Consider the following 56,808-nt stretch of genomic DNA (forward strand, 5'->3'; position numbering starts at 1 on the left):
CCCATCAAACACCCCCACCTTCTCACCCACCCAAAAACCCCCCACGCGAAGGCGCTTTCCCACCCCCCCACCCGTTCCCCAGGGTACGGCCAGGTCACGCCTTCCCGCCGCCGGGCGCCGCTGTCGAACGGCGAACACTGAGCGTCGGGGCGTGCAGGTGGATGCGCCGCGACTGCGACGGTCGCTCCAGCCGCTGCAGCAGGAATTTCGCGGCCTGCGCACCGACCGCGAAGTTGCCGTTGTTGACCGACGTCAGCGACAGGTGCCGGATCCGTGCGAGATACGTGTCGTCGTATCCGACCAGCGAGAGGTCGTCGGGAACTCTCAGGCCGCGGTCGTCGGCCGCCGACAGCGCCCCGACGCAGGTGACGTCGTTGAACGCGAGGATCGCCGTCGGCCGGGGTTCGGCATCGAGCACACGGCCGGCCGCGACGTATCCGCTCTCCTCGGTCATGCCTGCGAACTGCACGGACGCGAGGTCGCCGCACCCGGCCTCGGTCATCGCCTCGATGAACCCGTCGCGGCGCAGAGCGCCCACCACTCCGGGCCCCTGCAGGTAGGCGATTCGCCGGTGGCCGAGGTCCAGCAGATGCCGGGTGGCCAGCCGGGCGCCGGCGATGTCGTCGTCCGCCGCGATGTCGACGTTCGGCAGACTCGGTTCGTGGGTTCCGGCGAGGACGACGGGGACGAGGGCCGCGGCCCGTTCGATCGCGGGTCCGGCGTCGGTGGTTCCCACCACCACCAACCCGTCGATCCGCTGCGACAGCAGGGTCTCGACGGTGTCCCGTCCGACGCGCTGATCGAGGTGGCTGTCGGCCAGCACCGGCGCGATCCCGACGGCGTCGAGCGTCGTCGTCATGCCCTCGAGCAGTTCGACGAACCACGGGTTGCGCAGGTCGTTCAACATCACCCCGACTGTGCCGCTGCGCGATTCGGACAATCCGCGGGCGATGGTGTTCGTCCGGTAGTCGAGTTCCTTCATGGCTTGGGTGACCATCTCGCGGCGGGCGGGGCTGACGTTCGCCTCGCCGCGGAGCACCCGGGACACCAGCGATTTCGACACCCCCGCTCGCGCGGCGACGTCGCGGATCGTCGGTGGGCGAAACGACGACGCTCCCGGCGCGGCGTCCGTCGTCTCGCCCTCGGCCGGGCCGCGATCTGATTCGTTCACGAGGGACAGCATATGGAGCCGGGCCCGTGTTACGCTCACCACAACTGGGACCGGTCCACGTTTGTCCCTTTCCGGAAGGAGCCGAGTTGAGCGAGCACGGGAGTCTGCGGCTGTCCGCGGGCATGGTCGGCGGCGGGCAGGGTGCCGACATCGGCAAGACCCACCGCTACGCGATGCGCCTGGACGACCGATACGACCTGCAGGCGGGGGTCTTCGGGCGGGACGCCGCGGCGTCGGCGCAGATCGCGGACAGCCTCGGCGTGCCGGCCGAGCGCACCTACCGCGACTACCGGGACATGGCCGAACGGGAATCCACCCGCGAGGACGGCGTCGACGTGGTGGCCGTGACCACTCCGAACGACAGCCACTTCGACATCGCGCGCACATTCTTGGAGGCGGGCATCTCGGTGGTGTGCGAGAAGCCCCTCACCCGCGACTCCGATTCGGCGGCGGAACTCGTCGCGATCGCCGAGGCATCCGGCGCCATTCTGGCCGTCCCGCACTGCTATTCGGCGTACGCCATGGTCCGGCACGCGGCCCGGATGGTGCGCGACGGCGAGCTCGGACGCATCCGGTTCGTGGCGGTGGAACACGCGTCCGGGTGGGCGGCGACGCCCCTCGAACTCGGCGAGCACCGGCAGGCGCGGTGGCGCACCGACCCCGACGTCGCGGGATTCCCCAGCGTCGTCGGCGATCTCGGCACCCACGCCTTCCAGCTGTTGCGTTTCGTCACCGGTCTCGAGGCCACCCGGGTGTCGGCCGAACTGGGCACTCTCGTTCCCGGACGGCGGGTGTTCGACAACGCCACTGTGCGCCTCACCCTGTCCAACGGGGCACCCGCGACGCTGTGGGCGAGCATGGCCGCCACCGGCAACGAGCACGGCCTGAGCATCCGGGTCTTCGGCGACACCGCGAGTATCGAATGGCGACACGAGGATCCGCACCACCTGACGGTCCGCGACCTCGACGGCAGCACCACGATCCTCGCGCAGGGAATGCGCACGCTGTCCGAGGACGCCACCCGACTCACCCGTCCCGGTCTGGGACACCCCGAGGGATTCCTCGAGGCATTCGCGAACTTCTACCGCGACCTCGCCGAAGAACTCCGCTCCCGCCGCGACGGCGAGCCCACCACCATCCGCGATCTGTCCTTCCCCACCGGACGCGACGGGCTGATCGGCGTCCACTTCGTCGAGGCCACGGCCGCCTCCCACGACGCCGACTCGGCCTGGATCGTTCCCGCTTTCGCACACGAAAAGGTCGGTATCTGACATGCAGCGTTTCGCCCTCATCGGAGCCGGATTCATCGGCGGCGTTCACGGCGCCAACCTCGCCGCACACCCCGACGTCGACCTGGCCCTCGTCTTCGACATCGACCTCGCGCGCGCGACGGACCTCGCCAAGCGGCACGGCAGCCGCGCGACCACCGATCTCGCGGAAGTCTTCGATCCCACGGCGATCGACGCCGTCTTCATCGCGTCGTCCACCGACACCCACGCCGAGCATCTCCGCACCGCGGCGACGGCGGGAATCCCGGCCCTGTGCGAGAAGCCCATCGACCTCGACCTCGCGCGCGCCGTCGACGTCGTGCGCTTCGCCGACTCCCGGTCGCTGCGGGCGATGGTCGATTTCAACCGCCGCTTCGATCGCGACTACGCCGAACTGCAGCGGGTGGTCGCGGCCGGCGAGATCGGCTCGGTGGAGCTGATCCAGATGACCAGCCGGGGTCCGTCGATGCCGCCGCTCGAGTACATCGCCGTCTCCGGCGGGCAGATGCGCGACCAGACCGTCCATTTCTTCGACCTGGCGCGGTGGATCTCCGGACTCGATCCGGAGTCGGTGTTCGCGACCGGTTCCACACTGGCCGAACCCCGCCTCGCCGAGTACGGCGACGTCGACACGTCGGCGGTCACCCTGCGTCTGCCCGGCGGCGCACTCGTCCAGATCGACTGCACCCGTCGGATCGGCTACGGCTACGACGAACGCATCGAGGTGCTCGGTTCCACCGGCATGGTCGAGGCGCGACGTCAGCGCGCCGGGTCCGTTTCCCGGTACAGCGCAGGCCGCGTCGTCGACGACGGGATGCACGCGGGATGGTTCGAGAGGATCAGGGCCAGTTACCGCATCGCACTCGACCACTTCGTCGACGCACTGGAGAACGGCGCCGCCATCGGACCCACGCTGTCGGAAGCGTTGAAGGCGCAGGCGATCGCCGAGGCCGCGACCCGCTCACTCTCCAGCGGTCGGATGGAGCCGATCGACTACCCGGCCTGAACCCTGGTCACACCGGGTCGCCGCGGACGACGACGTCGGCCCGGGCGCGGCCGGGTGCAACCAACGCGGCGTTGCGTTCGTCGCTGCGCCGCACCCACTCTCGCGCCTCGTCGGGTGACTTGCCGAACCGGACGTGCCGCTCGACGAGGCGCGCGACGCGCTCGTCCCCGTCCGGGGCGAGGAACCACGCTTCGTCGAGCAGGGCACGCACCGCCGACCACGGTCCCTCGTCGAGGAGGAGGTAGTTGCCCTCGGTGATCACCAGCGGAACGTCCGGCGGGACGGCGATCGACCCGGCATAGGACTCCTCGACGTCGCGGTGGAACTGGGGGGCGTACACCGTCTCGCCGTTCGGTTCCCGGATCCGGTGCAGCAGTGCCACGTACCCGGCGGCGTCGAAGGTGTCGGGTGCCCCCTTGCGTCCGGCCCGGCCGAGGCGGGCCAGTTCCGCACCCGCCAGGTGGAACCCGTCCATGGGCACGACCACCGCGGACGATCCCAGCGCCGTCAGCACCGCCGCGGCGACGGTGCTCTTCCCCGAGCCCGGCAGTCCCGCGATGCCGAGAACGCGGCGCGTGCCCGGTTCGGCCAGCGCCCGGGCGCGCGCGACGAGTTTCTCGAGTCGACCCACCTCTTCTACGGTGTCACGTAGAACGTGCCGACGCTCGGTGTGCCGTACACGTCGTAGAGGCCAGGGAGATGAGCGGTCACGGTGACGACCACCTGACCGGGGCCGGTCATGACCGCATCACGATCAGGATGCTGGTCGGTGATGACCCCGGAGGCTCCGGTCGACAGGTTGATCCACTGGAACTCGTACCCGTAGCCGTCCGGGGTCGGATAGATCTGCCCGTGTCCGTGGTGGACGACGGGGTTGTAGAACGCGCCGCCGCGGGTCAGCGGCCAGCCGACCACCGTTCCGGGGATTTGGAGGGTGGTCACGCCCTCGAAATGTGGCGGTTCGGCATTCGCCGGCACCGAACACCCGATCCATGCGCTCACCGCGAGCACACCGATCGTCGACTTTCGCACTGTTCGACTCACGTCGATCCCTCCCCTGGTTCGGATTCCGCTGATATGTCCGATTCCGGGGACGATTCGTTACGGATCGAAATCTTCGTGTCAGAAGACCGTTCCGACGTCGTTGGCGACCAGGTGGTCCAGGGCGCGCTCGGCAACGGCGGCGATGGTCATCGACGGGTTGCACGCCGCGGTGTTGCCGGGCATCAGCGCGCCGTCGAGCACATACAGCCCGCGCTGGCCGAGCACCCGGCCTTCGAGATCGCAGACCGAGCCCATCGACGCCCCGCCGAGCGGGTGCCAGGTGGAGGGGACCACCGCATTGGTGTCGGTGAGGATGCTTGCGGGACCGGCGATCTGCCGCACCATCGGGTCGATGCGGCCGTTCTGGATGACGGCGTCGCCGTCCCTCGGCCAGCGCAACACTGCGTCGCCGGCGGCCGGGTCGTACACGAAACTCCCCCGCCCCTCGCTGACGCCGTAGCCGACCAGCATGGTGCTGCGCGCGTCGAAGGACAGCGGGGGTATCGACGCCTGGATGACCGTGGCCGCGGAGGCGGGGTCGTCCCAGTTCAGGCTTCCGTAGACCACCGGGCCGCCCTGCGGGGCGCCGAATTCTTGGTCGAGGCTCGTCCAGACGTAGATCCGGTCGGCGTTGGTACCCCAGCCGGACCCGAGCCCGTCGGGCAGGTCCGGAATCCGGCCCGTCGCCGCAGCGCGCACCAGCAGTTTGGTGGTGTTCAGGCTGCCGGCGGCCATCACCAGGGCATTCGTGGTGAGGATCTTGTTCTCGAGCACGGTGCCGGCTGTGTCGATCCGGTCGACGTACACCGTCCAGCGCCCGTCCGCGGCCCGCTCGACGTCGGTGACCTGGTGCAGGGTTTCGACCGTCACCCGGCCGGTCGCCTCCGCGGCGGCGATGTACGTGACGTCGACCGAGTGCTTGCCGCCGTTGTTGACCCCGAGTGCGCCGTCGCCGTTGGTGTACGAGGGCTTCATGCGGCCACGCAGTTCGTCGAGCGCGAAGTTCCAGTCGATCGGCATCGGGATCTTCGACACCGGGAGTCCCGCGCGCTGTACGTTCTGCGCAAACACCCGTGCCGCCTGGTAATTCGGGCTGTCGATCAACTCGTCGGGGGCGACGCAGAGCTGCAACATGCGCGCGACCCGCGGATAGTGCACCCGGTCCATCGTGGCCCAGTCGAGCGCGTCGGGCAGATGCGTGTTGAAGACGGCCTCGGCCGGCTGCAGCGTCATCCCCTGGTAGACAAGGGAACCGCCGCCGACGCCCGCGGCGCACAGTGCGGTCATGTTGTCGCCGGGCACCGCCTCGAGAAGGCCGGTGTACGGCTCGAGCGCCACCGGCCTGCCGAACAACTGCGGACTGGACCGGTACCAGAGGATCCGCTTGTCCGGGGCGGTGGCGCGGGGAAAGGTCTCCGCGTCCGGTCCTGTCGGCCAGCGCATTCCGCGCTCGAGCACCAGAACCGGCGCGCCCGCCTCCGCGAGTCGAAGCGCCGCGACGCCGCCACCGAATCCCGACCCGACGACGATGACCCGGTGGTCTTCGCGCGTGAGCGGAACGGTGCTACGGCGGCCGGTCCCGGCCTGCGCGACAGACGGATTCGCCAGCGCGAGACCCGCGGCGGCGGCCCCGGCGAGAAAGGAACGGCGATTGAGTGCAGGCACAGATTTCCCCCAGATCACAGACGGACTCACTCGGCGAGATGTCGATCGATCAGCGTGGAGCACTTCACTTGGCCGTGCTCAAACTAGACACTCCGAGCAGGATGTGTCAAGAATTATCTGCGACTGCCGTTACGAGCTGGACGGCATCGCCGGCAGCAGCCAGCGGGTGAGGAAGCTGCGCAGGTCGTCGTCGGCGTGCACGGCGTCGTCGTCGAACAGAACCACCGACAGCGCCAGCCTCAGTGCGATCTCGACGATGTCGTCCAGGCTCGACTCCACGCCGGGGTCGCGCTCGGCGAGCGGCGCGAGCAGTTCGCGCGCCACGGGTTTCGCGCGCGACATCATGCCGGTGTCGAACACCGGGTTGCCCCGCTCCGCCTGGAGCAGGGCGGCCAGCACCGGATGCGTGCGCACCGCTTCCCGGCCCGCGACGATGAGTTCGACGACGTACTCGCAGGTGGTGTCGGTGGCGTCCAGCCGGGAGTGGATCCCGCCCAGCACCTCGACGGCGAGACCGGAGATCGCCTGCGAGACCAGTTCCTCGCGCGACCCGAAGTTGGAGTACACGGTCTGCCGCGTGACGCCCGCACCGCTGGCGGCCGCCGCGATGGTGACCCCTTCGAAGCCGTCGCTCGCGATCAATTCGAGCGTGGCGTCCAAGATCTTCCTCCGCGACCGCATGCGCCCATTATCGAGCACGATCCCGATCGGCCCGGTCGCGACTGCTCGGCGCCTCCGCCGCGACCGCGGGCTCGGCATCCACGTCGGTGGTGCCCAGCCGCGCGTAGAGGTCGGGGTTGCGTCGTGCGAGCCGCATGCCGAGCGCCAACCCGATCACGAGGCTGGCCGGCGTGACGGCGACGAGGATCGTATTCACGGCGGGTCCGGCGGCGGTGAGCAGGTCCATCTTGGCCACGATGAGCCACGTCGCGTAGATCAACATGGCAAGGGCAGCCGCGGGAGCTACCCGCACCCGCCAGACCGAATGCCCGCGGCGGTCCCGCCAGAAGAACGCGAGAACGGCTGCGGCGGCCATGGCCTGGAGCACGACGATGCCCACGACGCCCGGCGAATTCACCCAGAGCAGGAGTTGGAGGTAGGGATCGGCGCCTGCGAGCGCGAACCCGGCGATCACGATCGCCGCGAGCAGACTCTGCGCGGCGCTCGCCACGTACGGCGACTTGTAGACCGGGTGCAGCTTGCCGAGCACCCGGGGCAGCACGTGCTCGCGCGACAACGCGAAGGCGTAGCGGGTGATCGCGTTGTGGAACGCCAGCAGGCTCGCGAGGATGCTCGTGATGATCAACAGTTCCATGAGCGTGCTCGCCCAGCCGCCGACGTAGTTCTCGATGGCGTCGAAGTACATTGCGGCGGGGTCGGAGGCGGCGAGCGCGAGCGCCTGATCGGGCCCGTACGCCTGGATGATTATCCACACCATGAAGGCGTAGAAGAGTCCGAGGAACGCGACGGCCAGGTACGTCGCCCGGGGGATCGTGCGGGACGGATCCTTCGCCTCCTCCCGGTACAGGGCGGTCGCTTCGAACCCGATGAACGCGGCGAACGCCAGCGTCAGCACCCCGCCCAGGCCGGGGCTGAACACGTGGGCGGGAGCGAACGACTCGACACCGAGGCCCTCGGCGCCGCCTCGGAGGAGAACGGCGACGGCGAGTAACACCAGGATCCCGGTCTCGGCGCTCAGCAGCAGGATGAGGAACCGTGCGCCGACGTGGACCGATCGCGACCCGAGGAACCAGATGAGCCCGACGCCGATCAGCGACCACAGCCCCCACGGAAGGTCCAGGCCTACCAGATCGGCCATGGTGGAATGGGTGAAATACCCTAGGGCGCCGAAGATCCCGATCTCGAGGGCGTTGTAGGACACGAGGGCGAGGACCGCGGCCGCCAGACCCCATCGGGGGCCGAGTCCGATCGAGATGTACGAGTAGAACGCTCCCGCGTTGTGGATGTACTTGCTCATCGCGGTGAAGCCGATCGCGAACACGCCCAGCGCCAGTCCGGCCAGGATGTACCCGCCGGGCGCCCCGATCCCCCCGACGTTCAGCGCCAGGGGCGCGACGCCCGCCATCACCAGCAACGGCGCGGCGGCCGCGACGACGAAGAACACGATGCCGGCGGTGCCGAGGGCGCCGCCCTCGAGTTGCGCGCCGGAGGCGGGTCCGGGTGCGGTTTTCTTCATGAGGAACTTCTCCAGTCCGGGCAGGGGCGCGACGGCGGGGAAACCAGGGCGCGGATACGCGACGAGAAACAATCGAATGTGTTTCGATTAGACTAGAACGAAGTGACCGGCGCCACAAGGGCATAATCGAATGAATTTCGATTGGAAAGGTGGGTGCAGCGATGGGCAGACCCCGCGTCGCACGCCTGGACCGCGAACGAATCGCGGAAGCGGCACTCGAACTGGTCGATCGCGACGGCGACTTCCGGATGCCCGATCTGGCCCGGCACCTGAACGTGCAGGTGTCGTCGATCTACCACCACGCCAAGGGCCGCGCCGCCGTCGTCGAACTGGTGCGGCACCGCGTCGTCCGGGAGATCGACGGATCGTCGTTCGAGCGTCTGCCGTGGGACGAGGCCCTGTCCGAGTGGGCGCGGTCGTACCGGGCAGCGTTCAGCAGGCACCCCACGGCCATTCGCCTCCTCGCCACCGAGACGGTGCGCGATCCCGGTTCGCTGTCCGTGTATCACTCGGCGGCCACCGGTCTGCGCGACGCGGGCTTCCCGGACGACCACATCATGGCCGTCATCACCGCCGCGGAGAATTTCCTTCTCGGGGCCGCCCTGGACGCGGCTGCGCCGGAGGTCATGATCGAAGCGGACGCGACGACGTCGGACGATGCGCTGACCCGGGCGCTCGCCGCCGCACCCCGCGGCCCGGAGCGGGCCGAGCAGGCGTTCGAACTCGGCCTGGCGGCGCTGCTGGCGGGCTTTCGTGCCCTGCTGCAGGACCGCGGCGCGGTGCGGCAATAGCATCGGTCGTCAGTGAACCCGCTTGCCGCCCAGCCAGGTTCGGGTCACGGCAAGCTCGCCGAGCGCCTGCGTGGACGACAGGTCGTACGGATCGGCCGGCAGCTGAATCATGTCGGCGCGCATTCCCGGCAGCAGCCGGCCCCACCGGCCCTCCTCGAATCCCTGGTAGGCGACGCCGGCCGAATATGCGGCGAGGGCCCGTTCGAGGCCGACGCGTTCCCGCGGCAGCCATCCCTCCGACGGGATGCCGGACGGTGTCTGCCGGTGGATCGCGGTGGCGATGCCCTTGATCGGCTCGTAGGCGGTGATGGGCCAGTCGCTGCCGAAGGCCACCCGCGCGCCGCGCTCGGACAGCGTTCCGATCCGATACTGCTGCGCGCTCCGCTCGGCGCCGATCCGAGGGATCGTCAACTCCGTCATCAGGGCGTCGAGTTGGGCCCACAGCGGCTGGAAATTCGCGACCGCCCCGAGCGAGACGAACCGGCCGAGGTCGTCGCCGTCGACCAACTGCAGATGCGCGATGGTGGCGCGACGATCACGAGGACCGTTGCACCGGTCGGCGTACTCGATCGCGTCGAGCGCCATGCGCACCCCCGCGTCGCCGATGGCGTGGATGTGGATCTGGAATCCCAGCCGGTCCACCTCGGCCGCCGCCCGGCACAGTTCGTCCGTCGTCCAGTTGCTGATGCCGTGGGAGTGCGGACAATCCGTGTACGGCGCCAGCAGGGCCGCGGTGCCTGCCTCGATCACGCCGTCGGCGAAGAACTTGACCGTTCCCGCCTTGACCGTGTCGCCGCCGCGCAGCCCGACCCGCTCGCGTGCCGCAGCGAACGCCTCCCGGTCGGACTCCCAGCTCTCCGGGGTGGCGCGGAACGCGAGATTGGCGCGGGTGGCGAGTAGTCCGCGGTCCGCGGCCGTCAGCCAGACGTCGACGTCGTCCAGTTCGGTCCACGCATCCTGCACCCACGTGATGCCCGCGGCGGCAAGCATTCTCGACACCGAGGCGAGCGCGTCGACCCGGACGTCGAGAGTCGCCTCCGGCACCAGCGCGAGCACCGGATCGATCGCACCCCATTCACGCAGGGTGCCGAGCAACTCGCCGTCGGCGGTCCGCACGATCTCGCCGCCGGCCGGGTCCGGGGTGTCCCGCGTCAGGCCGGCCCGCCGCAGCGCCTCACTGTTGACCCAGGCGGTGTGATGGTCCATCGTGCGCAGGACCACCGGCCGGTCCGGGACCACGCTGTCGAGCCAGCGCGCCTCGAAGCGCCCGCCGGGCGCGAGCGTCGGCGACACTCCGTCCCCGAAGACGCACTCGGTCGCGGGGTTTTCGTCCGCCCAGCGGCGCACCTCGCGGAGGACCTCCTCGATGCTGACGCAGTCGCGGATCGCGGCGCCGCGTAGTCCGAGGCCGCCCAGCAGGGGGTGGACGTGCCCGTCGCCGAACGACGGCAACAACGCGCCGCCGTCCAAGTCGATCACCTCGGTACCGCTCGCCCGCAGGGCGCGTGCCCGCTCACCCAGCGCGACGACGCGACCACCGGCGACGGCGAGCGCATCGCTGACGGACAGGTCGGGATCGCCAGTGTGCACTGTGCCTCCGACGACCAGCAGTTCGGCGTCCACGGCCCCTCCTTCAAATAATCGAATATGATTCGATTAAGCTAGGTCGTGCGCGGGCCGACGTCAAGAGATGCCGGGTCAAGGGGTGAAAACCGAGAATCCGAACGCCTCTTGCGGATCGTAGACCGGTCGTATACAACTGGTGTACGGCCTTTGGTGATCGGCTTCACAGTCGGACGGAGGCAAGAGAAAAAGCGGGCTCGGCGGCTGTTGGAGCAACCACCGAGCCCAGGCAGCACCATCTGCGCGACCGTTCGAGTCGCCTACTTGCAGGTAGGCGCAAGGACGTGCAGCTCGTCACGTAGCGACGATTCGACCTAGGAGTCGACTATGGCAACCGCCAACGACAAATCTATCAATCGCAGACCACACACCAGCCTGCCCGTCATCGCAGGTTCGAGTCTCGCCGGAACCGCAGTCGAGTGGTACGACTTCTTCCTGTACGGAACCGCGGCGGCGCTGGTGTTCAACAAGCTGTTCTTCCCCACCGACGATCCCCTGGTGGGCACGATGCTCGCGTTCGCCACCTACGCGGTCGGCTTCGTGGCACGCCCGCTCGGCGCCGCGGTGCTCGGGCACTACGGGGACGTCAAAGGCCGGCGCGCCACCCTGATCGCCAGCCTGATGCTCATGGGAGTGTCGACCTTCCTCATCGCGTTCCTGCCCACCTACGCGTCCATCGGCGTCGCCGCACCGCTGATCCTGGTGCTCCTGCGGCTGGTGCAGGGCTTCGCCCTCGGCGGCGAGTGGGGTGGCGCCGTCCTGCTGGTCTCCGAACACGGCGATTCGACGAGACGGGCGTTCTGGTCCTCGTGGCCGAATCTCGGTCCGCCGCTGGGTAATCTGCTGGCCGCCGGAGTGCTCGCGGTCCTCGGTTCCACGCTGTCGGAGGACGCGTTCCTGTCCTGGGGGTGGCGGATCGCGTTCGGGCTGTCGGCGCTGCTGGTGATCATCGGTCTGGTGCTCCGGCTGTACGTCGCGGAGACCCCGCTGTTCGAGCAGTCGCGGGACACCGCGCCCGCCGAGAACAAGGGCATGCCGCTCGCCGCGGCCGTCCGGGGACACTGGCGCCAGATCCTCCTCGCAGCCTTCACCCGCTTCGGCGAGAACGCAGGCTTCTACATCTTCTCGCTGTTCGTCATCACCTATATCACCCAGATCCTCGAACTCGACCGCAGCACCGGGTTGAACGCCGTCATGATCGGCATGGTCGTCGCCCTGGTGACGATCCCGATGTTCGCGGTGCTCGCCGACCGGATCGGCCGACGACCGATCTACATCGGCGCGTCCGCCGCCACCATCGTGTGGGCGTTCGTGTTCTTCGCCCTGCTCGACACGAAGAATCCGGCGGCAATCACCCTCGCGGTGGCGGTGGGGCTGCTGATCTTCGCGGCCTACAGCGCCGTGATCGGCGCGTTCTTCTCCGAACTGTTTCCCACCGAGGTCCGGTACTCCGGAGTCTCGCTGGCCTACAACCTCGCGTCGGTCCTCGCCGGTTCGCTGGCCCCGATCATCGCGATCGCGCTCTACACCCGGTTCGGCACCGGATACGCCATCGGTGCCTACCTCGCCGCCATGGGAGTCATCTCCCTGATCGCCTCACTCCTCGCGCGGGAGACGCAGTCCGTGGATCTCGCGGCCGTGGGTGACGAGGCGACGTCCCGGACGCCGGAAACGCCTGCGTCCGTCATCAACTGACTCTCCTCGAAGGGGCAAGCCATGACGACATCGAAGACCACCGGAGCAACCGCGCCGGAGTTGGCCTACGAGTGGCTGAAGAACACCATCATCACCTTGCCCCGCGACGAAGAGATGTTCCTGTCCGAGGCGCAGGTCGCCGCATCCTCCGGCATCTCACGCACCCCCGTACGAGAGGCGTTGCTGCGCCTCGAGGCCGAAGGCTTCATTCGCCGGGTGCCCCACAAGGGCGCGTTCATCCCGGCGTTGTCCGACAGCGACGTCGAAGCCATCATGCAGGCCCGCCGGGTGGTCGAGGAATGGTCCGTCACCGAAGTGGCGCCCCAACCGGGCCTGGTGCCGGACCGGCTCCGCATCCTCCTGGAACTACAGGAGAACGACACCGACCCGGTCGATTTCATCGCACACGACCTCGAATTCCACACGGCCATCATCCGCGCGGCGGGCAACCCGCTGATGAACAACTTCTACAGCTCGCTGCGGGACCGTCAGATGCGGATGGGAATCCGCATCGTCATGGCCGACGAAACCCGTAAGAAGCAGGTCCTCGTCGAGCACCGCGCCATCGCCGACGCGATCGCGGCCGGAGATCCCGCCGCTGCCGTCCAGGCGGTGCGCGAGCACCTCGACACCACGCTGCAATCCATGAAACGGCCGAACATCTAACGGCACGAAGGAAACCCATGAAGATAGCCCTGGCCCAGCTGGCCAGCCCCGATTCCGAAACCCCCGCGCACCGGCTCGAACGCGTGCGCCACCTCCTGACCCGACTCGACGACAGCGTCGACCTCATCGTTCTGCCCGAACTGTGGCGCGTGGGATACAGCCACTTCGACGACTACGCCACGGCCGCCGAAACTCTCGGCGGCGGAACCGTCCAGGTCCTGGCCTCCGTCGCCGTCGAGCGGCGGTGCTACATCCACGCCGGCAGCATCGTCGAACAGGGTGAAGCAGGCAGACTGCGCAACACGGCGGTCCTGATCGGCCCGGACGGCCAGATCCACCACCACTACAGCAAAGTTCACGTGTTCGGATACGCCTCCCTCGAGGCGCAACTCCTGCAGCCGGGAACGCAGATTCACACCACCGACACCCCGTTCGGCCCGATCGCGGCCACCACCTGTTACGACCTGCGGTTCCCCGGACTGTGGACCGAATTGGTCTCCGCCGGAGCCAAACTCGTCATCGTTCCGGCGGCCTGGCCGAAGGCACGCAGGGAGCATTGGCGGCTGCTGACGTCGGCCCGCGCCGTCGACAACCAGGTCTTCGTAATCGCCTGCAACGCCACCGGAACCCACAATTCCGTCGAACTCGGCGGCCACAGCCGGATCGTCGACCCGTGGGGAACGGTGATCGCCGAGGCCGATTCGTCCGAGGGCATCACCATCGCCGAGATCGACCCCACCGCGGTCGACCGCACCCGCGCCGAGTTCCCGGTCCTGAGCGACCGGCTCGACGACTACAGCTTCCTCAACCGCAGAAAGGTCCTGTCATGACCGGCGCCACCACGCAGGTGCTCACCTTCGACACCCTCGACTCTTCCGAGACCCTGCGATTCGACGACGTCCGGACCCTGGTCGCCGGGTACACCGGCCGGGACGAAGCGGCGGTGCAACATCACATCGACGAACTCGCGGCCATCGGTGTCGCACCGCCGGCGCAGGTCCCGATGTTCTACCCCGTCGAGATGGCGACGATCACCACCGCGTCGCAGGCCCCGGTCACCGGCGCGCACACGTCGGGCGAGGTGGAGCCGGTGCTCCTGCGGCACCGGGGGCGGTACTACCTCGGTGTCGGCTCCGATCACACCGACCGCCGACTCGAGACCGTCGACATCGGCGACTCCAAGCGCGCGTGCCCGAAGCCGGTAGGCCCGGCCGTCGTCGAGATCGAGGACTGGGCGTCGTTCGACTGGGACGCGTGCCGGGCCCGATCGTGGGTCGACGGAGTGCTGTACCAGGACGGCACACTCGCCAATCTCCGCACCCCGCACAACCTTCTGCAGATCTTCGCCGACCGGATCGGCGACACCGGCGAGGACCTGCTCTGCTTCGCGGGCACCCTGCCGCTGCTCGACGGAAAGTTCACGCCCGGACACCGGTGGGACCTCGAACTCACCCTGCCCGACGGCCGGACCCTCACCCACACCTACACCACCGAAGGACACTGACATGCGCACCGGAGCCGACTACCTGGCCTCCCTGAACGACGGGCGAGTCGTGCTCGTCGACGGGGAGAAGATCGACGACGTCACCACCCATCCGGCGTTCGCACCCGTGACCCGGACGATGGCCGAGATGTTCGACCTCGCCGCGGACGAGGCCAACGGCATGCAGTACGTCGCGCCCGAAACCGGGAACCCGGCCAATCGGGTGTTCTCGATTCCGCGGTCGCGGGAGGAACTCGCGCAGCGGCGGGAGGCCATCGAGCGGTGGGCGCGGCACACGCACGGCTGGATCGGCCGCAGCCCCGACCACGTGGGGACGTTCCTCGCCGCGTTCGCGGCGCATCCCGAGGTGTTCGCCGCCGACCGCGACCACGATTTCGGGGCGAACGTCTCCGCGTTGTACCGGCGCCTGCTCGACGAGAACCTCTACGTCTCGTACGCGATCATCCCGCCGCAGGTCTCCCGGGCGACGACGGCGTCCGGCTGGGAGGGCGAATACCTGCAGGCCGGCGTCGTCGAGGAGACCCCGGAAGGTCTGGTCATCCGCGGATCGCAGATGCTTGCCACCGGCGGCGCGATCGCCGACGAAATCTTCGTCTCGTGCATCAAACCGCTCGGCCCGGACGACAAGGACTTCGCCGTCGGATTCGTCGTCCCGGCCAACGCCCCCGGCCTCAAGCAGTACGTCCGGCGCCCGTACGTCCCGGCCGCGACGAGTTCGTTCGACTACCCCCTGACCTGCCGCTACGACGAGCCCGACTCGCTCCTCGTCTTCGACGACGTCCTCGTCCCGTGGGATCGGGTGTTCGTCGACCGCGACACCACCGGTGTCCGCCGTCAGTTCTTCGAGACGGGCGCACACGTTCTCGGCAACTGGCAGGCGCAGATCCGGTTCGCGACGAAGCTGGAATTCATCGCCGGCGTCGCGCGTCGCGTCACCCAGGTCAACGGCGTCGACAAGATCCCCAGCGTGCAGGAAAAGCTCGGCGAACTCGCCGCGCTCGTCAGCGGGGTCCGGTCCGCGGTGCTGGCCGCCGAATACACCGCCGAGCCCGATTCGGCGGGGATGTGGTTGCCGGGCAGGCAGGCCCTGTACGGGTCGATGGGCCTGCAGTCGGAGATCTACCCGCGGGTGATCGCGATCCTGCGCGACCTCGTCGGCGGCGGCGTGCTGCAACTCCCGTCCAGCGTCAAGGACCTCACCAGCCCGCTGACGTCCCGCGACATCGAACACTACGTCCAGTCGCCGGGAGTGCCGTCCGAGGAGCGCATCAAACTCTTCAAACTGGCCTGGGACATCATCGGCTCCGAGTTCGCCGGACGACACCAGCAGTACGAAATGTTCTACGCCGGCGCTCCCTTCGTGGTGAAGGGCGCGTACACGTACCGCAACTACGACTACGACAGCGCCGTCGCGGCAGTGCAGCAGTTCACCGACGGCTACAAAGCGGAAAGCGAGTAAACCCTCATGGCCAAGCCCGAATTCGAATTCTTCCCGGTCACCGGCGTCGAGTGGACCGTGTGCCCCGGTGACGACCCGAAGATCACCGAGCGCATCCTCTCCAAGGACCCCGAGGGCAACGTCGCCACCCGGATCCTGCGCTACGAAGCCGGCGCCGACTCCACCCCCATGGGCGTGCAGAAGCACGACTTCTGGGAGGAGGTCTACATCCTCGAGGGGTCGTTCACCGACCTCACGCTCGGCGAGACGTTCACCGCCGGAATGTACGCGTGCCGGCCGCCCGGCATGCCCCACGGCCCCTGGAGCACGGACGAAGGCGTCGTCACCTTCGAAGTCCGGTACCACAGTAAGTAGGCCCGCGATGACCCTTCCGGCATTCCACGCCCCCACCCCCACGGACATGCGGCGCAGCATGGGCCGGTTCACCACCGGAGTCGCCGTCGTCAGCGCCGACGACGGCGACGGCGACCCCAGCGCCATGACGATCAGCTCGCTGACCTCGATCAGTCTGGACCCGGCGATCCTGCTCGTCTCGCTCACCCACGGCTCCCGCACCACCGAGGCCGTGGAGGCCGCGGGCGCGTTCGCCGTCTCGATCCTCGGGTCCCGCCAGGAAGCACTCGCCCGGCGGTTCGCCACCCGGGGCGGCGCCCGATTCGACGACCTACCCTGCGATCGCAGCCGCTCGGGTCTGCCGCTGATCAAAGACGCTCTGGCCCAACTCGAATGCAGGGTCCACAGCGCCCACGACATCGGGGACCACCGCGTCTTCTACGGCGAAGTCGCCGACATGCGCTGCCGCGAAGGCACCGGCCTGGTGTTCTATTCGGGGCGGTTCGGCGACTTCCACGACTTCGGCCACGACGAGGTGCCCTGGTTGTTCTGATCGGCCCGCTGGGCACGTGCTCGCCGGCGCATCCCTCGTGGTGCGCCGGCGATCGCACTCTTGTGTCCGGCTCCGTCCCGAAGGGGCTCGTCACCTGATCGCGGCGGACCAGTTCGGGGGGGTGACCGAGGACCATTGCGGGACAGCCCTTCTGATGCAGGAAGACACCAGACGTGGGGTGCAACCTGTTCAAGGTTGTCGCGAGCGGGTGAGAGACTGCTCCGCGTGCATGCGTTCATCGACGAATCCAAGCGGGGCGAGTACGCCCTGTGCGCGGTGACGGTCGCAACCGGCGACCTCACGGAGCTGCGGAAGAAGATGAACGCGCTCCGCCCACCCGGACACACCCGCATTCACATGACCGGTGTCGGGAAGAAGCTGGCGCCGAAGATTGTCGCCGAGGTAGCCCGGCTCGAGGCGACCAGCCGGATCTATCTGATGAGTTCACGGAAGGTCAACGAACGCCAGGCCCGCGACGTCACCTTGGCTGCCGCGGTACGGGATCTGGCGCAGATTCCGGTGACGAACCTGGTCATCGAGTCGTGCGATCAGGACCACGAGGACAACCGCATCATCCGCAACGAACTCGGCGCCGCGGCCCCGTTCCGGTACGAACACGACCGACCCTCGAATCCGCTCTTGTGGTTGCCCGACGTCCATGCCTGGGCCTGGGGGCGAGGCGGCAGCATGCGCGCGAAGATCGCGCACCGCATCACCGTCGTGCGGGTATAGAAACACGAGAACGCCCCTCTAGGAGCGAGGGGCGTTCGTCGTATGTTGGTGGGCGCGCAAGGCTGGAAACCGCTAAGTGGGGCTGCCTACAGGGGTACTTACGCCCCGGAGACCTCCTACACGAACCACTTCCCTCGGCTACTGCCTCGGACATTCACATTATGTGTGTGCGGTTGCCTGGACGCAACCGCGAGAGGGCTTCCGCTTCCGCGGAGCGTCTCCATGCGATCACCGGCGGTCCTTCGTGGTCGGCTGCGGCGACCGTCCAGACATCGGACTGGGGCGTGAATTGTGCAACAATAGTGCACGTCAGTGCGGACCTGATCGACTCAGGAAGGGAAGATTTTCATGCCCCCGAACCGCGTTCGCATCGAGCGCTCGACACGGTACGTTCGATGTTGTTGTACAACATGACGGGTGAGGTTCCGATGACGACGCTGCCCACTCGTCCCGGCGAGTCAGGTGACACACGATGGTGCTAGCTGCGGGCGCAGACCCGGACAACGAGGGCGGCCCCGATGCGGGCGCCAACCGGACGCTGCAGGCGTATCACGATCTGCGCGCCCTGATCCTCTCCGGCCATTACGCACCGGACTCCCGCCTCACCGAGTCGGGACTCACCACCCAACTCCAGGTCTCACGCGGGACGATCCGTTCGGTGCTGGCACGCCTCGCGCAGGAAGGCTATGTCACCACCGAGGCGAACCGGAGCGCTCGCACCCGCTCGTTCTCGGTGGACGAGGCGATCGAGATACTCGAGACCCGCGCGGTCCTGGAGTCGGCGCTGGCAGCGAAGGCCGCCGAACGCGCCACCGAGGCGGACATCGCCGCGATGACCGAGACCTGTAAGCGCATGTGGGACTTGCAGGTACCCGGCGGACGCGAGGAATACTGGAATCTCAACCGCAAGTTTCACGAACAGGTGAAGCGGGCGGCACGGCAGGCCACACTCACCAGGTTCGTCGACAGCCTGCTCTATCCGCTCGTCATGCAGCAATACCGCGACGCGGACCGTCGCGCGAACCCGCGCACCGACTCCGTCAGGGAGCACGAGGCCATCCTCGCGGCGATCGTCACGCACAACCCGGAGTCCGCCGCCGCGGCCATGCGGCATCACCTGTCTTCGGCCCGGCGAGCCCTTCAGCTGAACTTCCCGACGTCGGACGACCAGCTGCGGAAAGGATGAACGGGGTTTCATGACCGATGTGATCATCGCCGGTGGTGGACCGACCGGCATGATGTTGGCCGCCGAATTGCGACTGCACGATGTGGACGTGCTGGTGCTGGAGAAGGAGGTCGAGCCGAACGAACAGGTCCGTTCGCTCGGCCTGCACGTGCGCAGCATCGAGATCCTGGATCAGCGCGGACTGCTCGAACGGTTCCTCGAGCACGGCAAACAGTACCCGGGTGGCGGTCGCTTCGCCGGCATCGACAAACCATGGCCCGAACACCTGGACACCGCGCACGCCTACATTCTCGGCATCCCTCAGCCGGTCACCGAACGCCTGCTGGCCGAGCACGCCGCCGAACTCGGTGCCGACATCCGGCGCGGCAGCGAACTGGTCGGCCTGAGCCAGGATTCCGACGGGGTGACCGTCGAACTGGCAGGAACAGGGTCGCTCGGCGAGCAGGTGCGTGCGCGTTACCTCGTCGGCTGCGACGGCGGCCGCAGCACCGTCCGCAAGCTGCTCGGCGTCGGATTCCCCGGCGAACCCGCCAAGGTCGAGTGGCTGCGGGGCGAGATGGAAGTGACCACTCCGCCGGAGGAACTGGCCGCCATCGTGGCCGAGGTCCGCAAGACCCACAAGGGGTTCGGTGTCGGGCCCGCCGGGAACGGCCTGTACGGGGTCGTCGTCCCCGCCGCGAGCGTCACCGAGAACAGCACCGTTCCCCCGACGCTCGAGGAGGTCAAGAGCCAACTGCGAGCGTTCGCCGGCACCGACTTCGGTGTCCACTCACCACGCTGGCTGTCCCGCTTCGGCGACGCCACCCGTCAGGCCGAGCGCTATCGGGCCGGACGGGTGTTCCTGGCGGGCGACGCCGCGCACGTACACCCACCGCTGGGAGGACAGGGCCTCAACCTCGGGATCCAGGACGCCTTCAACCTGGGCTGGAAACTGGCCGCCGAGATCAACGGCTGGGCACCGGTCGATCTGCTGGACAGCTACCACTCCGAACGGCACCCGGTGGGCGCCGACGTACTGAACAACACCCGCGCGCAGAGCGAACTCATGTCCACCGAACCGGGCCCCCAGGCCGTGCGCCGTCTGGTGACGGAGCTGATGGACTTCGAGGTCGTGAACCGATACCTGATGGAGAAGATCACCGCCATCGGGATCCGCTACGACTTCGGCGACGGGCACGAACTGCTCGGCAAACGGCTCCGGGACATCGGCCTCGGGAGCGGGCGCCTGTACGAACAGATGCACCGTGGCCGCGGACTTCTGCTCGACCGGACCGGCAGGCTCTCGATCGACGGCTGGGCGGATCGGGTCGACTCCGTCGTGGATGCCGACGCCGAGTCGGTCGCGCCTGCCGTGTTACTCCGTCCGGACGGCCACGTCGCCTGGGCCGGCGACGACCAGACGGGACTCGACACGCAACTGTCGCGGTGGTTCGGCGCTCCTGTCGGCTGAGCACTGGCGGTGAGGACCTCCTCCCTTCGCGAGGAGGTCCTCGGCCGGCTCAGAACGACACACCGGCCGCCCGCTTCCCCGCGGCGGTCACGACCACAGCGCGACCGTCCATGCCGGGTCCAGGACGACGGTCACGTCGTCGCCCGGGCGAGCACGGAGATGCGCGTCGGCGTGCGCGCGGAGCGATACGTCCCCGACGGTGACGACCATCTCCTGGCGGTCGCCGAGATACTCGGTGGTCACGATGCGCCCCGGGAATCGGTTGGGACCGTGAGTTTCCCGATCCTCGGGGATGATACGGATGTTTTCGGGCCGGATGCACACGAACATTTCCCGGCCGGAGGTGAGCGGGGTCGGTGGGGTGGTGAAACGCTCGCACCGCACCACCCCGACGCTCGTCTTGGCGTCGACGACGCGGTCGCCGGAGCCCGCAGGCCGGTCGAGCACGCCCGGGATGAGGTTGGCACTGCCGACGAAATCGGCCACGAATCGCGTCGCCGGCGAGTCGTAGATCTCGCTCGGTGATCCGATCTGTTCGACCCGCCCACGATTCATGACGACGATCGTGTCGGACATGGCCAGGGCCTCACCCTGGTCGTGCGTCACGTAGATGGTGGTGACGCCGAACTTCTGCTGGAACGAACGCAACTCGGCGCGCAACTGCGAGCGCAGCTTGGCGTCCAGGTTGGACAGCGGTTCGTCCAGCAGCAGGACCTCCGGCTCGCACAGCAGGGCGCGGGCCAGCGCCAGCCGCTGCTGCTGGCCGCCGCTGAGCTGGGTGGACCATCGGTCCGCGTACTCCGACAGGCCCACCTGTTCGAGCATCGTTCGGACGCGACGCTCCCGTTCGGCGCGAGGGTACGTCTTCCGGCCGTACTGCAGGGGAAATGCGGCGTTGTCGAACACCTTCATGTGCGGCCAGATCCCGTAGGACTGCGGCACCATCGCGATCGGCCGGACGTCGGGAGACACGTCGCGTCCCGCCGCGGCGGAGAACACGGCTTGGCCGTTCATCCAGATCTCGCCGCTGTCGGCGGTCTCCAGTCCGGCGAGGCAGCGGAGGGTGGTCGTCTTGCCGCACCCACTGGGCCCGAGCAGTGTGAAGAAGCTGTTCTGCGGCACGGAGAAGCTGACATCGTCGATGACGCGGGTCACCTCGCCGCTGTGCGGGCGGGTGAAGTGTTTCTGCAAGCCGGAGATCTGCACGGAGTGGTCGGAACCAACCAGGGTTTTCATGTTCACGGCACCTCAGATGTGTTGTTGGAAGCCACGGCGGTTGACCCACCAGACGGAGACGGCGGACAGGGCGAGCAGGAGAACCGCGAGGGCGCTGGCCTCGGGATAGTTCGCGCTTTCACCGATCATGTCCCACAGCAGCACCACGACGGTGCGGTTGTCGGAACTGGACAGCAGCAGCGCGATCGGGAGTTCGCCCAGGGAGTTGGCGAACACCCACAGCCACGTGCTCGACACCGCGGGAGCGACGAGCGGGAAGACCACCCGGCGCAGCACGACGGCGTTGGACGCCCCGCTGACGCGGCCCACCTCTTCGAGTCCCTTGTCGAGTTGCAACAGTGCCGTCTGAATCATGCGTGATCCGCGTGGGATGTAGCGGGTGGTGAACGCGATGATGATGATCCAGATCGTGCCGTAGATCGGGATGGGCAGGTACAGGTAGAGGAACAGCACCGCCATGCCGAGCACGACGCTGGGGATGGCGAAGACCAGGAAGGACAGATCGAACAGGCCCCTGCCGAGGCGTCCGGCGCGGGTCGAGGCCAGTGCCAGCCACAGGGCGAACCCGGCGGTCAGCGTCGCCGTGATCAGGCTGATCACCAAGGTGTTGACGACGGCGTGCGTCAGGTTCGGGTTGGTGAAGATGGCGCCGTAGTTGGCGAGGCTGAGCGCACCCAGGTTGTCGAAGTTGATCGGCTGCAGGTACGGGGTCAGGCTCGTCCAGACCAGGGTCAGGATGGGCACGATGATCGCGACGAGAACGTAGAACGAGACGATGCCGGCGACCGGGATGCGCCACCGCCCCAGCCGCACCGGTGTGGACCGGTACCCCTTGCCGCCCACCACCTGGAATCGGTGGGACTCGCGGGTCTGACGCCGGTAGACGGCGATCATCACGAGGGACAGCAGGACGAGCATGATGCCGTAGGCACTGGCCTGGCCGTAGTTGGCCAGACCCGACGGCGGCTGCAGCGACGCCTGGATGAGACTGCTGAACACGAAGATCTGGTCCGGCATTCCGAGGATGGCCGGGATCGCGAACTCCTCGAGCGCGATGACGACGAGCAGCATGCTGGCCGCGGAAATCCCCGGCATCGTCAGCGGCAGAACCACTTTGCGGGTTCGCGTCCACCAGCCTGCACCCGACGTGGCCGCGGCCTCCTCGAATTCGAGGTTGAGCCGGGCGAACGTCGGCGCGAGCATGATGTACATGCCCGGGACACCGAAGATGCCGGCCACCAGGATCATGCCCGGCAGCGAGTAGATGTCGATCGAGAGCCCGAAAACTCGCTCGATGACGATGGCGATCGGGCCGTTGGTGGGGTTGGCGGCCAAGACCCAGGCCACCGCCATGACCGTGGCAGGCACGGCCATGGGGGCCAGCGTGCTCGGTGCGAGGAAACGGCGACCGGGGATGTCGGTCCGCTCGAACAGGTAGGCCAGGCTGACGCTGACGACCAGTGCCAGTGACACGGTGCCGACCACGAAGACGAACGAGTTGAGCGCAACGTCGACCAGGCGCTTCGAGGAGAAGACCGCGGTGAAGTTGGCGAGCGTGAACCCGGAAACCTGGAAGGGCAGCTTGGTCTCGCTGTCCTTGAGGCTGCTGAACAACAGCATGCCCAGGGGGAAGAGCATGAGATAGGCGACGATCGCGCCGATGGCGATGTTGACGCCGACCAGGACGCGGTCCCGGCGCTTGGGGTGGTGTACGTCGTCGGGCTGAGGGCGTACGTCGTCGGGTCGAGGGCGTACGCCGGTGGAGAGCTGGGTGCCGGACTGCATCGCTGAAGTCTCCAAGGGTGAGGGGATAGAGTGTGCCGCCCGTCACGGGCAGCGGTGGCGGCGGTGGGAGCCGTCAGTTGACGTTGGTACCCAAGGCCTCTTCGACCTCGGGGAAGAAATCTGAGAACTGCTCGTACTGCGCGATGTCGGTTTCGCTGAACCATTCGACGCCGGCGTCGCACAGGGCGCCGATGACACGGTTCGTGGCGGCGTCGGTGCAGTCCGTGTTGGTGGGAATGACCGAGTTGTACGTGCCGACCAGTGCCGACTGGCCTTCTTCGGAGGCGAGGAAGGCGGTGAGCAGGCGGCCCGCCGCCGGGTGCGGTGCGCCGTCGGCCACGAACAGGTAGGACTTGTTGGCGTTCGTGGGGCCCACCGGTGCGACGGCGACCGGCGCGCCCTTCGCCTCGTCCTCGAGCACGAGGTTGATGAGGTCGGTGCCGACCGGCGTCTGACCGGACACGACGAGTGTGTGAGCCTGCGTGGTGTTTTCCGTGTAGTGGGGCTGCTGCTCGGCCAGCCGGGACGCGTAGTCGAGACCGGCGTCGGCGCCGAGGGTCGGATCCTGGGCCCACACGGTCATGAAGGACCCACGCGACTCGACACTGAGTTTTCCGCCGTTCCATCGCGGATCGAGCAGGTCGTCCCAGCTCGCGGGCACATCGCCCGGTGCCAGGGCGTCGGTGTTGTAGGCCCAGACCTTCGGTACCGCCCACACGTAGACGAAGTCGTCGGCGAAGATCTGGTCGCTGGGCACCTCGTAGGATGCCCAGTCGACCTTCGCCGCCATGGACTGCGACGGCAGAACCGTGAGCCCACCCGCGTTGGACACATCGAACGTCACGCGGTCGGCGGCCTGCTCCACATTGAGCTGGGTGACCAGATCCGGAGCCTTCTTGTTCGTGTACCTGACCTCGATCCCCGGGTACTTCTTCTCGAACGCGTCGATGGCCGGCTTCATCTGAGCCTCCGGCTTCGGCGCGAACCAGACGACCTCCCCTTCGGCCTTGGCCGCCTGGTACAGCTCGTCGAGGTTCTTGGTGTCCGGAACGGGCGGCGGACCGCCGCAGGCGGTCAGGACGACGGCGACTGCCATGACCGAGGCCATGCAGAGCCTGCGCCGAAAGCGCTTCATAGCGATCAACATTCCTTCGCGGCGGTGGTGACGGAGCTGCCCTGGGAGAGCCCGTACAGCCGGCCGGCGGTGCCGCCCGCGATCAACTCCAGGTCGGATGTGTCGAGTGACGGCAGTTGCTCCCTGATGAGGTCGGCCAGCTCCGCCAGCGATCCGGCCGAGGCGGGGAAGTTCGAACCCCACATGACGTGGGCCGCCCCGAACTCCTCGATCAGCGTGCGGACCAGCGGTGCCGCGGATCCGCTCTCGCGCTGCGCGCGGAGTACGGCCGGCGGCGTGATCTTGATGAACACGCGGCCCGTCTCGCTGAGCTGGGGAACTCCGTCCGCGCTCGGGTACGGCGCGGAGTCCAGTTGCGGTCGGCCCGCGTGGTCGAGGATCGCGGTGAGTCCCGGGTACTGCTGAAGGAGCCCGGCGAGGATCGGAGCGTGCTGGGCGTGCATCTGGATGCAGACCGGCACCCGGCGGTCGGACAGGAACTGCCAGACCGGCGCCATGCGCTCGTCGTCGAGTCCGCGGCCGGGTGTCGGGACGGCGGTCGTTCCGTCCGCGGCGCGGATGCGGACCCCCGAGAAGCCCCGCTCGTCGATCCAGTGGTGGAGGTCGTCGACCACCTTCGGGGAGAGGAAGTCCACCGAGCACACCCCGCTGAGGCGGTCGGGGTGCCTCGAGAGCTGGTCGGCTACGTAGCTGTTGTCGAATCCGTACACCGTGGAGGCCTGGACGACGACCAGGTGGTCGACGTCGGCGGCATCGGCCGCTCGCAGCAGGCCGTCGATGTCAGTGGGCCGTTCCTGGGACCAGGTGGACCGGTGTCCGCCGAGCGGGTCTGCGGGGTAGGCATCGGTGTCGGGCGAAATGATGTGGGTGTGTGTGTCGACGCTGAACATCTGTACCTCACGGCTGGTGGGTGGGGTGGCGGGCGGACAGTGGCGGGCGGGCGCGCTCAGGCGAGGTCGCCGAGGTGCCGGGTGAAGTCGTCGAGGAGTTCGGCCACCGTCACGGGTGTGCGGATGACGTTCTGCTGCAACGCGTAGTCGATCGCGATCTGCAGACCGGCGACGAGCTCGTCGGTCACTCCGAAGCGGAGGGCGCGCACGCGGGGACCGGGCTCGGTTTCAGCGGCCTTGCGCGCCTCGATCCGGTCTCCGAAAGCCTGGTAGAGCGCCGACACCGTGCGCGGCTCGGCCTCGAGGAGGTCGCGCCGGACGGTGAGCACGTGGTTGATCGGCACCGTCTTGTGCCGGGCTCCCCATGCCTCCTCGGCCTCCCGCCAGTTCGGGATGATCGGCACCAGCGGCCCCTGCGCCCCGTCGAGCGCCGGCGGACCGAGGACGGCGGCCACGACATCGCCGCGCTCGAGCACGTCGAGCACCTTGCCGGTCGTGCGTTCGACGTTCGGCGGCTCGACATAGCCGGCGACGTGCGGCTCCTCGGTGGTCACCCAGGTGACCTCCTTGGCGTCGACGCCGAATTCCTCGTGCAGGATTCCGCGCACCCACAGACCGGTCGTCTGGCTGTAGGCCCGGACCGCGACCCGCCTGCCCGCCAGGTCCGCCGGGCTGATCTCGGCCGAACCGGGCCAGCGGGTCAGGGAGTGGTGGTGGAAGTCGCCGCTGAGTACCACCGGCAGAAGCGCGATCGGGGCTCCTGCCTCGCGGGCCTGCAGATAGGTGGCGATGGCCAATTCGCTGAAGTCGTACCGGAGCTCACGCACCATGGGAGCGAACGCCTTGTAGATCGGATCCGCTGCCGCGAGCTCGACGGGATGTCCCTCGACGCTGAAGCCGGGTTCCGCGAGGAACGCCGTGTGCGGGTAGGACTTCGCCGCGATGGACAAGGTTGTGGACATGAATACAACTCCTCTGTTGCGTCCGTACCCGGGGAGTGCATGTGGTGTGCCTCCGAACCCGGGGAGTGCACTGGTGTCAGTGCGCCGATGCCGTCATTCGACCGATGAGTGAAACTCGGTTTTGTCTTACGGTTTCGCCCAATTTACGCGGGAGTGACGCCCATTACAAGCCTTTGAGGCTCAGATCGTCTAACAATTCTGCGGAAGCCGGGACGAAGTGGGCGACGAAGGCACCGGGTTCGCGTCCGGCGGCGCGATCACGCTGGGACAATCGGCTCACCAATCCAAATTGTTCTACAAGATGAGCCCGATCGCGTCGGGCACGATGGGCAATCCGATGCCGGGAAAACAAGTTCTTGCTGTTCGGCGCACTCCGCTGCTAGTCTGACGACAGAAAGTTGTTAAACAATCTGAGAGCCGACCGGGGAGACTCGGATGACGCCAGTGTTATCTGGCGACCGGCCTGCTCGCTGCCGGCGAGGGCACGCCCTCCGACACCAGCTCGCTGATCGAGTCTCGCGAGTTTCCCCGAAGCGCCACAGTGGTCTGTGGTGGCTGTTCACGATCGTCAAGCGAGGACACAGTTGTGATAAAGATCGACGAAGCAATCGCCGTACCCGCGCCACCGGGGCGGGTGTGGGCCGTCATTTCCGACCCCACCGAGGTGGTGTCGTGCATCAACGGTGCCGAACTCGGCCAGTTCCACGACGACGGCTCGTTCGACGGCACGCTGGTCGTGAAATTCAGCGCGATCCGGGTGCGGTTCGGCGCCCGGATGTCGCTGGAGCTGGACGAGCCCGCCTGGGAGGGACGACTTTCGGCGCGCGGACGGGACGGGCAGGGCGCGACGCGGTTCACCGCGCACGCGAACTTCCGGATCACCGAGGACCACGCGGGCGGCGCTCGGGTGCAGGTGACCGGAGAGGTAGCCCTCGCGGGCAAGCTCGCGTCGGTGATCGAAGCGGGCGCCGGCGCCGTGGTGTCCCGGATGACCAACGACTTCACGGACGAACTGGTGCGCCGGTGCGCCGGGGAGACCGCGGTCGTGCCGGCGCCGAGCCGGCCGACCGTGTGGGCCCGCGTGCGCGCCTGGTGGCGCAGGACCATTCACAAGCGACAGAGCGAGCAGAGCGGAGTGGCAAGTGGCAAGACTCAATAGTGTGATCGGTGCGCTGGAATCGGGGCAGCACGCCTTCGCGGCGTTCGCGGCTCCCGAGCCGGCGGCGGCGCTCGACTTCGCGACCAGCGACTACGACGGCCTGGTGTTCGAGGCCGAGCACAAACCCTGGGACGCAACGACGTTGCGGGACAGCCTGCAGTATCTGCTCAACCGGCGACGGATATTCGAATCGGGCACGCTCGCCCCGTCGCCCACCCCGCTGATCCGGGTTCCCGTCAACGGTGCCGAACAGGGCCAGTGGCACGCGAAGCAGGCTCTCGACCTCGGGGCGTACGGAATCGTGTGGCCGCACATCAGCCGGGTCGAGGAAGCGCGCAATGCGGTCGCGGCCTGCCGGTACCCCCGTCTGCCTGGCGAGGAGCGGTACGACCCGCCGGGCCTGCGCGGCGACGCGCCTGCGGCCGCCGCACGGTACTGGGGCCTGTCCAACGACGAGTACTACGCGAAGGCCGACGTGTGGCCGCTCGCCCCGGAGGGCGAGATCCTCGTCGTGATCCAGATCGAGGACCAACTCGGCATCGAGAACCTCCCGGCAATCCTCGAACAGGTGCCCGGAATCGGTCTCATCCTCATCGGTGAGGGCGATCTCAGCCAGGAACTGGGTGTGCCCCGCCAACTCGACCACCCGCTGATGGTCGAGGCCAGGAGCCGGATCGTGAAGATCTGTCACGAACACGAAGTCGTGGTCGGCCACCCGCACGTGACGACGAGCAACGTCGAGCAGGTGCTCGACGAGGGCTACCGCTTCCTCATGTCCGCGCCGGTGCGCAGCTACCCCGGCCTGGAACTGGGCCGCAAACTCACCGGTCGCTCCTGACCCCGAACACTCACCTGGAGAAAAACCTTCATGATCATCGACTGTCACGGCCACTTCACCACCGCGCCACCCGCGCTCGGACAGTGGCGCGAGCGCCAGATCAAGGCGTTCGAGGATTCGGGCGCGCGGGTCTCACCCGACGAATTGCACATCGGCGACGACGAGATCACGGCCGCGATCGAACAGGGGCAACTGAAGCTCCAACTCGAGCGGGGTACCGACCTCACGGTCTTCTCCCCCGGCGCGGGAAAGATGGCCCACCACTACGGCGACGAGCAGACCAGCCTGGTCTGGTCACAGGTCAGCAACGACCTCATCGCCCGGGTGTGCGGCCTGTTCCCGGACCGTTTCGCCGCGGTGTGCCAGCTTCCGCAGTCGCCCGGCGACGCGCTGGCCTCCTCCATCCGCCGGTCGGCGGCAGAACTCGAGCGCTGCGTCGAAGGACTCGGATTCGTCGGCTGCCTCCTCAACCCGGACCCCTCCGACGGGTACTGGCAGGCGCCGCCGCTGACCGACCGGATCTACTACCCGCTGTACGAGAAGATGGTGGAGCTGGACGTGCCCGCGATGATCCACGTCGCGATGTCGCGTAACCCCGCCATCCAGGGCACCTGCGCGCACTACCTCAACGGCGACACCGCCGCCTTCATGCAGCTGTGCCAGTCGGACCTGTTCACCGACTTCCCGACGCTGCGGCTGATCCTGCCGCACGGCGGCGGCGCGGTGCCCTACCACTGGGGCCGCTACCGCGGGATGATGCAGGACCAGGGCAGGCCCCCACTGGAGGAATCGTTGCTGCGCAACGTCTTCTTCGACACCTGCGTCTACCACAAGCGGGGTCTCGAACTTCTCACCGACATCATTCCCGCCGAGAACGTGCTCTTCGCCTCCGAGATGATCGGCGCCGTCCGCAGCGTCGACCCGGAGACCGGGCGCCGCTTCGACGACACCAAGGCGCTGCTCGACTCCATCGACTCCATCAGCGACGCCGACCGGCAGGCGATCTACGGCGGCAACGCGCTGAAGGTGTTCCCGCGCCTCGCGAGCCACGTCCGGAACCACCACAAGCAAGAAGAGGTCGCGCAGTGAAGGTCTACGAAGCGCTCGCAGCAGCGTTCGCCGCCGAGGGCACCACCGATGTGTTCGGCATGATGGGCGACGCCAACATGCACTGGATGAATGCCTTGGCCACCCGTGGGACGCGCCTGTACGAGGTGCGTCACGAGGGTGCGGGCCTGAGCATGGCGCACGGGTACGCCCGCGCATCCGGCCTGCCGGGTGTCGTGACGACGACGAGCGGGCCCGGTACCGCGCAGCTGGCCACGTCGATGATCGTGGCGAGCCGTGCGCGCATCCCGCTGGTCGCGTTCTGCGGCGAGACGCCCCTGGGTGACACGGGCGCAGTGCAGTACCTCGACCAGCGCCGGTTCGCCGCCGCGATCGAGTGCGAATTCCTCCAGGTGACCAAGGCCGAGTCGGCCGCAGAAGTGGTGCAGCGCGCCTTCTACCTGGCCCGCACCCAGTCCCGGCCGGTGATGATCAGCGCCCCGTTCGATGTGCAGCTGCAGGAGTTCGAGGACGACATGCCGTACGTCCCGTCCACCGAGCTGCTCCGGACCCCCAAGCTGCTACCGCACCCGGACCGGATCCAGCAGGCATGCGAAATCATCGGGGCGAGCAAACGAGTCGTGATCGTCGCCGGTCGGGGCGCCCGTAACGCGGAAGCAGGCGAGCAGATCCTCGCGCTCCAGCGTCGCACCGGCGCCCTCCTCGCCACCACGCTGCAGGCCAAGAACTGGCTCAGCGCCGAAACCGACTACCACGTGGGGATCGCGGGCCTGTTCGGGAGCAGGCTGGCGATGGAACTGCTGCAGGAGGCCGACTGCGTCGTGTCGGTGGGCGCGAGCCTCAACCACTACACCATCGAGAGCGGATACCTGTTCCCCGAAGCCCGGTTCATCCAGATCGACACGGCGCCGCACCTGGTGATGGGCAACGGTCAGGTCGCCGACTGCTACATGCAGGCCGACGCGGTCACCGCCCTCGATGCCCTGACGGGCGCGCTGGGGGTTCGCGGTATCGAGATGGAAGGCTTCCACACCCCCGAGGTGCACGGCCGGCTCACGGCCCCGCTGATCGACCCCGCCGAGTTCCGCAGTCAGCCGGGCCTGCTCGACCCGCGCGAGGCGATCTCGGTGCTCGACGCCGAACTTCCCGGCGAGATCGGGCTGGTGCTCGGCAGCGGACACCAGACGGACTTCGGCACCATGCTGTTCCAGCGGTCCCGCGAGATCACGTCGAACTACGGCATGTTCGGTGCCATCGGCCAGGCCCCGCTGCTGACCATCGGCACCGTCGTCGCCAACGGCGGCAAGCCGACGTTCGTGGTCGAAGGCGACGCGAGTTTCCTGATGCACCTGTCGGAGTTCGAGACCGCGTGCCGCTACGGCCTTCCGGTGCTCGTCGTCGTCATGAACGACGAAGGCCTCGGCGCGGAATACCACAAGGCGAAGGCCAAGGGCCTCGACCCGGAACTCGCCGTCATCCCCACCCCCGAACTCGGCACGGTCGGAAAGGCACTCGGCGGCGGGGGCGCCACCGTCCGCACGCCCGACGAACTGCGCGCCGCGCTGGCCGAGTACGTCCGCGACCCCCGGCCCACCGTGATCGACGTGCGCATCACCCGCGACGTGCTCAGCGTGCCCTACCGGCGCATGCAGTACGGCGAGGACGTATGACCGCGCGGGGACCGATCACGACCAACGAAACGAGGACTCGTCAATGAAAATCGTACTGGGCAGAGACGATCTCGCTACCGTGGCCGTCGAGGGGGCCGCGGCCTCCGGTGCCACGCCCGAACGTCTCGACATCCGGCCCGTGCACAAGGCGTCGCGCGGTTTCGTGAACGACGCGGCGGCCGACGTGTGCGAGCTGGCCGTGGTGACGCTGCTGCAGGCGGCCGCGTACGACAAGCCCGTGGCGCTGCTGCCGATCACCATGCTCGGCCGGTACCAGCACCAGACCCTGGTGACACTGGGCGAACTGGGCGTCGAGGGTGTGCGGGGCCGGAGCGTCGGCGTGCGCTCGTGGAGCCAGACCACCGGGGTGTGGCTGCGCGGGTTCCTCAGCGAGCAGTACGGCCTCGATCTGACCGACGTGAACTGGCACACGTACGAGGGCGGGCACGTCGACGGGGCCACCGACCCGGCGTGGGTGACGCGCGCCCCCGAGGGCGCCAAACTGCAGGCCGACTTCCTCGAAGGCCGGCTCGACTACGGGATCATGGGCAACGAACTGCCCTCCGACGACCGGATCCGCACCGCCATTCCCAATGCCCTCGCGGTCGCGGCCGAATGGGCCGCACGCAAGGGTTTCGCTCCGATCAACCACGTGGTGGGGTTCAGCGCGGCGGCCGCCGACGAGGACCCGAAGGCGATACTCGCGGTGTACGACGCGCTGGCCGAGGCCACCGCGACCGCCGGTCCCGCAGCGGGTCCGGTGAACCTGAGCCCCGTCGGATTCGACGGCCTCCGCGGGCCTGTCACCGACGCCGCCCGCTACGCCTACGAGCAGGGGGTGCTGCCGCGCCGCGTCGAGTTCGACGAACTGGTCGATCGCACCTGCGCCGCGCTCGGGGTGACCGCGTCCCGGCTCGGCGGCTGAACCACTCGCTCCCTCTGGAATACGAAAGGCTGAACATGAACACGCTCTCGGTCGCACTCGGCGACTACCGGCACGTGCAGGCCCTGCTGGGCGGCGACGTCACGGTGAACGGCTACGAGGTGAAACCGGTCGAGGTCAGCCCGATCATCGGCGCATACCGGCGGATGATCCGCGACCTCGAGTTCGACGTGTGCGAACTCGCGCCGACCTCCTACCTGATGGCGTTGCAGGCCGGGGTTCCGCTCACCGGCATCCCCGTCTTCCTCAACCGCCGCTTCCACCACGCCGACGTGCAGTGCGGTTCGGCGTCGGGAATCCGCTTCCCCGCCGATCTGAAAGGTAAGCGGATCGGTGTCCGCGCGTACACGGTGACCACCGGGGTGTGGATGCGCGGCATCCTGCGCGACGAGTACGGCCTCGACATCGACACCGTGAAGTGGGTCGTGGACGACGACGACCACATCGAAGGCCGGGCCCCCTCGAACGTCGAGCGCGTCACCGACGGCCGGTCGCTCGGCGAGTTGCTGCGGGCCGGCGAGATCGACGCCGCGTTCAGCGGCAACGCCGGCACCGGACGTGCGGGGGCGCCGCGGGCCGGGTGGTCGGCGGCGGCAGAGCAACCCGCGGTCGAGGACGGGCCGTACCCGCTGTTCCCCGACCACGAGGTGCTCGCCACCGACTGGTACCTGCGCACCGGGATCTATCCGCTGCACTCGGTGATCGCGATCCGCAGCGAACTCGTCGACCGCGACCCGGGGCTGCCCACCGCCCTGTACGCCGCATTCGCCGAGAGCAAGCGCCGTCAGATCGAGGCCGATCCACAGTGGTCGGCGCTGCCGCGACTGGGCAAGCAGGCCAAGCAGATCCAGAGCGATCCGATCCCCTACGGTCTCGACGCCAACGACGCGAGTGTGCGCGCGCTCGTGAAGTACTCCCGGGACCAGGGTCTCCTCGACCCGGACTTCTCCACCGATCCCCACCAGGTGTTCGCCAAGGGCGAGTACCCGGACGCCTGAGCCAGCCCACCGAACGAGAAAGGTGTAGACCTTGGACATCGTCGACACCCACTGCCACATCATCTCCGACGACGTGGCCCGCTACCCCCGGGCCCCGATCGGCGGGACCCAGTCGAGTTGGGCGACCACCCGCCCGGTCAACGCCGACGGCATGGTCGAGCGCATGGACGAAGCCGGGATCGGCCAGGCCGTACTGGTACAGGCGACAACCGCCTACGGCTACGACAACTCCTACGTACTCGACAGCCGGGCGCAGCGGCCGGACCGGTTCATCGTGGTGGGCACGGTGGATCCGTTGCGGCCGGACGCCGCCGACAACCTGGAGGCGGCGGTCGGCGAAACCGGCCTCGCCGGGGTCCGGCTGTTCACCAGCGGCAGCACGGTGCCCACCCAGGGCGAGTGGTTCGCCGCACCGGAGACGTATCCCTTCTGGGACAAGGCCACCGAACTCGGAGTCACGGTGTGCCTGCAGATGCGGCTCGGACCGGCGACCGAGCAAGTGCACCAGCTGCTGCGCCGGTTCCCGTCGGTCCGCGTGCTGCTCGACCACATGGGGTATCCCGACATCGCAGCCTCGCCCACCGACGCCGGCGAAGCGGTGGCGGAGCTGGCCGTTCACCCTGGCCTGCACCTCAAGCTGACCCACCGCAACCTCGAGCCTCTCCACGACGCCGGCGAAAAGGCCTCTGGTTTCCTCGATCCGGTGCTGGCAGCATTCGGAGCGCACCGGATCGCGTGGGGTTCCAACCTGCCCGCCGCCGAACAATCACTGCCCGAACTCGTCGCCCTCGCCCACAAGGTACTGGCCGACGTACCCGAGCCCGAACGCCGCGAGATCTTCGCGGGCACCGCGCGACGGCTGTACCCCGGCCTGGCCGGATAGGTACTACTCGCGAGAAACCGCGGGTCTCGCCGGGTGTTCGGTTCCTTCGAGCCGAACACCCGGCCTGTTCAGGATCGCCAATGGAAGGGAGCACACGACGCCGATGACCGTCCTCTCCGGCCTCCGCGGGCAGACCTTCGCGTCGCTGCGCACCACCAACTTCCGCCGTTACATCACCGGACAGACGATCTCGCAGGCCGGCAAGTGGATGCAGACCATCGCCCAATCATGGCTCGTCCTCGAACTTTCCGGCTCCGCCACCGCAATCGGTGCGGTGATGGCGTTGCAGACCGTGCCGATGCTCCTCGTCGCCCCGTATGGCGGGGTCGTTGCCGATCGGGTCGACAAGCGGCGCCTGATGATCGCCCTGCAAACCCTGATGGGGGTGCAGGCACTGGTCCTCGGAATACTCAGCGTCACCGGGACAGTCCACCTCTGGCACGTCTACGTCCTCGCACTCGCGCTCGGCCTAAACCAGTGCTTCGACACTCCGACGCGCCAATCGTTTCTCCTCGAGATGGTCGGGGCCGACCAACTTCGCAACGCCGTCAGCCTGCAATCGGTGCTCACCTCCACGGCCCGGATGGTCGGCCCTGGCGTCGCCGGGATCGTCATCGCCGCCGGCGGTGTCGGTCTGTGTTTCCTTCTCAACGCCGCAAGTTTCGTCGCGGTCGTGATCTCCCTGCTCACTCTCGATGTCTCGCAGCTCAATCCGTCACCACCGACGGTCCGGGCTCGCGGTCAGCTCCGCGAAGGGCTCGCGTACGTCCGGCAGTCCTCCGAACTGACCGTACCGCTGACCATGATGGCGCTGGTCGGTTGTTTCGCCCTCGAATTCCCCGTAGTTCTGCCGGTGATCGCCGACCAGACCCTCGACGCCGGCCCGGGAGCGTACGGCTTCCTCACCGCCGCGATGGGAGCGGGATCGGTCGTGAGCGGGCTCGCTGTCGCAACCTGGGGTCGCACCGGAACCCGGCCGCTCGTCGTCACCGCGACGGCGTTCGGAGCCGTTCTCCTCGTCGCCGCCGTCGCCCCCACTCTGTGGGTCATGCTGGTCGTCATGACTTGCGTCGGAGCGTGCAGTGTCGCGTTCAACTCGACGACGAACAGCACACTGCAACTCGCCGCCGCACCGGACAAACGCGGACGGGTCATGGCCCTGTTCGGCATGGCATTCATCGGATCCACCGCGGTCGGCGGGCCGATCACCGGATGGGTGTGTGAGCAGTGGGGCGGCCGCGCAGGACTGCTTCTCGGGGCCGTCGCCTGCCTGATCGCCGCGGTAATCGGCGCACTGCGTCCGAGAGACCGAACTCGGCCACCGACCTAGTCGTGCGCCTGCTCCACGACCCAGGCCGCGACCTGGGTGCGGGAGGTGAAACCCAGTTTCGCCAAGATGTGCTCCACGTGGCCCTGGGCGGTGCGCGGTGAGATCACGAGGCGGTCGGCGATGGCCTGGTTGGTCAGGCCTTCGGCGATGAGGTCGGCGACCTGGCGTTCCCGCTTGGTCAGTCTCGTCGGCGCGTCAATGTCCGGCGCGGAGGTACCGGGCTGCGCTTCGTGGAGGGCGTAGGCGATGGCCGCGTCGAAGCCGAGCTGCTCACCTTTGCGGTGGGCCGCCGCGAATGCTGTGCCCCCGAGTACCTGCCGGGCCTTCTCGGCGAATTCCGTCTGGTAGACAATCAGATTGGAATGGATGACCGCGGAACTGCCCACCGACCCCGCCAGCCAGTGCGCGGCCCCCATCAGCACCGCGGCCCGAGTCGGATCTCGCCTCTCGCACGCGATCCAGGCCAGCGCTTCGACGGCGGCTGCGGCGAAGCGGGGGCTGTGCACCTGCCGCGACAGCTCCAGCGATTCCTCGAGGTACCGCACTGCACGCTCGGCGGCGCCCTGTCGCCACACCGCAATTCCAAGGGCCCACAGCGAATGCGATCGGTACATCTTCTCGCCGTACTTCTCCGTGATCGCGAGGACACGCTCGTGGCGTTCGACGGCCTCGTCGGTCTGGCCGGACAGTCCGTAGGCCAACCCCAGAAGATAGAGCGCGTTCGTCTCGAGTGTGCGTTCCCCGCGTGTGCTGAACTCCGCGAGTGCAGCTTCGAGGTGCGCGCATGCGTCAGGGAGGTCCCCACTGTAGAGCGCCGACGTTCCGTCGGCGAAAGAGACGAACGCGCGCATCTTGGGGTCGCTCGTGTGCGCGGTGAGGTTCCGTGCCTCCGCCACGAGCGCGGCCCCCGCCTCGAGATCACCCTGCACGTTGGCCATCACGCTGGCGCAGTACAGCGCCCTGATCCGGTCGACCGTGGGCTCTCGGGGACAGCGGGCCAGTAGCTCGGAGAACCAGCGCCGCCCCTCGCTGTACAGACCCTGGGAGGTCCAGAACCAGCGGAGTGCGGCGGCGGTGCGCAGTCCGGCGACGGGATCGTCGTCGACGCAGAACTCCAGTGCCTCACGGAGGTTCGGTTGTTCCCGCTTCAAACGGGCGATCCAGTCGAGTTGCCGTGCGCTGATCCACTCGGCCTCCGCGGTGAGGGCCAGCGCCTCGTACCAATCCCGGTGACGGCGACGCAAAGTCACGGTCTCGCCGGTCTGCTCGAGCTTCTCGTAGCCGTACGCGCGGAGGGTCTCGAGCATCCGGAACCGCACCACCGACCCGTACCCCTCCCGGATCAGGATCGATTTCTCCACCAGGGAGGTCAGCGTGTCGAGCAACTCGTCCGGGCCCAAACCGTCGCCGCAGACCTGCTCGGCGGCATCGAGTTCGACGCTGCCGGCGAAGACCGACAGCCGTCCCCACACCAGTTGTTCACGGGCGGTGCACAGTTCGAAACTCCAGTCCACGGACAACCGCAGGGTCTGCTGCCGCGTCGGCGCACCCCGGCTGCCGCGCGACAACAGACTGTAGCGGTCGGTCAGCCGCCCCAGGATCTGCTCGGGCGACATCGCCCGCAACCGGGCCGCGGCCAATTCGATCGGCAACGGCAACCCGTCCAATCGGTGACAGATCCCCGCCACCGCCGCCGCGTTCTCCTCCGTCAGCGCGAACCCGGGAACCGCGGCCGCGGCGCGTTCGGCGAACAAGGTCACCGCATCGTATTTCGGTAAACCCCGCAACGAGGGCCTGCGATCGGGTTCCGGCACCGCCAGCGGCGGCACCTGCAGCACCGCTTCCCCACCGATGCCGAGGGATTCGCGGCTGGTCGCGAGAATCCGCAGCGCCGGGCACACCCGCAACAGCGTCTCGGCCAGCCCGGCCACCGCGTCCACCAGGTGCTCACAGTTGTCGAGGACCAACAACACTTCCCTGGAGGCAAGGAACTCGATCAGCACCTCACGCAGCGGCCGCGCCGAATGGTCCCGCACCCCCACCGCCGCGGCCACCGCGTCCACCAAAGACGACCCGTCACGCAGTTCACCCAACTCGACCAGCCGCGCACCGTCGTCGTAGTCGCGCTGCACCGCCGACGCCACCCGCATCGCCAGCCGGGTCTTGCCGACCCCTCCGATCCCGGTCAACGTCACCAGCCGCGACCCGGCCAGCAGATTCTTCGCCTCGGTGAGCTCGTGCCGGCGCCCCACGAAACTCGTCAGCTCCAAGAGAAGGTTGCCCGTCACACCGCTCGCTGGTGTGCCGCCCCGCGGTCCGTGCCCGCGGTACTGAACCTGCGCCTCGGGTTCCGTGCGGAGGGCCATGTCGTCGACCGGAAGACCGCGATCGAGTTGAATCCGCCGCAGTTCCTCCCCGAAATCGGCGGCCGTCGCCGGACGTTCACCGGGGCTGCGGGACATCGCCCGGGCGATCACGTCGGACACGTCGTCGGGGATCCCGTGCTCCCGCAGGTCGGGCACGGGCTGGGTGGTGATGCGCAGGAATTGCGCGACCACCTGCTCCCCACTGCGGCGTTCGAACGCGGCGTGGCCGGTGAGGGCACTGAACAGCGTCGCCCCGAGACCGTAGACGTCGGCGGCCGGGCTCGGCGGGTCGCCCTGGAGAACCTCCGGCGCGGTGTAGGCGGGCGACCCGGTGACCGCGCCGGTCGCGGTCTCGAAACCGCCGCTGATGTGCGCGATACCGAAGTCCGTCAACTCCGGTTCGCCGTAATCGGTGAGCAGGATGTTCGCGGGTTTGATATCCCGGTGCAGGATGCCGAGCCGGTGCGCGGTCTCGACCGCGCCGGCGATCTTCACCCCCAGCCGCAGCACCTCGTCCAGTTCGAGGGGGCCGTCCTTGCGGACCCGGGCCTCCAGCGACCCGTGCGGATGATAGGGCATCACGATGTACGGAACTCCGCTGTCGGTGGCCCCGACCTGCAGGACGCCGACGATGTTCGGATGACCGGTGAGCCGGCCCATCGCCCGCTGCTCCCGGAAGAACCGGGCCTTGTTCTCCTCGTCGAGATCGACGGTGAGCACCTTCACCGCCACCGTGCGATCCAGATCCGGCTGGCTGCAGCGGTAGACCACTCCGAAGCCGCCGCGTCCGATCTCCTCGGCGTCGTCGAAACCGGCCGCACTCAGCTCCGACGCCACGACGTGGACGACGTACCGCTGCGTGTCGAGCGGATCACCTTCACCCATCGGACGGACCACTCACCCCGTCGGCTCGTGCCGCCGCGCACTGGTTCCGACGGCACGACCAGAGCACAGATACAACCGTGGACTCGCCTCTTGATGGCGTGCCCACAAGGATATCGCTGCCATCGGTCGAATCACGGCGTCCGGGTGGAGTTCCGCACGATGAGGCGTCCGTGGAGTTTCCCCGGCGGCACGGAGCGGTCGAGGTTGTCGAGGCGGTTGACCAGCTGTGTGACGGCAACGCGGGCAAGGAGTTCGGGCTGCAGGTCCACCGAGGTGATGGGGGGCGTCGCGGATCGGGTGTGCTCCGAGTCGGAGCCACCGACGATCTGGACGTCGCCGGGAACGTCGAGCCCGCGGTCCCGGACACGCGCGAGCACTCCGGCCGCGTGTCTGCCGGTGAGGCAGTACACCGCGTCGGGCGGGTCGTCGCGGTCGAAGAGTTCGTCGGCGGCGTCGCGGCCGCCGGACTCGCCGGTGGTCTCGGGCCGGTGGGCGACCAGCGGGTCCTGACCGCGCGCCTCCGCCCAGGCGCGGTAGGCGGCCTCGGCGCCGAGGTTCCACGAATTGGGGTCGGTTCCGGCGACGAGGGCCACTCGGGTGGCCCCCGCTTCGTCGAGGTGCCGCAGCACCAGGGCGGTCATGAGTTCGGTGTCGGTGTCGATCCAATTTTCGTACTCGGCCCGCGCCGGATCTCTGCCGACGGACAGGAACGGCACGCCTTCCCCGAGGAGCATCTCGATGAGGGGATCGTCGGTGACGGGTTCGGTGATCAGGAACCCGTCGCAGGCGAGGGCGGCGGCCGGTGACTCTTCGCGCGTCGGGTCCGACACCAGCATGAGTCCGTATCCGAAGTCCATCGCGGCCAGCGCCGCCGAACCCGCGAACCGCAGGAAGTAGTCGACGCCCTCGGGGAGCGAAGAATCCAGCGTTTCGAGGGGCCGGAGCACGAGGGCGAGGATGCCGAGCCGGTTGCTGCGCAGCCCCCTCGCGACCACGTCCGGCCGGTAGCCCAGGGACTTCGCGGTCGCGCGGACCCGCTCCCGCGTCGCGGCGGCGACGACCCCTTTGCCGCTGAACGTGTGCGACACCGTGGTGGTCGACACCCCGGCATGCCGTGCCACGTCGGCGATGGTGGGCCGCGATCGCTTCTCCGTCACCGGATCAGGCTACCAACTGTCCGACCTGCACCAAATCGATTTGCAAATTGCTTTCTCACGCTCTTGTCCAAATCGATTTGGTTCCGTACGGTGACCCGGGTCACGCCAGATCGGCGATTGCGCCACCAGCCGCACATCCGTGCTCGTCTACCCGGAGGACCCCATGGCATCGACTCGAGCAGACTCCCGCGCGGCGAAATCCGCCACGACGCCGCCGACCGACCGTGCCGGGCAGGTGGAGACGCACGGCATCGACTTCATCCCGGACAGCGAGCGGCACGGCCGCGCCCGCGACCTGTTCGCGGTGTGGGCGGCGCCCAACGTGAGCTACCTGGCCCTGGTCGTCGGCGGCGCACTGATCCTGATGGGCCTGTCGTTCTGGCAGGCGCTCGCGGTGATCATCGTCGGCAACCTGTTCTCGATCCTCACCGGGATCGTCGCCGCCAGCGGACCGGCGTCGGGCACACCCAGCGAGGTGATCACCCGGGCGATCTTCGGCATCCGCGGCAACCGGGTGAACATCCTCGTCACCAGCTGGTTCATCAGCGTCTGCTACCTGGCGCTGAACTGGGCGGCCGCGTCGTACACGGCGTTCCGGCTCCTCGACCGGTTCGGCATCGACGCGACCACCCCGGTGAAGGTCGTCGTCATCCTGGCGATCGCCGCAGCCACACTGGCCATCGGTGTGTACGGGCACGCGACGATCGTGCGGCTCTACCAGCCGCTGGCCGTCGTGCTGATCCTGATCTTCGTGGTGATGGCCGGCTACGTCCTCGGGAACGCCGACTGGGGTTACCAGCCGGCGGAGGCGCTCCACGGAATCGGGCTGTGGGCGACGGTGGCCGCGGGTGTGTCCATCGTGGCGTCGGCTCCGCTGTCCTACACCAACAGTGCGGACTTCGCCCGCTACCTGCCTGCGACCACGTCGCCGGTGTCGGTCACCGCCTGGACGGCGCTCGGCGCGTTCATCCCCAGCGTGCTGTTCACCGCGCTCGGCGCACTCGCGGGCACCGGACTCGACATGGCCGACCCGCAGAGCGCACTCGAGGCCGTCCTCCCGTCCTGGTTCACGCCGATCTTCCTGCTCGCCGTCATCGTCGGCACCATCGCCAACAACGCGATGACCGCCTACAGTTCCGGGCTCGCGCTGCAGTCGGTCGGCCTGCGTCTGCGGCGCTCGCGCAGCGTCCTCCTCGACGGCTCGATGGGTGTCGCCATGACGCTGTACGCCCTGCTCGTCTCCAACTTCCTCGACACCGTCAGCAACATGATGCAGCTCGTCGTGACCGTGATGGGTCCCGTGATGGCCGTCTACGTCGCCGACGTCCTGCGGCGCCGCAACCGCTACGACGGCCTCGGTCTCGGCGACGAAACCAGCAGCAGCCCCTACTGGTACAGCGGCGGGATCAACTGGGCGGGAACGGTCGCCGTCTTCACCGGCATCGCCGCGTCCGTGCTCTGCGTCGCCGCGCCGGTCTACACCGGACCCGTCGCGAACGCGGTCGGCGGCGTGGACCTGTCGCTGCCGGTCGGGCTGCTCGTCTCCGCGGCGCTGTACGTCGTGCTGATGCGCTCGTACCGAATCCGCCCGTGATCAATTGCTCCACAGCTTTATTCACACCATCTGGATAACTAGGACGAACATGACCGAATCCACCACTGCCCGCCCTCACGTCCGCGTCGACGACACCCGGCCGCGCGAACGCGGTGTCGCCCGCGGCACCCAGCTGCGCACCGACCTGCCCGCGTCCGTGGAACTGTATCTGCGCCTGTTCGATACGGTCGGCGTGAGCGAGAACCGCACCCGCGACAGCGCGCACCGACTCGCGGATGTCCTGGGGGCGTGGGGCCCCCGGTACCTGGAGGAGATCGAGGGCATCGCTGCCGGCGCCGGGCTCGAACCCTGGCACGTGATGGCGCTGAACGGCCGCACGGAGATCCTGTCCCAGGCCGCCGCGGCCCGTCCCGGCGAGTGCTCCACCATCGCCTACGCACCCGCGGATCGCGCGTCGGCGCCGTTCGGGATCCAAACCTGGGACTGGCATCAGGAACTCGACCCGTACTGGCACACCCATCAGGTGCGCGGAACCCGCCACGCCTACGTCGGGCTGACCGAGCACGGCATCCTCGGCAAAATCGGGATGAACAGCGCAGGCCTCGGCGTGTTCTTCAACATCCTCGGCCACCGCGACGACGCACCGGCCGGAGTGCCCGTGCACATCCTGTCGGCGGCGGTCCTCGGTGAAGCCGAAACCGTCGGCGAGGCCCTCGAACTGCTGCGCTCGGCACCGATCGCAACCTCGGGCGCGTTGACGCTGATCGACCCCGACACCGTCGCGTGCGCCGAAGTCAGTCCCGTCGGCGTCGCGACCCTGCACCCGTCGGACGGGTTCCTGACGCACACCAACCACTTCCTCGACCCGGCCAACGCCGCCCGCGAGAAGACCGGCCTGTACGAGCCCGACTCCCAGGACCGCTACGGGCTGATCGCCTCCCGGCAGCAGCGGTACGCGGCGCCTGCCGTCGCCGATCACCTCGTCGAATACCTGTACTCCGACCCGGGGCAGCCCCAGCTGTGCTGCGTCCCCGCCCCGGACGCGGTCTTCGGTCAGCGCTGGGCCACCCTGTCGACGGTTCTGCTCGAACCCGAGCACCGCCGGGCCCGCATCCTCGCCGGCACGCCGATCGACGCCCGCCGACGGTCGTGGACGACCCTCGACGCAACCACCACGCCCGCGTTCGTCACCGGGTAGGTGAGTGACAAAGCGTGCTCCGGCACTCTTTGCCACTCACCTGGGGGTCAGGCAACCAGATTCGCCGAGGCCCAGTCCATGTGCGCCTGAATCGCTGTGGCCGCTTCGTCGGCGTCGCCGGTTTCGATGGCGTCGACGATCGCGCTGTGCCGGCCGACGTCCATGTTGCCGACGGCACGGTCGAGCCCCGCGAACATGATCGACATCCGGATGGATCCCTCGAGGGAGATCCAGGAGTGCAGGAGTGTGTCGTTGCCGGTCAGCGAGCACATGGTGCGGTGGAAATTCAGGTCGGCCTCGATGCGGGCCTCGAGGACCGCGGTGTCCATGACGTCGAGGGCAGCGCGCAGTTCCGCGATGGCGGTGGTGCGGTCGGCCAGGCCGGCAAGCTCCCGGACCGCCAGTGCCTCGAGGGCGGCGCGGACGGCGAAGATGTCGCGGATCTCCTTGGAATCGAGGTGCCGCACATACAGGCGACCGCGCGCACCCGCGGAGATCAGGCCCTCTTGCTGGAGTTGACGCATCGCCTCGCGGAGCGTGCCGCGGCTGATCTGCAGCATCTCGGACAGTTCCGTCTCCACGAGTGGGCTGCTCGGCGCCAGTTCCCCGCTGGTGATCGCGACCCGCAGGGCGGCGACGGCCTGCTGGCGGAGGCTGGTCTTCTCCAGTCCGAGCAGTGCGGCGGGTTGTCCGGCCATGGGTGCCTCCGTGGGGTCGGCGATCAACTGTCGACAGCGGTCTGTTGACAGCAACCTGTTGACAGCCATCGTACGGCCCTCGCCGCCGGACCCGCGGCGAGGGCCGTACGTGCAGGTCATGCCAGTTCGCTCAGCACCGTGGCGACGATCCGGTCGGTGCTCAGGCCGTACCGATCGTGCAGGGTGGGCAGGGCGCCGGCGTCGAGGAACTCGTCCGGGAGGGCGATCGGCACGACACGTTTGCCGAGTCCGGCCGTGACCACGGCGGCCGCCACGGTTTCGAACAGGCCGCCGATCACGGTGTGATTCTCCAGCGTGACCACCAGGCGGTCGGTGTTCACCTCGGCGAGGACGGTCGCGGCGTCGAACGGTTTGATCGTCGGCGTGTGCACGACCGCGACGTCGACGTTGTGCCCGGCCAGCCGGTCGGCGGCCTGCAGGGCGCGCATCGTCATCAGCCCGCTGGTGACGAAGACGACGTCGTTGCCGCCGCGGAGTACCTTCGCCTTGCCCAGCTCGAACCTGTAGTCGTACTCGTCGAGCACGGTCGCGACCTTCCCCCGCAGCAACCGGAGGTACGTGGGACCGTCGGACGCGGCGAGTTGCGGGACGGCCTGTTCGATGTCGAGGGAGTCGCACGGGTCGACGATGGTGAGGTTGGGAATCCCGCGGAAGATCGCCATGTCCTCGGTGGCCTGGTGACTGGGCCCGTAGCCGGTGGTCAGGCCGGGAAGCCCGCCGATGATGTTGACGTTGAGGTTGGGTTCGGCGATGTCGAGGCACAGGAAGTCGTAGGCGCGGCGCGCGGCGAACACCGAGTACGTGGACGCGAACGGCACCAACCCGGTTTCGGCCATCCCGGCGGCGGCCCCGAGCAGCAGTTGCTCGGCCATCCCCATCTGGAAGAACCGGTCGGGGAACTCCTGCGCGAAGATGTGCATGTCCGTGTACTTCGCGAGATCCGCGGACAGGCCGACGATCTTGTCGTTCTCTCGGGCAGCCTTCACGAGGGCGTGCCCGAACGGTGCAGACGTGGTCTTCTGGCCGTCGTCGACGAACGAGGCGATCATGGCCGAGGTCTTGAGCTTCGGCTTGCTGGCGGTGGTCATGTCAGGCGTCCTTGTTGTCGAAGCCGGCGGTGAGCTGGTCGCGGCAGATCTGCCACTCGTGTTCGTCGATGCGCATGAAGTGCGCCTTCTCCCGGGTCTCGAGCAGGGGCACGCCCTTGCCGACGCGGGTGTCGCACAGAACGATCGACGGCTTGCCGTCGGATTCGGCCGCGGCGTTGTCGAATGCGCGGACGAGGGCGGTGACGTCGTTGCCGTCGACGCGTTCGACGTGCCATCCGCAGGCGGCCCACTTGTCGTGCACGGGTTCGGTGCTCAGCACCGTCGAGGTGGCGCCGTCGGCCTGCAGGGCGTTGATGTCGACCATCGCGGTGAGATTGCCGAGCCGGTGGTGGTGCGCGCCCATCGCCGCCTCCCACGTCGAACCCTCGTCGAGTTCGCCGTCGGAAAGGAAGTTGAATACGCGGGCCGTCGAATTCTGGTGCCGCAGACCGAGGGCCATGCCGACCGCGATGGTCAGACCGTGGCCGAGGGAACCACCCGAGATCTCCATGCCGGGGGTGTACGTGGACATCGCGGACATCGGCAGCCGGGAGTCGTCGGAGCCGTACGTCCGCAGTTCGCTGCGGGGAATGATTCCGGCCTCGGCGAGTGCGGCGTAGAGGCCGATCGCGTAGTGGCCGGTGGAGAGCAGGAACCGGTCGCGGCCTTCCCATTCGGGATCGTCGGCGCGGTACCGCAGTCGGTCGGCGTAGACGGTGGCGAAGATGTCGGCGGCCCCGAGCGCCTGCCCGACGTACCCCTGGCCCTGTTCCTCGCCCATGTCGATGACGTTGTGCCGCATGCGGTACGCGAACTGTTCGACGGTCGCGATGCGCGCCGCTTCACCGGTCGTGTCGGCGGCCGCGGTGGTGGCGGTTGTGATGGTCACAGGAGTTCCTTTTCCTTGCGGATCGTGTGCGTCGTGTCGGCGCTTTTGGAATCGGTGCGCGCCGCGGCCTCGGCGGCGAGGCGACGTTCGGTGGGCCCCCAGGTCTCCCGGGTGATCAACGCCGCCCACAGTCCGATCAGGGCGTACGTGATGAACAGCACCGCGGGTCCCCACCAGCCGAAGGAGACGAACAGCAGCGTGGTGACGAAGGGGGTGAAGCCGGAGACCATCGCCGAGATCTGGTAGGCGAGGGACGCTCCCGACGCTCGGCGCGAGGCGTCGAACAGTTCGGGGAACCACGCACCCTGCGCACCTGCGAGCGAGTTCTGGCAGACGGCGTAGGAGATCACGATGGTGGCGATGATCAGGATGAACAGGCCGGTGTTGACCAGAAGGAACATCGGGATGCCGAACAGTGCCGCGAACGCGCAGGACGCGATGTAGAGGGGGCGTCGTCCGATGCGGTCGGTGAGCCGGGCCCAGGCGACGGTGGCGACGATGCCGATCGCGGACGCGATGCACAGGGCGACGAGGGTTTCGGACTTTCCCGCGAGGCCCTGGCTGTGCAGATAGGAGATCATGTACGTGATCGACACCGCGTAGCCCGCCGTCTCGGCTACGCGAAGACCGATGCCGCGCAAGATGTTCCGCCAGTCATGCTTGATGGATTCGAGCACCGGCGACTTGACGATGTCGCCCTCGTTCTTGACGTCCTCGAAGACCGGCGACTCGGGCACCTTCGACCGGATGATCAGCCCGACCATCACCAGGACGATGCTGGCGAGGAACGGCACCCGCCAGGCCCAGTCGCCGCCGAGGTGCACGCTGAACAGGAACACCAGGTTCGCCAGCAGCAGTCCGACGGGGAAGCCGGCCTGCACGATGCCGGTGAACTTGCCCTTCGACTTCCAGGGGGCGTGCTCGTAGCTCATCAGGATCGCGCCGCCCCACTCGGCGCCGAACGCGAGTCCCTGGATGATGCGGACGAGGACCAGCAGCACCGGCGCGATCAGTCCGACCTGCGAATAGGTGGGGAGCAGGCCGATCGCGAACGTCGCGAGACCCATCGCGATCAGGGACGCCACCAGCACCGGCTTGCGGCCCAGTTTGTCGCCGAGGTGCCCACCGAGCACGCCGCCGAGCGGGCGCGCCGCGAAGCCGACACCGAGTGTCGCGAACGCCGCGAGTGTTCCGGTGACCGGGTCGGCGCCGGGGAAGAAGGCGGTACCGAAGTACAGCGCGGCGGCGGTGCCGAATCCGATGAAGTCGTACGTCTCGATGACGGCGCCCACGGAGGAGCCGATCGCTACGCGCTTGGCGTCCTTCGTGCCATGGACAGGACCTCGCATCCTGAGTGTTTCGGTACTCATGGGGACTCCTCTTCGGGCTGCCGGTTTCTACGATTGCCGCCGATTTGTTGACTGTCAACAGTGCGGTGTTCACAGTGTGATCCGAGCCACGTCGATCTGTCAACCGTTATCCGACGACGGTTGACTGTTAACAGTTGATCGGCTTACTGTGGTGGCAGTCACCCACCGCGTCGTCGACCGGATTCCTGCACTCCGCCGCAGGCCGGGACCCGCGATTCCCGCTACACGAGGAGCGATCATGTCGTCCATCCAGCGCACCGCCGTCGTCACCGGCGCCACCTCCGAGCGCGGCATCGGTCTCGCCACCGCCCGCCGCTACGCCGAGGAGGGCTGGGCGATCGTCGTCCTCGACCTCGACGGCGAGAAGTCCGCGAAGGCCGCCGCCGAGATCGGGAACGAGTTCGGCGTCCCCGCGTTCGGTCACGACATCGATGTCGCCGACGAGCAGTCGGTCCAGCGGGCGCACGACGCCGTCGCCGCCGAGGTCGCCGGCGGAAACCTCCCCGCGGTGGGGGCGCTCGCGAACATCGCCGGCATCACGTCACCAGTGCCGTTCCTCGAGACCACGCTCGAACTGTGGAACAAGGTGATGGCGGTCAACGCCACCGGCACCTACCTGGTCACCCGCGCATTCCTGCCCGCGATGATCGACAACGGGTGGGGGCGGATCGTGAACATGTCGTCGGTCTCCGCCCAGCGCGGCGGCGGCGTCTTCGGGAAGGTGCCGTACTCGTCCGCGAAGGCCGCGGTCCTCGGTTTCACCAAGTCCCTCGCGCGGGAACTGGGCGATAGCGGGGTCACCGTCAACGCCGTCACCCCGGGTGCGGTCGACACCAGCATCCGGGTCGGCAGCACCGCCGAGCAGGAGGCCGCGCTCTGCCGCGACATTCCCCTCGGCCGGGTCGCGACCACCACCGAGGTGGCCGCGGTCATCACGTTCCTCTCCTCCCAGGACGCCGCGTACCTCACCGGCACCACCGTCGACATCAACGGCGGCAGCCACCTCCACTGACCGGATACGTGAGTGGCAAAGAGTGCGGGAGCACTCTTTGCCACTCACCTGAAGTATTTTTGAAGGCGTGTCGATCCATGCCACCCCCCGTTCGACCTGAGGATGAGAAGGTCCAAGAGGGCCCCGACATCCAAGGAGACGAACCATGAAGTACATGCTGATCATGCGCGCCACGGACGAGACCTTCGCGGCATTCCAGGACGCCGACTTCGGCGAGATCATGGACGCGATGGGCAAATTCAACGACGAGATGATCCGGGCGGGTGTGCTGCTCGCCGCCGAGGGCCTGGACCCCGACCCCGAATCGGGTGTCGTGGTCGACTACTCCTCCGAGACGCCGGTGGTGACCGACGGCCCCTACGGTGAGACGAAGGAGTTGTTCGGCGGCTTCTGGATGCTCAACGTGGCGTCGAAGGAGGAGGCCGTGGAGTGGGCGAAGCGTGCCCCGATGGCCGGTCCCGGTTCGAAGGCGGAGATCCGCCGGGTCACCACGATCGACGAGTTCCCTCAGGACAACGAGTGGATCCAGAAGGAGCGGGCGTGGCGCGAAGAGACCGGCCAGCTCTGAACGGGTCGGCGGGCGGCGGCCACACCGGGCGTGAGGCCGTCGCCGCCGTGTGGAGGATCGAGTCGGCGCGGATCGTCGGTGCGCTCGCCCGGTACACCGGCGATTTCGCGCTGGCCGAGGACCTCGGCCAGGAGGCGCTGGCGGAGGCACTGGTGAGCTGGCCACGCGACGGCATCCCCCGCAACCCGGCGGGATGGTTGCTCACCGTCGGCCGCCGCCGCGCGATCGACGCGTTCCGGCGGCGCGCCGCCCTCGACGAGCGGTACGCCGTCCTCGCCCACGAACTGGGCGAGGGCGGCGTCGTCTCGGGTCCCGCGCCCGCCGATCCGGGCCGCGGCACCGGCGACGTGCTGTGGGATCCGGACCAGATCGACGACGACATCCTGGCGTTGATGTTCATCTCCTGCCACCCGGTGCTGTCGCGGGAGGCGAGGGTGGCGCTCACGCTGCGGGTGGTCGGCGGTCTGACGAGCGACGAGATCGCGAAGGTGTTCCTCGTCCCGACCGCGACCGTGCAGGCCCGGATCACCCGGGCGAAGAAGACGCTCGGCGCGGCCCGGGTGCCGTTCGAGGTGCCGCCCGCCGGGGAGCGGACCGAGCGGCTCGGCTCGGTCCTCAGCGTCATCTACCTGATCTTCACGGAAGGGTCGTCGGCCAGCTCCGGCGGCGACCTGATCCGCCTCGACCTGGCGGGCGAGGCGCAGCGCCTCGCCCGGGTGCTGACCCGGCTCGTACCCGACGAGCCCGAGGTCCACGGCCTGCTCGCGCTGCTCGAGCTGACCGCGGCACGGTTCCCGGCCCGCACCGGGCCGGACGGTGAACCGGTGCTGCTCGAGCAGCAGGACCGCCGCCGATGGGACCGTTCCGCGATCCGGCGGGGACGAGCCGCCCTCGCCCGCGCCGAACAGGTCGGCCGTGGCCTGGGCGCCTACGGCCTGCAGGCGGTGATCGCCGAATGCCATGCCGTCGCGCCGTCGGTCGACGCGACGAACTGGGAGCGGATCGTCCTCGTCTACGAGGCGCTCGGCCGGCTCGCGCCGTCACCGGTGGTCGACCTCAACCGGGCGGTGGCGGTGTCCATGGCCCAGGGACCGGCCGCGGCGCTGCCGATCGTCGACGAACTGGTGGCCGCGCAGGCACTGTCGAACTCGCACCTGCTGCCGAGCGTTCGCGGCGAACTGCTCACCCGCCTGGGACGCACCGGCGAGGCGCGGACCGAACTCGAACTCGCTGTGACGCTGTGCGGCAACGAGCGCGAGCGGACCGTGCTCGAACGGAAGCTATCCGACCTCGACGGGTGACGTGAGCGGGGCGTGCCGGTAGGCAGCCGTCTCGAAGTCCAGGTAGCCGCCGAACGAGACGGGGTCGGCGAACGGCAGGATCTGCGTCGCCCAGTACCCGGCGATTCCGGTGCGACGATCGATCCAGTAGTACGAGTTGGCGAGCCCCGCCCACCCGAGCGACCCCCGGGGACGGCCGGTGGGTGCGTCCTCCTCGTTCACCATGAACGTGTACGCCCACGACTTACGCTGTCCGGGAAAGAATTCGGCGTCGTTCGTGAGGGACGGGATCACGGCCGGCAGCATCCCGACCTCCTGACCCTCCAGACCGTTGCACACGGCCGCCTGCACGGTGTCGGCCCGCAGTACTCGCCCATCGGGCGCGTCGCCGTCGTTCAGCCACATCCGCAGGAACTTCAGATAGTCGCCGACCGTCGAGTACAGGCCGTGACCGCCCATGTGGATTTCCGGATCCTGTGGGAGCACCAGATCCAGCGGGGTCGGCCGGCCGTCGTCCTCGCGCTGGTGGATCGTCGCGCGCCGCGCCGCCATCGACCCGGTCAGGGTGAACGACGTGTCGCGCATGCCGAGTGGTGCGAAGACCCGCTCAGCCATCACCTCACCGAGTCGCTTGCCGCGGATCGCCTCGACCACCTGACCGGCCCAGTCGATGTTCGTCCCGTACTGCCACTTGGTGCCCGGATCGAACAGCAACGGTGTCTGCAGCGACGCCCTGCTCGCCGTGATCACGCTGGGCTGGTCGTGTTCCACCCCCAGCCGGTGGTAGGTCGCGTCGAAGAAGTCGTATCCGAATCCGGCGGTGTGCAGCAGCAGCATCCGGGTGGTGATGTCGCGTTTCGGGGCCCGCAGCACCGGGTCGCCGTGGTCGTCGAATCCCTCGATGACCTGGATGTCGCCGAGTTCGGGAACGTGTTCGCGGGCGGGCGCGTCGAGGTCGAGCAGACCTTCCTCGGCGCACTGCAGCACGGTGGTCCCGGTGATCGCCTTGGTGGTGGAGAAGATCGCGAAGACGGTGTCGGTGGTCATCAGTTCGCCGTCGGCGACGGATCGCACGCCGGCCGCACCCTCGAACACCGTCCGGTCGCGGTCGGTCAGCATCGCCACCACTCCGGGTACCCGCGGCGCATCGTCCGCGGTGACGTCGTCGAGAACCTTGCCGAGCGCGGCATCGAGATCGGACATCCCACTCTCCTGTCGTGTCTGTGGTCACTGGCGGAACGTGACGCTACGAGCGGCGGGAGGGTGGGGACGTCTCTGTTCGGCAAGGCACGTCTCGGTTCGGCACTATCCGGTGGTCCGTGTCACAGTCGCGGCGCGACCGGCACACGGAAAGGCCCCCGGCTGCCGTACGCACACCGGGGGCCGACGCCGTGGTCAGGATCCGACGTAGGCGGCGAGGTGCTCGCCGGTGAGGGTGGAGCGGGCGGCCACCAGATCGTCCGGCCTGCCCTCGAAGACGATCCGGCCGCCGTCGTGGCCGGCGCCCGGACCGAGGTCGATGATCCAGTCGGCGTGCGCCATGACCGCCTGGTGGTGCTCGATGACGATGACCGACTTGCCGGAGTCGACGAGCCGGTCGAGCAGCCCGAGCAGCTGTTCGACGTCGGCGAGGTGGAGGCCGGTGGTCGGCTCGTCGAGGACGTAGATTTCGCCCTTGTCGGCCATGGCGGTGGCCAGCTTGAGCCGCTGCCGTTCGCCGCCGGACAGCGTGGTGAGCGGCTGCCCGAGGCTGAGGTAGCCGAGTCCGACGTCGGCGAGCCGCTGCAGAATCTTGTGCGCCGCCGGGATCCGTGCCTCGCCGGCGCCGAAGAACTCCTCGGCCTCGGCCACCGGCATCGCGAGCACTTCGGCGATGTTCCGGCCGCCGAGCGTGAACTCCAGCACCTCCGCCTGGAACCGTTTACCCTCGCATTCCTCGCAGGGGGATTCGACGGTGGCCATCACGCCGAGGTCGGTGTAGATGACGCCGGCGCCGTTGCAGGTGGGGCAGGCGCCCTCGGAGTTAGAGCTGAAGAGCGCCGGCTTCACACCGTTGGCCTTCGCGAATGCCTTGCGGATCGGTTCGAGCAGTCCGGTGTAGGTGGCGGGGTTGCTGCGCCGGGAACCCTTGATGGCGCCCTGGTCGATCGCGACCACGCCGTCCCGGTCGGACACCGAACCGTGGATCAGCGAACTCTTGCCCGAGCCCGCCACCCCGGTCACGACCACCAGCATGCCGAGCGGGATGTCGACGTCGACGCCGCACAGATTGTGGGTGTCTGCGCCGCGCACCTCCAGCGCCCCCGACGATTCGCGGACGGACGATTTCAGCGTGGCGCGGTCGTCCAGGTGCCGTCCGGTGAGCGTGTCGCTGGCCCGCAGACCCTCGACGGTGCCCTCGAACACCACCTCGCCGCCTTCGGTGCCTGCGCGCGGGCCGAGGTCGACGACGTGGTCGGCGATCGCGATCGCCTCCGGCTTGTGCTCGACGACGAGCACCGTGTTGCCCTTGTCGCGCAGTTGCAGCAGCAGGCCGTTCATCCGCTGGATGTCGTGCGGGTGCAGGCCGATGGTCGGCTCGTCGAAGACGTACGTGACGTCGGTGAGCGAAGAGCCGAGGTGGCGGATCATCTTCGTGCGCTGCGCCTCTCCACCGGACAGGGTGCCGGACGGCCGGTCGAGCGAGAGGTAGCCCAGTCCGATTTCCGTGAACGAGTCGAGGAGGTGCTGCAGCCCGGTGAGCAGGGGCGCCACCGACGGTTCCTTCAGGCTCCGCACCCAGTCGGCGAGGTCGCTGATCTGCATCGAGCAGACGTCGGCGATGTTCTTCCCCTTGATCTTCGACGATCGGGCGCCCTCGCTGAGGCGGGTGCCGTCGCAGTCGGGGCAGGTGGCGAACGTGATCGCCCGCTCCACGAATGCGCGGATGTGCGGCTGCATCGCGTCGACGTCCTTGGCCAGGAACGACTTCTGGATCTTCGGGATCAGGCCCTCGAACGTGATGTTGACGCCCTCGACCTTGATCTTGGTCGGCTCCTTGTACAGCAGGTCCTGCAGCTGCTTCTTGGTGAACTTCGCTATCGGCTTGTCCGGGTCGAAGAAGCCGCAGCCGCGGTAGATGCGGCCGTACCAGCCCTCCATGCTGTAGCCGGGAATCGTCAGCGCGCCCTCGTTCAGCGACTTGCTGTCGTCGTACAGCGCAGTCAGGTCGAAATCGGTGACCGATCCCCGGCCCTCACACCGCGGACACATGCCGCCGGTGATGCTGAAACTGCGCCGCTCCTTCGTCTGCTGGCCCCCGCGCTCGATGGTGACCGCGCCCGCGCCGGAGATCGACGCGACGTTGAAGGAGAACGCCTGAGGCGAACCGATGTGCGGCTTCCCGAGGCGGCTGAACAGGATCCGGAGCATCGCGTTGGCGTCGGTGGCGGTGCCGACGGTCGAGCGGGGATTCGAGCCCATCCGCTCCTGGTCGACGATGATCGCCGTCGTCAGCCCGTCGAGCACGTCGACGTCGGGTCGCGCCAGCGTCGGCATGAACCCCTGCACGAACGCGCTGTACGTTTCGTTGATCATCCGCTGCGACTCGGCGGCGATCGTGGCGAACACCAGCGAACTCTTGCCCGAGCCGGACACCCCGGTGAACACCGTCAGCCGGCGCTTCGGCAACTCGACGCTGATGTCCTTGAGGTTGTTCTCGCGCGCACCGTGCACGCGGATCAGGTCGTGACTGTCGGCAAGATGCAGCTCGGGCGATTCCGACCTGTCCCCTCGCTTCGCTCGCCCCGACTCCGCCTTCGTGGCCATGCTCATCGTGTCTCCATCTGTTCGGGCGGAGCCGCGTTCACGGTCTCCGTCGGGTCGACTTGCTCGAACTCAGCGCAGCTCTTGGATGCGGACCATGTTGCCCGCGGGGTCGCGGAAGGCGCAGTCGCGGACCCCGTACGGCTGGTCGGTCGGTTCCTGCACCACTTCGACGTCGCCGGCCTGCAGCTTCTCGAAGGTGCTGTCGAGGTCCTTGGTCGCCAGATTGATGGCGGCGTAGGTGCCCTTCGCCATCATCTCGACGATGGTCCGGCGCTCCTCGTCGGTGACCCCGGGGTCGGCGGCGGGCGGGTGCAGGACGATGGACGTGCCGGGCTGGCCGACGGGGCCGACGGTGATCCACCGCAGTCCGTTGTATCCGACGTCGTTGCGGACCTCGAATCCGAGGATGTCGCGATAGAAGCCCAGCACGGCGTCCGGATCGTCCTGCGGGAGATAGGTCTGGTGAATGGTGATGTCCATGACCATCACGATAAGTGCGGCTCGGCGACCGGCGCTTCTCTATTCCTGATCGGTCTGGTGACCTGTTTCGCGACGCACGACGGTATCCCCGCCGTCGCCTGCTCCGCGTCGCGTTTGTAGGTGCTGGGCGGCACGCCGACCAACTCGGTGAAGCGCGTGCTGAACGTGCCCAGCGACGCGCAGCCGACCGCGAAACAGACCTCGGTGACGCTGAGGTCGCCGCGACGCAGCAGAGCCATCGCACGCTCGATGCGCCGCGTCATCAGGTACGAGTACGGCGACTCTCCGTAGGCGAGCCGGAACTGGCGGCTGAGGTGCCCGGACGACATGTTCACGCCGCGGGCGAGCGCGTCCACGTCCAGCGGTTGTGCGTACTCCCGGTCGATCCGGTCGCGGACGCGGCGCAGGCGCGCGAGGTCGCGCAGGTAGTGCGCCGGGGCAGGGCTGCTGGACACCTACGAAATCGTGCCACGTCGAGCGACGGTTGCCTACCCTCGCGGGTCCACTCGGCAGTGGTCGACGAGCGAGACGTGTTCGTGCGCCGCCGGGAGCCGGTCCCGCTCGGCGCCGCCGACGTGACGGGCCTCCGTCGAACCGAGTTCCTCCCAGTAGCTTTCCGAACGCGCCTGCGGCGTTCGCCGAACGTTCATGCGCCGCCCTTTCGGGATTGCCGGGTCGGGTGGTGTGTGGGACCCGGGCCGCGGCGACCGTTGCCGATCGCCGCGGACCGCCACCACCCCTCCGAATCGAGTCTTCCCCGCACCGTGCGGTCAAGACAGGGCCGTTCGGCCCTACCCACCACACGATCGGGCGCGGACCGATCGACCGCTGTGGCCGAGGTCAGTAAGGTGGTATGTCATCCGGCCGTCTCACGCGGCCACGCTTCCGGAGCACCTCGATCACCGAGGAGGAGCGGATGACGGAGATCGACACCTCGTACGAGCAGCGACTCGTCGATTCGTTGCGGGCACGGGACGAGTCCGCTTTCGCCGAACTGGTCGACCGGCACACGCCGATGATGCTGCGGGTGGCCCGGGGTTATGTGGCCAGCGCCGAGGTCGCCGAGGACGTCGTCCAGGAAACCTGGATCGCCGTGCTGCAGGGCATCGACCGATTCGAGGGTCGCTCGACGCTCCGAACCTGGCTGTTCCGGATCCTCGTCAACATCGCGAAGAAGCGGGGTGTCCGGGACCGGCACGATTCCGACGCCGAACTGGCCGCGTTCACGGGCAGCCCCACCGTGGACCCGGGCCGGTTCCTGCCGAGGACGGCACCGGAGGATCCACACCACTGGGCGACGCCGCCGACCAGCTGGCCGGAGTCCCCCGAGGGTTCGGTCCTCGGCGCGGAGGTCCTCGACGTCGCGAGCCGCGAACTCGAACACCTCCCCGAGCGTCAGCGCATCGTGGTCGTCCTGCGCGACGTCCTCGGTTACGACGCCGCGGAAGTGTCCGCGATGCTGTCGATCACCGCGGCGAATCAGCGGGTGCTGCTGCACCGAGGTCGCGCACACGTGCGTCAGGCCCTCGAGGACTATCTCGGAACGGGAGCGTGAGCCATGGACTGCCAGGACCTCGTCGAATTGGTCACCGCATACCTCGAGGACGACATGGATCCCGAGGCCCGGGCCCGATTCGAGACCCATCTCGGCGAGTGCTCGGGTTGCGCCACTTATCTGGAGCAGATCGAGCAGACGGTGCACACCCTCGGCACGCTGCCCCCGGAGGAGCTCGATCCGGCGCTACGCGACCGTCTGCTCGACGCGTTCCGGGAGTGGCGCTAGCTGCGGGAGAGTTCCCGCACAAAATAATGTCCGGCGGGGCGTAACGTTTCGCGCCTTCGCGGACACCGTTCGAGTAGCTGTGGACGCTGGGTTCGCGGCACTCGGACAGGAATTCAGACCATGAACGCCACACATTCGCACCAGGACGCCCGACGCACCCACCGCGGCTCGCTGCGGAAGCGGATCGTCACCGTGGTGGTGGCCGCGGCTGCTCTCGGCGTCCTTCCCATCGGCGCAGCGGCTGCGGTTACCCCGGTCGCCGACCACACGGTCGTCGCAGTCGCCGCCCCCGACACCGGCCGCGACATCCCCGGCGGCAACGACGACCGCACCCGCGACCGTCAGCGTGAACAGCGGCAGGAGCGCAGGGCCGAGGACATGCCCGCGATCATCTGGACCATCCCGCTCACCTGACGCCGCTCAGCCGTTGCCGGACAACCATTTTCGCGGTGGGCGCCGGTTCGACGGCACCGCCACGGGTCGTCACCGATCGATCCGAGTGCCCGCCTCGGATCGATCAGGAATCGAGAAGCGCCGCTCACCGGACCGCAGTAGCGTTCTTGCCAGAACACGACGGCCGGACCGATGGGAGAGAGCACATGACGACGAACAGCCAAGCAGGCAAGCGCAAGCCGGGTACGCCGGGTGCGTTTTCGCGGTGGATGCAACGGAAGATGAATGCCCGCATGAACCGCAAGATCCGACGCGGCCACGGCCAGTTCATGGGCATGGACGTGCTGATCCTCAACACGGTGGGCCGCCGGAGCGGTCAACCGCGGCAGTCACCCCTGGCCTGGTTCCCGGACGGTGACGACGCCCGGCTGGTCGTCGCGTCGGGCGGGGGGAGCCAGAATCCCGACTGGCACGCCAACCTGATGGCGCACCCCGGCGAGGTGTCGATCGAACTGCCCGGCACCGACGCCACCCCCGTGGTCCCGCAGCAACTCGAGGGCACCGACCGTGAGCAGGCCTGGCAGCGCATCGCCGCCGCCCAGCCCCGCATCGCGAAGTATCAGAGCAAATCCGACCGGCAGTACCCGGTCATCCGGCTCACCTCACGATGACGGCGGACTTTCACACCGACGTCGGTCTTTCCGTGCGGCCGGTTACGGCCCCGAACCCGAAGCGCGGACACGACGTTGGTGTCCAGGACGTACTTCACAACTCAGCAGTTCGGGCGGTCGAACCGAGGCGTCCGGGCTCGAACTCGATGTCGGCACCCTCATCGGTGCTCAACAGGTCGACGAGAGTGACCGGCTCCCGCTCGAGGGCCGCGCCGAGGATCTCGCGTACCTCCGCCTCGACCGACCGGTGATGCTGCTCAGCGCGCGCCCGCAGGGCCGCTTTGGTTCCCGCGGGAAGGTTGCGGATCAGGATCTGTTCCACCGTGACCACCTCCGATATCATCCCA

At 68.3% G+C, this 56,808-nt stretch carries 55 protein-coding genes; 31 read left to right on the forward strand and 24 right to left on the reverse strand.

Annotated features, from left to right (window positions below):
* Positions 1-94: 94 nt before the first annotated feature.
* Positions 95-1,171, reverse strand: coding sequence for a LacI family DNA-binding transcriptional regulator (locus tag ACFU5V_RS13085; RefSeq protein WP_378699656.1), 1,077 nt, complete (start codon positions 1,169-1,171; stop codon positions 95-97).
* Positions 1,172-1,257: 86 nt separating this feature from the next.
* On the opposite strand from ACFU5V_RS13085, the gene ACFU5V_RS13090 reads away from it, so the two are divergent.
* Positions 1,258-2,442 (forward strand): Gfo/Idh/MocA family protein, encoded by a 1,185-nt coding sequence (locus tag ACFU5V_RS13090; protein ID WP_378699658.1) that lies wholly within the window; start codon positions 1,258-1,260, stop codon positions 2,440-2,442.
* Position 2,443: 1 nt separating this feature from the next.
* The gene (locus ACFU5V_RS13095) at positions 2,444-3,445 is read left to right on the forward strand and encodes a Gfo/Idh/MocA family oxidoreductase (protein ID WP_378699661.1); all 1,002 of its coding nucleotides are present in this window, start codon (positions 2,444-2,446) and stop codon (positions 3,443-3,445) included.
* A gap of 7 nt (positions 3,446-3,452) precedes the next feature.
* Here ACFU5V_RS13095 and ACFU5V_RS13100 read toward each other — a convergent pair whose 3' ends face one another.
* The 5 genes from ACFU5V_RS13100 to ACFU5V_RS13120 all read right to left on the reverse strand — a co-directional run bounded on the left by ACFU5V_RS13100 (position 3,453) and on the right by ACFU5V_RS13120 (position 8,351).
* A complete protein-coding gene (locus ACFU5V_RS13100) occupies positions 3,453-4,076 on the reverse strand; it encodes a nucleoside/nucleotide kinase family protein (RefSeq protein ID WP_378699663.1) in 624 nt (207 codons plus the stop codon).
* A gap of 5 nt (positions 4,077-4,081) precedes the next feature.
* Positions 4,082-4,489 carry a hypothetical protein gene (locus tag ACFU5V_RS13105; RefSeq protein WP_378699665.1) on the reverse strand — a complete coding sequence of 136 codons (408 nt, stop codon included), beginning with the start codon at positions 4,487-4,489 and terminating at the stop codon, positions 4,082-4,084.
* 78 nt (positions 4,490-4,567) lie between these two features.
* Entirely contained in the window at positions 4,568-6,154 is a 1,587-nt protein-coding gene (locus tag ACFU5V_RS13110) for a GMC oxidoreductase (protein WP_378699667.1), read from the reverse strand.
* A gap of 129 nt (positions 6,155-6,283) precedes the next feature.
* Entirely contained in the window at positions 6,284-6,835 is a 552-nt protein-coding gene (locus ACFU5V_RS13115) for a TetR/AcrR family transcriptional regulator (protein ID WP_378430762.1), read from the reverse strand.
* Positions 6,836-6,842: 7 nt separating this feature from the next.
* Positions 6,843-8,351 (reverse strand): APC family permease, encoded by a 1,509-nt coding sequence (locus ACFU5V_RS13120; RefSeq protein ID WP_378699669.1) that lies wholly within the window; start codon positions 8,349-8,351, stop codon positions 6,843-6,845.
* 161 nt (positions 8,352-8,512) lie between these two features.
* Here ACFU5V_RS13120 and ACFU5V_RS13125 point away from each other — a divergent pair, with 161 nt between their 5' ends.
* The gene (locus ACFU5V_RS13125; RefSeq protein WP_378699671.1) at positions 8,513-9,142 is read left to right on the forward strand and encodes a TetR/AcrR family transcriptional regulator; all 630 of its coding nucleotides are present in this window, start codon (positions 8,513-8,515) and stop codon (positions 9,140-9,142) included.
* Between the two features lie 9 nt (positions 9,143-9,151).
* Here the strand turns inward: ACFU5V_RS13125 and ACFU5V_RS13130 are convergent, their stop codons facing one another.
* Entirely contained in the window at positions 9,152-10,765 is a 1,614-nt protein-coding gene (locus ACFU5V_RS13130; protein WP_378699673.1) for an amidohydrolase, read from the reverse strand.
* A gap of 327 nt (positions 10,766-11,092) precedes the next feature.
* On the opposite strand from ACFU5V_RS13130, the gene ACFU5V_RS13135 reads away from it, so the two are divergent.
* From ACFU5V_RS13135 to rox, 10 genes are all read left to right on the forward strand, one after another.
* Positions 11,093-12,460 carry an MFS transporter gene (locus ACFU5V_RS13135; RefSeq protein ID WP_378699675.1) on the forward strand — a complete coding sequence of 456 codons (1,368 nt, stop codon included), beginning with the start codon at positions 11,093-11,095 and terminating at the stop codon, positions 12,458-12,460.
* 21 nt (positions 12,461-12,481) lie between these two features.
* A complete protein-coding gene (locus ACFU5V_RS13140; RefSeq protein ID WP_072943549.1) occupies positions 12,482-13,126 on the forward strand; it encodes a GntR family transcriptional regulator in 645 nt (214 codons plus the stop codon).
* A gap of 17 nt (positions 13,127-13,143) precedes the next feature.
* The gene (locus ACFU5V_RS13145) at positions 13,144-13,956 is read left to right on the forward strand and encodes a carbon-nitrogen family hydrolase (protein WP_378699677.1); all 813 of its coding nucleotides are present in this window, start codon (positions 13,144-13,146) and stop codon (positions 13,954-13,956) included.
* Positions 13,953-14,630, forward strand: a complete 678-nt coding sequence (locus ACFU5V_RS13150) for a DUF2848 domain-containing protein (RefSeq protein ID WP_378699679.1) — start codon at positions 13,953-13,955, stop codon at positions 14,628-14,630. Before ACFU5V_RS13145 ends, ACFU5V_RS13150 begins: the two co-directional genes overlap by 4 nt.
* 1 nt (position 14,631) lies before the next feature.
* Positions 14,632-16,089, forward strand: a complete 1,458-nt coding sequence (locus ACFU5V_RS13155; protein WP_378699681.1) for a pyrrole-2-carboxylate monooxygenase subunit — start codon at positions 14,632-14,634, stop codon at positions 16,087-16,089.
* Positions 16,090-16,095: 6 nt separating this feature from the next.
* The gene (locus ACFU5V_RS13160) at positions 16,096-16,443 is read left to right on the forward strand and encodes a cupin domain-containing protein (protein WP_378430756.1); all 348 of its coding nucleotides are present in this window, start codon (positions 16,096-16,098) and stop codon (positions 16,441-16,443) included.
* Between the two features lie 7 nt (positions 16,444-16,450).
* On the forward strand, positions 16,451-16,975 hold the full coding sequence (locus ACFU5V_RS13165) for a flavin reductase family protein (RefSeq protein ID WP_378699683.1): 525 nt from the start codon (positions 16,451-16,453) through the stop codon (positions 16,973-16,975).
* A gap of 225 nt (positions 16,976-17,200) precedes the next feature.
* On the forward strand, positions 17,201-17,707 hold the full coding sequence (locus tag ACFU5V_RS13170) for a hypothetical protein (RefSeq protein WP_378434402.1): 507 nt from the start codon (positions 17,201-17,203) through the stop codon (positions 17,705-17,707).
* Between the two features lie 472 nt (positions 17,708-18,179).
* Positions 18,180-18,893, forward strand: coding sequence for a GntR family transcriptional regulator (locus tag ACFU5V_RS13175; RefSeq protein ID WP_378699685.1), 714 nt, complete (start codon positions 18,180-18,182; stop codon positions 18,891-18,893).
* A gap of 10 nt (positions 18,894-18,903) precedes the next feature.
* Entirely contained in the window at positions 18,904-20,343 is a 1,440-nt protein-coding gene (gene rox, locus ACFU5V_RS13180; RefSeq protein ID WP_378699687.1) for a rifampin monooxygenase, read from the forward strand.
* A gap of 87 nt (positions 20,344-20,430) precedes the next feature.
* Here the strand turns inward: rox and ACFU5V_RS13185 are convergent, their stop codons facing one another.
* The 5 genes from ACFU5V_RS13185 to ACFU5V_RS13205 all read right to left on the reverse strand — a co-directional run bounded on the left by ACFU5V_RS13185 (position 20,431) and on the right by ACFU5V_RS13205 (position 26,351).
* Positions 20,431-21,579, reverse strand: coding sequence for an ABC transporter ATP-binding protein (locus tag ACFU5V_RS13185; RefSeq protein ID WP_378434408.1), 1,149 nt, complete (start codon positions 21,577-21,579; stop codon positions 20,431-20,433).
* A 12-nt stretch (positions 21,580-21,591) separates the two neighbouring features.
* The gene (locus tag ACFU5V_RS13190; RefSeq protein ID WP_378434410.1) at positions 21,592-23,364 is read right to left on the reverse strand and encodes an ABC transporter permease; all 1,773 of its coding nucleotides are present in this window, start codon (positions 23,362-23,364) and stop codon (positions 21,592-21,594) included.
* A 73-nt stretch (positions 23,365-23,437) separates the two neighbouring features.
* On the reverse strand, positions 23,438-24,499 hold the full coding sequence (locus tag ACFU5V_RS13195) for an extracellular solute-binding protein (protein WP_378699690.1): 1,062 nt from the start codon (positions 24,497-24,499) through the stop codon (positions 23,438-23,440).
* A gap of 5 nt (positions 24,500-24,504) precedes the next feature.
* Positions 24,505-25,389, reverse strand: a complete 885-nt coding sequence (locus tag ACFU5V_RS13200) for an amidohydrolase family protein (protein WP_378699692.1) — start codon at positions 25,387-25,389, stop codon at positions 24,505-24,507.
* A gap of 56 nt (positions 25,390-25,445) precedes the next feature.
* The gene (locus ACFU5V_RS13205; RefSeq protein WP_378699694.1) at positions 25,446-26,351 is read right to left on the reverse strand and encodes a hypothetical protein; all 906 of its coding nucleotides are present in this window, start codon (positions 26,349-26,351) and stop codon (positions 25,446-25,448) included.
* 217 nt (positions 26,352-26,568) lie between these two features.
* Here ACFU5V_RS13205 and ACFU5V_RS13210 point away from each other — a divergent pair, with 217 nt between their 5' ends.
* The 9 genes from ACFU5V_RS13210 (at position 26,569) to ACFU5V_RS13250 (ending at position 35,240) form a co-directional block, all read left to right on the forward strand.
* Entirely contained in the window at positions 26,569-26,739 is a 171-nt protein-coding gene (locus ACFU5V_RS13210; RefSeq protein ID WP_378699697.1) for a hypothetical protein, read from the forward strand.
* Positions 26,740-26,937: 198 nt separating this feature from the next.
* A complete protein-coding gene (locus ACFU5V_RS13215) occupies positions 26,938-27,510 on the forward strand; it encodes an SRPBCC family protein (RefSeq protein WP_072943569.1) in 573 nt (190 codons plus the stop codon).
* On the forward strand, positions 27,494-28,348 hold the full coding sequence (locus ACFU5V_RS13220) for an HpcH/HpaI aldolase/citrate lyase family protein (RefSeq protein ID WP_276138792.1): 855 nt from the start codon (positions 27,494-27,496) through the stop codon (positions 28,346-28,348). The genes ACFU5V_RS13215 and ACFU5V_RS13220 overlap by 17 nt, the downstream gene beginning before the upstream one ends.
* A 30-nt stretch (positions 28,349-28,378) precedes the next feature.
* Positions 28,379-29,437 (forward strand): amidohydrolase family protein, encoded by a 1,059-nt coding sequence (locus tag ACFU5V_RS13225; protein ID WP_378699700.1) that lies wholly within the window; start codon positions 28,379-28,381, stop codon positions 29,435-29,437.
* Complete coding sequence (locus ACFU5V_RS13230; RefSeq protein WP_378699702.1) at positions 29,434-31,086, forward strand: thiamine pyrophosphate-binding protein; 1,653 nt, start codon at positions 29,434-29,436, stop codon at positions 31,084-31,086. The genes ACFU5V_RS13225 and ACFU5V_RS13230 overlap by 4 nt, the downstream gene beginning before the upstream one ends.
* A gap of 43 nt (positions 31,087-31,129) precedes the next feature.
* On the forward strand, positions 31,130-32,011 hold the full coding sequence (locus ACFU5V_RS13235) for a hypothetical protein (RefSeq protein ID WP_378699704.1): 882 nt from the start codon (positions 31,130-31,132) through the stop codon (positions 32,009-32,011).
* Positions 32,012-32,046: 35 nt separating this feature from the next.
* Positions 32,047-33,027 carry a 4,5-dihydroxyphthalate decarboxylase gene (locus ACFU5V_RS13240; protein WP_378699706.1) on the forward strand — a complete coding sequence of 327 codons (981 nt, stop codon included), beginning with the start codon at positions 32,047-32,049 and terminating at the stop codon, positions 33,025-33,027.
* Positions 33,028-33,058: 31 nt separating this feature from the next.
* Positions 33,059-33,910 (forward strand): amidohydrolase family protein, encoded by an 852-nt coding sequence (locus ACFU5V_RS13245; RefSeq protein WP_378699708.1) that lies wholly within the window; start codon positions 33,059-33,061, stop codon positions 33,908-33,910.
* 103 nt (positions 33,911-34,013) lie between these two features.
* On the forward strand, positions 34,014-35,240 hold the full coding sequence (locus tag ACFU5V_RS13250) for an MFS transporter (RefSeq protein ID WP_378699710.1): 1,227 nt from the start codon (positions 34,014-34,016) through the stop codon (positions 35,238-35,240).
* Here the strand turns inward: ACFU5V_RS13250 and ACFU5V_RS13255 are convergent.
* Entirely contained in the window at positions 35,237-38,491 is a 3,255-nt protein-coding gene (locus ACFU5V_RS13255; RefSeq protein WP_378699712.1) for a protein kinase, read from the reverse strand. The genes ACFU5V_RS13250 and ACFU5V_RS13255 overlap by 4 nt on opposite strands.
* A 131-nt stretch (positions 38,492-38,622) precedes the next feature.
* A complete protein-coding gene (locus ACFU5V_RS13260; protein ID WP_378699714.1) occupies positions 38,623-39,648 on the reverse strand; it encodes a LacI family DNA-binding transcriptional regulator in 1,026 nt (341 codons plus the stop codon).
* Between the two features lie 163 nt (positions 39,649-39,811).
* On the opposite strand from ACFU5V_RS13260, the gene ACFU5V_RS13265 reads away from it, so the two are divergent.
* Both ACFU5V_RS13265 and ACFU5V_RS13270 read left to right on the forward strand, forming a co-directional pair.
* Positions 39,812-41,242 carry a purine-cytosine permease family protein gene (locus ACFU5V_RS13265; protein WP_378699716.1) on the forward strand — a complete coding sequence of 477 codons (1,431 nt, stop codon included), beginning with the start codon at positions 39,812-39,814 and terminating at the stop codon, positions 41,240-41,242.
* Positions 41,243-41,291: 49 nt separating this feature from the next.
* On the forward strand, positions 41,292-42,401 hold the full coding sequence (locus ACFU5V_RS13270; RefSeq protein WP_378699718.1) for a C45 family autoproteolytic acyltransferase/hydolase: 1,110 nt from the start codon (positions 41,292-41,294) through the stop codon (positions 42,399-42,401).
* 47 nt (positions 42,402-42,448) lie between these two features.
* Here the strand turns inward: ACFU5V_RS13270 and ACFU5V_RS13275 are convergent, their stop codons facing one another.
* The 4 genes from ACFU5V_RS13275 to ACFU5V_RS13290 form a co-directional block, all read right to left on the reverse strand.
* Positions 42,449-43,099, reverse strand: coding sequence for a GntR family transcriptional regulator (locus ACFU5V_RS13275; RefSeq protein ID WP_378699720.1), 651 nt, complete (start codon positions 43,097-43,099; stop codon positions 42,449-42,451).
* Between the two features lie 116 nt (positions 43,100-43,215).
* A complete protein-coding gene (locus tag ACFU5V_RS13280; protein WP_378699722.1) occupies positions 43,216-44,208 on the reverse strand; it encodes a transketolase family protein in 993 nt (330 codons plus the stop codon).
* A 1-nt stretch (position 44,209) separates the two neighbouring features.
* A complete protein-coding gene (locus tag ACFU5V_RS13285) occupies positions 44,210-45,097 on the reverse strand; it encodes a transketolase (RefSeq protein WP_378699724.1) in 888 nt (295 codons plus the stop codon).
* Positions 45,094-46,467, reverse strand: coding sequence for an MFS transporter (locus tag ACFU5V_RS13290; protein ID WP_378430435.1), 1,374 nt, complete (start codon positions 46,465-46,467; stop codon positions 45,094-45,096). The genes ACFU5V_RS13285 and ACFU5V_RS13290 overlap by 4 nt, the downstream gene beginning before the upstream one ends.
* 238 nt (positions 46,468-46,705) lie before the next feature.
* Here ACFU5V_RS13290 and ACFU5V_RS13295 point away from each other — a divergent pair, with 238 nt between their 5' ends.
* The 3 genes from ACFU5V_RS13295 (at position 46,706) to ACFU5V_RS13305 (ending at position 49,348) form a co-directional block, all read left to right on the forward strand.
* A complete protein-coding gene (locus ACFU5V_RS13295) occupies positions 46,706-47,479 on the forward strand; it encodes an SDR family NAD(P)-dependent oxidoreductase (RefSeq protein ID WP_378430436.1) in 774 nt (257 codons plus the stop codon).
* A 145-nt stretch (positions 47,480-47,624) separates the two neighbouring features.
* Positions 47,625-48,047, forward strand: coding sequence for a YciI family protein (locus ACFU5V_RS13300; RefSeq protein WP_072943599.1), 423 nt, complete (start codon positions 47,625-47,627; stop codon positions 48,045-48,047).
* On the forward strand, positions 48,020-49,348 hold the full coding sequence (locus tag ACFU5V_RS13305) for an RNA polymerase sigma factor (RefSeq protein WP_378699726.1): 1,329 nt from the start codon (positions 48,020-48,022) through the stop codon (positions 49,346-49,348). The genes ACFU5V_RS13300 and ACFU5V_RS13305 overlap by 28 nt, the downstream gene beginning before the upstream one ends.
* Here ACFU5V_RS13305 and ACFU5V_RS13310 read toward each other — a convergent pair.
* The 5 genes from ACFU5V_RS13310 to ACFU5V_RS13330 form a co-directional block, all read right to left on the reverse strand.
* The gene (locus ACFU5V_RS13310) at positions 49,328-50,530 is read right to left on the reverse strand and encodes a serine hydrolase domain-containing protein (protein ID WP_378699728.1); all 1,203 of its coding nucleotides are present in this window, start codon (positions 50,528-50,530) and stop codon (positions 49,328-49,330) included. The genes ACFU5V_RS13305 and ACFU5V_RS13310 overlap by 21 nt on opposite strands.
* A 192-nt stretch (positions 50,531-50,722) precedes the next feature.
* Positions 50,723-53,140, reverse strand: coding sequence for an ATP-binding cassette domain-containing protein (locus ACFU5V_RS13315; protein ID WP_378699730.1), 2,418 nt, complete (start codon positions 53,138-53,140; stop codon positions 50,723-50,725).
* Positions 53,141-53,203: 63 nt separating this feature from the next.
* Positions 53,204-53,614 (reverse strand): VOC family protein, encoded by a 411-nt coding sequence (locus ACFU5V_RS13320; RefSeq protein ID WP_378699732.1) that lies wholly within the window; start codon positions 53,612-53,614, stop codon positions 53,204-53,206.
* A 5-nt stretch (positions 53,615-53,619) separates the two neighbouring features.
* Complete coding sequence (locus ACFU5V_RS13325; RefSeq protein ID WP_072943606.1) at positions 53,620-54,069, reverse strand: helix-turn-helix transcriptional regulator; 450 nt, start codon at positions 54,067-54,069, stop codon at positions 53,620-53,622.
* A 33-nt stretch (positions 54,070-54,102) separates the two neighbouring features.
* A complete protein-coding gene (locus tag ACFU5V_RS13330; RefSeq protein ID WP_192581847.1) occupies positions 54,103-54,264 on the reverse strand; it encodes a hypothetical protein in 162 nt (53 codons plus the stop codon).
* A 203-nt stretch (positions 54,265-54,467) separates the two neighbouring features.
* Between ACFU5V_RS13330 and ACFU5V_RS13335 the strand changes: the two genes are divergently transcribed.
* The 4 genes from ACFU5V_RS13335 to ACFU5V_RS13350 all read left to right on the forward strand — a co-directional run bounded on the left by ACFU5V_RS13335 (position 54,468) and on the right by ACFU5V_RS13350 (position 56,461).
* Positions 54,468-55,169: an RNA polymerase sigma factor gene (locus ACFU5V_RS13335; protein WP_378430442.1), complete on the forward strand. Its 702-nt coding sequence runs from the start codon at positions 54,468-54,470 to the stop codon at positions 55,167-55,169.
* Between the two features lie 3 nt (positions 55,170-55,172).
* Positions 55,173-55,397 (forward strand): anti-sigma factor family protein, encoded by a 225-nt coding sequence (locus tag ACFU5V_RS13340; protein ID WP_378430443.1) that lies wholly within the window; start codon positions 55,173-55,175, stop codon positions 55,395-55,397.
* Between the two features lie 120 nt (positions 55,398-55,517).
* Positions 55,518-55,811 (forward strand): hypothetical protein, encoded by a 294-nt coding sequence (locus ACFU5V_RS13345; protein ID WP_072943611.1) that lies wholly within the window; start codon positions 55,518-55,520, stop codon positions 55,809-55,811.
* A gap of 185 nt (positions 55,812-55,996) precedes the next feature.
* Positions 55,997-56,461, forward strand: coding sequence for a nitroreductase family deazaflavin-dependent oxidoreductase (locus tag ACFU5V_RS13350; RefSeq protein ID WP_378699734.1), 465 nt, complete (start codon positions 55,997-55,999; stop codon positions 56,459-56,461).
* A gap of 94 nt (positions 56,462-56,555) precedes the next feature.
* On the opposite strand, the gene ACFU5V_RS13355 is transcribed toward ACFU5V_RS13350, so the two are convergent.
* On the reverse strand, positions 56,556-56,783 hold the full coding sequence (locus ACFU5V_RS13355; RefSeq protein ID WP_378699736.1) for an Arc family DNA-binding protein: 228 nt from the start codon (positions 56,781-56,783) through the stop codon (positions 56,556-56,558).
* Between the last annotated feature and the right edge of the window lie 25 nt (positions 56,784-56,808).

The organism is Rhodococcus sp. NPDC057529, from assembly GCF_042802055.1.
Taxonomy (GTDB): Bacteria; Actinomycetota; Actinomycetes; order Mycobacteriales; family Mycobacteriaceae; genus Rhodococcus_F.

Excerpts from the sequence above, each read along its gene's own strand:
- ACFU5V_RS13095 (WP_378699661.1), top strand. The coding sequence starts at position 2,444 with ATGCAGCGTTTCGCCCTCATCGGAGCCGGATTCATCGGCGGCGTTCAC.
- ACFU5V_RS13115 (WP_378430762.1), bottom strand. The coding sequence starts at position 6,835 with ATGCGGTCGCGGAGGAAGATCTTGGACGCCACGCTCGAATTGATCGCG.
- ACFU5V_RS13120 (WP_378699669.1), bottom strand. The coding sequence starts at position 8,351 with ATGAAGAAAACCGCACCCGGACCCGCCTCCGGCGCGCAACTCGAGGGC.
- ACFU5V_RS13125 (WP_378699671.1), top strand. The coding sequence starts at position 8,513 with ATGGGCAGACCCCGCGTCGCACGCCTGGACCGCGAACGAATCGCGGAA.
- ACFU5V_RS13135 (WP_378699675.1), top strand. The coding sequence starts at position 11,093 with ATGGCAACCGCCAACGACAAATCTATCAATCGCAGACCACACACCAGC.
- ACFU5V_RS13140 (WP_072943549.1), top strand. The coding sequence starts at position 12,482 with ATGACGACATCGAAGACCACCGGAGCAACCGCGCCGGAGTTGGCCTAC.
- ACFU5V_RS13145 (WP_378699677.1), top strand. The coding sequence starts at position 13,144 with ATGAAGATAGCCCTGGCCCAGCTGGCCAGCCCCGATTCCGAAACCCCC.
- ACFU5V_RS13150 (WP_378699679.1), top strand. The coding sequence starts at position 13,953 with ATGACCGGCGCCACCACGCAGGTGCTCACCTTCGACACCCTCGACTCT.
- ACFU5V_RS13155 (WP_378699681.1), top strand. The coding sequence starts at position 14,632 with ATGCGCACCGGAGCCGACTACCTGGCCTCCCTGAACGACGGGCGAGTC.
- ACFU5V_RS13160 (WP_378430756.1), top strand. The coding sequence starts at position 16,096 with ATGGCCAAGCCCGAATTCGAATTCTTCCCGGTCACCGGCGTCGAGTGG.
- ACFU5V_RS13165 (WP_378699683.1), top strand. The coding sequence starts at position 16,451 with ATGACCCTTCCGGCATTCCACGCCCCCACCCCCACGGACATGCGGCGC.
- ACFU5V_RS13175 (WP_378699685.1), top strand. The coding sequence starts at position 18,180 with ATGGTGCTAGCTGCGGGCGCAGACCCGGACAACGAGGGCGGCCCCGAT.
- rox (WP_378699687.1), top strand. The coding sequence starts at position 18,904 with ATGACCGATGTGATCATCGCCGGTGGTGGACCGACCGGCATGATGTTG.
- ACFU5V_RS13185 (WP_378434408.1), bottom strand. The coding sequence starts at position 21,579 with ATGAAAACCCTGGTTGGTTCCGACCACTCCGTGCAGATCTCCGGCTTG.
- ACFU5V_RS13190 (WP_378434410.1), bottom strand. The coding sequence starts at position 23,364 with ATGCAGTCCGGCACCCAGCTCTCCACCGGCGTACGCCCTCGACCCGAC.
- ACFU5V_RS13195 (WP_378699690.1), bottom strand. The coding sequence starts at position 24,499 with ATGAAGCGCTTTCGGCGCAGGCTCTGCATGGCCTCGGTCATGGCAGTC.
- ACFU5V_RS13200 (WP_378699692.1), bottom strand. The coding sequence starts at position 25,389 with ATGTTCAGCGTCGACACACACACCCACATCATTTCGCCCGACACCGAT.
- ACFU5V_RS13205 (WP_378699694.1), bottom strand. The coding sequence starts at position 26,351 with ATGTCCACAACCTTGTCCATCGCGGCGAAGTCCTACCCGCACACGGCG.
- ACFU5V_RS13225 (WP_378699700.1), top strand. The coding sequence starts at position 28,379 with ATGATCATCGACTGTCACGGCCACTTCACCACCGCGCCACCCGCGCTC.
- ACFU5V_RS13235 (WP_378699704.1), top strand. The coding sequence starts at position 31,130 with ATGAAAATCGTACTGGGCAGAGACGATCTCGCTACCGTGGCCGTCGAG.
- ACFU5V_RS13240 (WP_378699706.1), top strand. The coding sequence starts at position 32,047 with ATGAACACGCTCTCGGTCGCACTCGGCGACTACCGGCACGTGCAGGCC.
- ACFU5V_RS13250 (WP_378699710.1), top strand. The coding sequence starts at position 34,014 with ATGACCGTCCTCTCCGGCCTCCGCGGGCAGACCTTCGCGTCGCTGCGC.
- ACFU5V_RS13255 (WP_378699712.1), bottom strand. The coding sequence starts at position 38,491 with ATGGGTGAAGGTGATCCGCTCGACACGCAGCGGTACGTCGTCCACGTC.
- ACFU5V_RS13265 (WP_378699716.1), top strand. The coding sequence starts at position 39,812 with ATGGCATCGACTCGAGCAGACTCCCGCGCGGCGAAATCCGCCACGACG.
- ACFU5V_RS13270 (WP_378699718.1), top strand. The coding sequence starts at position 41,292 with ATGACCGAATCCACCACTGCCCGCCCTCACGTCCGCGTCGACGACACC.
- ACFU5V_RS13275 (WP_378699720.1), bottom strand. The coding sequence starts at position 43,099 with ATGGCCGGACAACCCGCCGCACTGCTCGGACTGGAGAAGACCAGCCTC.
- ACFU5V_RS13280 (WP_378699722.1), bottom strand. The coding sequence starts at position 44,208 with ATGACCACCGCCAGCAAGCCGAAGCTCAAGACCTCGGCCATGATCGCC.
- ACFU5V_RS13290 (WP_378430435.1), bottom strand. The coding sequence starts at position 46,467 with ATGAGTACCGAAACACTCAGGATGCGAGGTCCTGTCCATGGCACGAAG.
- ACFU5V_RS13295 (WP_378430436.1), top strand. The coding sequence starts at position 46,706 with ATGTCGTCCATCCAGCGCACCGCCGTCGTCACCGGCGCCACCTCCGAG.
- ACFU5V_RS13300 (WP_072943599.1), top strand. The coding sequence starts at position 47,625 with ATGAAGTACATGCTGATCATGCGCGCCACGGACGAGACCTTCGCGGCA.
- ACFU5V_RS13310 (WP_378699728.1), bottom strand. The coding sequence starts at position 50,530 with ATGTCCGATCTCGATGCCGCGCTCGGCAAGGTTCTCGACGACGTCACC.
- ACFU5V_RS13315 (WP_378699730.1), bottom strand. The coding sequence starts at position 53,140 with ATGAGCATGGCCACGAAGGCGGAGTCGGGGCGAGCGAAGCGAGGGGAC.
- ACFU5V_RS13320 (WP_378699732.1), bottom strand. The coding sequence starts at position 53,614 with ATGGACATCACCATTCACCAGACCTATCTCCCGCAGGACGATCCGGAC.
- ACFU5V_RS13330 (WP_192581847.1), bottom strand. The coding sequence starts at position 54,264 with ATGAACGTTCGGCGAACGCCGCAGGCGCGTTCGGAAAGCTACTGGGAG.
- ACFU5V_RS13335 (WP_378430442.1), top strand. The coding sequence starts at position 54,468 with ATGTCATCCGGCCGTCTCACGCGGCCACGCTTCCGGAGCACCTCGATC.
- ACFU5V_RS13340 (WP_378430443.1), top strand. The coding sequence starts at position 55,173 with ATGGACTGCCAGGACCTCGTCGAATTGGTCACCGCATACCTCGAGGAC.
- ACFU5V_RS13345 (WP_072943611.1), top strand. The coding sequence starts at position 55,518 with ATGAACGCCACACATTCGCACCAGGACGCCCGACGCACCCACCGCGGC.
- ACFU5V_RS13350 (WP_378699734.1), top strand. The coding sequence starts at position 55,997 with ATGACGACGAACAGCCAAGCAGGCAAGCGCAAGCCGGGTACGCCGGGT.